Origin of the sequence: Burkholderia sp. WAC0059, from assembly GCF_002870125.1 — a bacterium.
GTDB lineage: Bacteria > Pseudomonadota > Gammaproteobacteria > Burkholderiales > Burkholderiaceae > Paraburkholderia.
This window is the reverse complement of sequence record NZ_PNEO01000002.1, coordinates 171414-228009: the sequence shown is the minus strand read 5'-3', so window position 1 is coordinate 228009 and position 56596 is coordinate 171414. Positions and strand designations below refer to the sequence as shown.

At 68.1% G+C, this 56596-nt stretch carries 51 protein-coding genes and 1 riboswitch (1 of these 52 running past the window's edge); of the genes, 26 read left to right on the top strand and 25 right to left on the bottom strand.

Features of this window, described 5'->3' with window-relative positions; all coding sequences use genetic code 11:
- The 3 genes in view from ldcA to CY652_RS02970 are tightly spaced (at most 59 nt apart) and all read right to left on the bottom strand, a layout consistent with a single transcriptional unit that may run on beyond the window.
- Positions 1-910, bottom strand: partial view of a muramoyltetrapeptide carboxypeptidase gene (gene ldcA / locus CY652_RS02980; RefSeq protein ID WP_102129200.1) — the 5' portion only. 17 nt of this gene lie to the left of the window's left edge; only the first 910 of its 927 coding nucleotides appear in the window; the start codon lies at positions 908-910; its stop codon lies off the left edge, out of view.
- Between the two features lie 59 nt (positions 911-969).
- Entirely contained in the window at positions 970-1581 is a 612-nt protein-coding gene (gene tadA / locus CY652_RS02975; RefSeq protein WP_102129199.1) for a tRNA adenosine(34) deaminase TadA, read from the bottom strand.
- Positions 1578-1988, bottom strand: coding sequence for a DnaJ family domain-containing protein (locus CY652_RS02970; RefSeq protein WP_102129198.1), 411 nt, complete (start codon positions 1986-1988; stop codon positions 1578-1580). The genes tadA and CY652_RS02970 overlap by 4 nt, the downstream gene beginning before the upstream one ends.
- Positions 1989-2181: 193 nt before the next feature.
- On the opposite strand from CY652_RS02970, the gene CY652_RS02965 reads away from it, so the two are divergent.
- From CY652_RS02965 to CY652_RS02955, 3 genes are all read left to right on the top strand, one after another.
- The gene (locus CY652_RS02965) at positions 2182-2754 is read left to right on the top strand and encodes a TetR/AcrR family transcriptional regulator (RefSeq protein ID WP_102129197.1); all 573 of its coding nucleotides are present in this window, start codon (positions 2182-2184) and stop codon (positions 2752-2754) included.
- 88 nt (positions 2755-2842) lie between these two features.
- A complete protein-coding gene (locus CY652_RS02960) occupies positions 2843-3706 on the top strand; it encodes an SDR family NAD(P)-dependent oxidoreductase (protein WP_102129196.1) in 864 nt (287 codons plus the stop codon).
- A 273-nt stretch (positions 3707-3979) separates the two neighbouring features.
- Complete coding sequence (locus CY652_RS02955) at positions 3980-4807, top strand: MetQ/NlpA family lipoprotein (protein WP_102129195.1); 828 nt, start codon at positions 3980-3982, stop codon at positions 4805-4807.
- A 111-nt stretch (positions 4808-4918) separates the two neighbouring features.
- Here CY652_RS02955 and CY652_RS02950 read toward each other — a convergent pair whose 3' ends face one another.
- The gene (locus CY652_RS02950) at positions 4919-5722 is read right to left on the bottom strand and encodes a ProQ/FINO family protein (protein ID WP_146010012.1); all 804 of its coding nucleotides are present in this window, start codon (positions 5720-5722) and stop codon (positions 4919-4921) included.
- 219 nt (positions 5723-5941) lie between these two features.
- On the opposite strand from CY652_RS02950, the gene CY652_RS02945 reads away from it, so the two are divergent.
- The gene (locus tag CY652_RS02945) at positions 5942-6709 is read left to right on the top strand and encodes an SDR family oxidoreductase (RefSeq protein WP_102129193.1); all 768 of its coding nucleotides are present in this window, start codon (positions 5942-5944) and stop codon (positions 6707-6709) included.
- A gap of 58 nt (positions 6710-6767) precedes the next feature.
- Here CY652_RS02945 and CY652_RS02940 read toward each other — a convergent pair whose 3' ends face one another.
- Positions 6768-7856, bottom strand: coding sequence for an OpgC domain-containing protein (locus CY652_RS02940; RefSeq protein ID WP_102129192.1), 1089 nt, complete (start codon positions 7854-7856; stop codon positions 6768-6770).
- Between the two features lie 447 nt (positions 7857-8303).
- Between CY652_RS02940 and CY652_RS02935 the strand changes: the two genes are divergently transcribed.
- From CY652_RS02935 to CY652_RS02905, 7 genes are read left to right on the top strand one after another with little or no spacing between them, the layout of a single operon-like run.
- A complete protein-coding gene (locus CY652_RS02935) occupies positions 8304-10622 on the top strand; it encodes a bifunctional salicylyl-CoA 5-hydroxylase/oxidoreductase (RefSeq protein ID WP_102129191.1) in 2319 nt (772 codons plus the stop codon).
- A complete protein-coding gene (locus tag CY652_RS02930) occupies positions 10619-11431 on the top strand; it encodes an SDR family NAD(P)-dependent oxidoreductase (RefSeq protein ID WP_102129190.1) in 813 nt (270 codons plus the stop codon). The genes CY652_RS02935 and CY652_RS02930 overlap by 4 nt, the downstream gene beginning before the upstream one ends.
- The gene (locus tag CY652_RS02925) at positions 11428-12045 is read left to right on the top strand and encodes a MarR family winged helix-turn-helix transcriptional regulator (protein ID WP_102129189.1); all 618 of its coding nucleotides are present in this window, start codon (positions 11428-11430) and stop codon (positions 12043-12045) included. The genes CY652_RS02930 and CY652_RS02925 overlap by 4 nt, the downstream gene beginning before the upstream one ends.
- A complete protein-coding gene (locus CY652_RS02920) occupies positions 12042-12896 on the top strand; it encodes an enoyl-CoA hydratase family protein (protein WP_374703622.1) in 855 nt (284 codons plus the stop codon). The genes CY652_RS02925 and CY652_RS02920 overlap by 4 nt, the downstream gene beginning before the upstream one ends.
- Positions 12897-12930: 34 nt before the next feature.
- The gene (locus tag CY652_RS02915) at positions 12931-14109 is read left to right on the top strand and encodes an acyl-CoA dehydrogenase family protein (protein WP_102129342.1); all 1179 of its coding nucleotides are present in this window, start codon (positions 12931-12933) and stop codon (positions 14107-14109) included.
- A complete protein-coding gene (locus tag CY652_RS02910; RefSeq protein ID WP_102129188.1) occupies positions 14106-14510 on the top strand; it encodes a RidA family protein in 405 nt (134 codons plus the stop codon). The genes CY652_RS02915 and CY652_RS02910 overlap by 4 nt, the downstream gene beginning before the upstream one ends.
- A 36-nt stretch (positions 14511-14546) precedes the next feature.
- Positions 14547-16193, top strand: a complete 1647-nt coding sequence (locus CY652_RS02905) for an AMP-binding protein (protein ID WP_102129341.1) — start codon at positions 14547-14549, stop codon at positions 16191-16193.
- Positions 16194-16202: 9 nt separating this feature from the next.
- Here CY652_RS02905 and CY652_RS02900 read toward each other — a convergent pair whose 3' ends face one another.
- The 7 genes from CY652_RS02900 to CY652_RS02870 all read right to left on the bottom strand — a co-directional run bounded on the left by CY652_RS02900 (position 16203) and on the right by CY652_RS02870 (position 26044).
- The gene (locus tag CY652_RS02900; RefSeq protein ID WP_102129187.1) at positions 16203-17339 is read right to left on the bottom strand and encodes a DUF2827 domain-containing protein; all 1137 of its coding nucleotides are present in this window, start codon (positions 17337-17339) and stop codon (positions 16203-16205) included.
- A gap of 23 nt (positions 17340-17362) precedes the next feature.
- The gene (locus tag CY652_RS02895) at positions 17363-18529 is read right to left on the bottom strand and encodes a DUF2827 domain-containing protein (RefSeq protein WP_102129186.1); all 1167 of its coding nucleotides are present in this window, start codon (positions 18527-18529) and stop codon (positions 17363-17365) included.
- 3 nt (positions 18530-18532) lie between these two features.
- A complete protein-coding gene (locus tag CY652_RS02890; protein ID WP_102129185.1) occupies positions 18533-19681 on the bottom strand; it encodes a DUF2827 domain-containing protein in 1149 nt (382 codons plus the stop codon).
- An 86-nt stretch (positions 19682-19767) separates the two neighbouring features.
- Positions 19768-23016, bottom strand: a complete 3249-nt coding sequence (locus tag CY652_RS02885; RefSeq protein WP_102129184.1) for a YadA-like family protein — start codon at positions 23014-23016, stop codon at positions 19768-19770.
- Between the two features lie 518 nt (positions 23017-23534).
- The gene (locus tag CY652_RS02880; protein ID WP_146010011.1) at positions 23535-24353 is read right to left on the bottom strand and encodes a hypothetical protein; all 819 of its coding nucleotides are present in this window, start codon (positions 24351-24353) and stop codon (positions 23535-23537) included.
- Between the two features lie 112 nt (positions 24354-24465).
- Positions 24466-25695 (bottom strand): MFS transporter, encoded by a 1230-nt coding sequence (locus CY652_RS02875; protein WP_102129182.1) that lies wholly within the window; start codon positions 25693-25695, stop codon positions 24466-24468.
- Between the two features lie 130 nt (positions 25696-25825).
- Positions 25826-26044, bottom strand: coding sequence for a hypothetical protein (locus CY652_RS02870; protein WP_102129181.1), 219 nt, complete (start codon positions 26042-26044; stop codon positions 25826-25828).
- Between the two features lie 84 nt (positions 26045-26128).
- Between CY652_RS02870 and CY652_RS02865 the strand changes: the two genes are divergently transcribed.
- The 3 genes from CY652_RS02865 (at position 26129) to CY652_RS02855 (ending at position 29157) form a co-directional block, all read left to right on the top strand.
- Positions 26129-26335 (top strand): hypothetical protein, encoded by a 207-nt coding sequence (locus CY652_RS02865; RefSeq protein WP_102129180.1) that lies wholly within the window; start codon positions 26129-26131, stop codon positions 26333-26335.
- A 206-nt stretch (positions 26336-26541) separates the two neighbouring features.
- Positions 26542-28107, top strand: coding sequence for a DHA2 family efflux MFS transporter permease subunit (locus tag CY652_RS02860; protein WP_102129179.1), 1566 nt, complete (start codon positions 26542-26544; stop codon positions 28105-28107).
- Between the two features lie 135 nt (positions 28108-28242).
- Positions 28243-29157: a glutaminase gene (locus CY652_RS02855; protein ID WP_102129178.1), complete on the top strand. Its 915-nt coding sequence runs from the start codon at positions 28243-28245 to the stop codon at positions 29155-29157.
- 8 nt (positions 29158-29165) lie between these two features.
- Here CY652_RS02855 and CY652_RS02850 read toward each other — a convergent pair whose 3' ends face one another.
- The 3 genes from CY652_RS02850 to CY652_RS02840 form a co-directional block, all read right to left on the bottom strand.
- Positions 29166-30287 (bottom strand): 3-deoxy-7-phosphoheptulonate synthase, encoded by a 1122-nt coding sequence (locus CY652_RS02850; RefSeq protein ID WP_102129177.1) that lies wholly within the window; start codon positions 30285-30287, stop codon positions 29166-29168.
- 75 nt (positions 30288-30362) lie between these two features.
- Entirely contained in the window at positions 30363-31421 is a 1059-nt protein-coding gene (locus CY652_RS02845) for a sterol desaturase family protein (RefSeq protein WP_102129176.1), read from the bottom strand.
- A gap of 85 nt (positions 31422-31506) precedes the next feature.
- Complete coding sequence (locus CY652_RS02840) at positions 31507-32544, bottom strand: YncE family protein (protein ID WP_258002163.1); 1038 nt, start codon at positions 32542-32544, stop codon at positions 31507-31509.
- Positions 32545-32960: 416 nt separating this feature from the next.
- On the opposite strand from CY652_RS02840, the gene zwf reads away from it, so the two are divergent.
- Positions 32961-34454, top strand: a complete 1494-nt coding sequence (gene zwf, locus CY652_RS02835; RefSeq protein ID WP_102129174.1) for a glucose-6-phosphate dehydrogenase — start codon at positions 32961-32963, stop codon at positions 34452-34454.
- Positions 34455-34525: 71 nt separating this feature from the next.
- On the opposite strand, the gene CY652_RS02830 is transcribed toward zwf, so the two are convergent.
- The gene (locus tag CY652_RS02830; RefSeq protein WP_102129173.1) at positions 34526-35905 is read right to left on the bottom strand and encodes a hypothetical protein; all 1380 of its coding nucleotides are present in this window, start codon (positions 35903-35905) and stop codon (positions 34526-34528) included.
- 391 nt (positions 35906-36296) lie between these two features.
- Here CY652_RS02830 and CY652_RS02825 point away from each other — a divergent pair, with 391 nt between their 5' ends.
- Positions 36297-37067, top strand: coding sequence for an SDR family NAD(P)-dependent oxidoreductase (locus tag CY652_RS02825; RefSeq protein WP_102129172.1), 771 nt, complete (start codon positions 36297-36299; stop codon positions 37065-37067).
- A gap of 14 nt (positions 37068-37081) precedes the next feature.
- Positions 37082-37957 (top strand): CmcJ/NvfI family oxidoreductase, encoded by an 876-nt coding sequence (locus CY652_RS02820; protein WP_102129171.1) that lies wholly within the window; start codon positions 37082-37084, stop codon positions 37955-37957.
- Positions 37958-38742: 785 nt separating this feature from the next.
- On the opposite strand, the gene CY652_RS02815 is transcribed toward CY652_RS02820, so the two are convergent.
- The 3 genes from CY652_RS02815 to CY652_RS23765 form a co-directional block, all read right to left on the bottom strand.
- Positions 38743-39114: a hypothetical protein gene (locus tag CY652_RS02815; protein ID WP_146010010.1), complete on the bottom strand. Its 372-nt coding sequence runs from the start codon at positions 39112-39114 to the stop codon at positions 38743-38745.
- A 245-nt stretch (positions 39115-39359) separates the two neighbouring features.
- Positions 39360-40412: a HoxN/HupN/NixA family nickel/cobalt transporter gene (locus CY652_RS02810; protein WP_102129169.1), complete on the bottom strand. Its 1053-nt coding sequence runs from the start codon at positions 40410-40412 to the stop codon at positions 39360-39362.
- 83 nt (positions 40413-40495) lie between these two features.
- Positions 40496-40691: riboswitch (cobalamin riboswitch) on the bottom strand.
- A 19-nt stretch (positions 40692-40710) separates the two neighbouring features.
- Entirely contained in the window at positions 40711-40890 is a 180-nt protein-coding gene (locus CY652_RS23765) for a hypothetical protein (RefSeq protein ID WP_146010009.1), read from the bottom strand.
- A gap of 128 nt (positions 40891-41018) precedes the next feature.
- On the opposite strand from CY652_RS23765, the gene CY652_RS02805 reads away from it, so the two are divergent.
- Positions 41019-41273, top strand: a complete 255-nt coding sequence (locus CY652_RS02805; protein WP_102129168.1) for an AbrB/MazE/SpoVT family DNA-binding domain-containing protein — start codon at positions 41019-41021, stop codon at positions 41271-41273.
- Entirely contained in the window at positions 41267-41587 is a 321-nt protein-coding gene (locus CY652_RS02800; protein ID WP_102129167.1) for a type II toxin-antitoxin system PemK/MazF family toxin, read from the top strand. The genes CY652_RS02805 and CY652_RS02800 overlap by 7 nt, the downstream gene beginning before the upstream one ends.
- Positions 41588-41822: 235 nt before the next feature.
- On the opposite strand, the gene CY652_RS02795 is transcribed toward CY652_RS02800, so the two are convergent.
- From CY652_RS02795 to CY652_RS02785, 3 genes are all read right to left on the bottom strand, one after another.
- Entirely contained in the window at positions 41823-43184 is a 1362-nt protein-coding gene (locus CY652_RS02795) for an LLM class flavin-dependent oxidoreductase (RefSeq protein WP_102129166.1), read from the bottom strand.
- Between the two features lie 123 nt (positions 43185-43307).
- Complete coding sequence (locus tag CY652_RS02790) at positions 43308-44663, bottom strand: LLM class flavin-dependent oxidoreductase (RefSeq protein ID WP_102129165.1); 1356 nt, start codon at positions 44661-44663, stop codon at positions 43308-43310.
- 106 nt (positions 44664-44769) lie between these two features.
- Positions 44770-45114: a DUF3088 domain-containing protein gene (locus CY652_RS02785; RefSeq protein ID WP_102129164.1), complete on the bottom strand. Its 345-nt coding sequence runs from the start codon at positions 45112-45114 to the stop codon at positions 44770-44772.
- Positions 45115-45521: 407 nt separating this feature from the next.
- Here CY652_RS02785 and CY652_RS02780 point away from each other — a divergent pair, with 407 nt between their 5' ends.
- The 5 genes from CY652_RS02780 (at position 45522) to CY652_RS02760 (ending at position 51438) form a co-directional block, all read left to right on the top strand.
- The gene (locus CY652_RS02780) at positions 45522-46376 is read left to right on the top strand and encodes an ABC transporter permease (protein ID WP_102129340.1); all 855 of its coding nucleotides are present in this window, start codon (positions 45522-45524) and stop codon (positions 46374-46376) included.
- Between the two features lie 53 nt (positions 46377-46429).
- On the top strand, positions 46430-47236 hold the full coding sequence (locus tag CY652_RS02775) for an ABC transporter ATP-binding protein (RefSeq protein ID WP_102129339.1): 807 nt from the start codon (positions 46430-46432) through the stop codon (positions 47234-47236).
- 112 nt (positions 47237-47348) lie between these two features.
- Entirely contained in the window at positions 47349-48407 is a 1059-nt protein-coding gene (locus tag CY652_RS02770) for an ABC transporter substrate-binding protein (RefSeq protein WP_180970381.1), read from the top strand.
- A gap of 54 nt (positions 48408-48461) precedes the next feature.
- A complete protein-coding gene (locus CY652_RS02765; RefSeq protein ID WP_102129162.1) occupies positions 48462-49880 on the top strand; it encodes an LLM class flavin-dependent oxidoreductase in 1419 nt (472 codons plus the stop codon).
- Positions 49881-50091: 211 nt separating this feature from the next.
- On the top strand, positions 50092-51438 hold the full coding sequence (locus tag CY652_RS02760) for an MFS transporter (protein WP_102129161.1): 1347 nt from the start codon (positions 50092-50094) through the stop codon (positions 51436-51438).
- Between the two features lie 152 nt (positions 51439-51590).
- Here CY652_RS02760 and CY652_RS02755 read toward each other — a convergent pair whose 3' ends face one another.
- Complete coding sequence (locus CY652_RS02755) at positions 51591-52586, bottom strand: aldo/keto reductase (protein ID WP_102129160.1); 996 nt, start codon at positions 52584-52586, stop codon at positions 51591-51593.
- Positions 52587-52788: 202 nt separating this feature from the next.
- Here CY652_RS02755 and CY652_RS02750 point away from each other — a divergent pair, with 202 nt between their 5' ends.
- The gene (locus tag CY652_RS02750) at positions 52789-52968 is read left to right on the top strand and encodes a hypothetical protein (RefSeq protein ID WP_146010008.1); all 180 of its coding nucleotides are present in this window, start codon (positions 52789-52791) and stop codon (positions 52966-52968) included.
- Positions 52969-53155: 187 nt separating this feature from the next.
- A complete protein-coding gene (locus CY652_RS02745; RefSeq protein ID WP_102129158.1) occupies positions 53156-54601 on the top strand; it encodes an NAD-dependent succinate-semialdehyde dehydrogenase in 1446 nt (481 codons plus the stop codon).
- A 69-nt stretch (positions 54602-54670) separates the two neighbouring features.
- Here CY652_RS02745 and CY652_RS02740 read toward each other — a convergent pair whose 3' ends face one another.
- Both CY652_RS02740 and CY652_RS02735 read right to left on the bottom strand, forming a co-directional pair.
- Positions 54671-55789: a CmpA/NrtA family ABC transporter substrate-binding protein gene (locus CY652_RS02740; RefSeq protein ID WP_102129157.1), complete on the bottom strand. Its 1119-nt coding sequence runs from the start codon at positions 55787-55789 to the stop codon at positions 54671-54673.
- Between the two features lie 25 nt (positions 55790-55814).
- Positions 55815-56408, bottom strand: coding sequence for an ANTAR domain-containing response regulator (locus CY652_RS02735; protein ID WP_102129156.1), 594 nt, complete (start codon positions 56406-56408; stop codon positions 55815-55817).
- Positions 56409-56596 lie beyond the last annotated feature (188 nt).

The window sequence follows — 56596 nt, the reverse complement described above, 5'->3', positions numbered from 1 at the left end:
AACCGCTGACCTGAAGCTCGAAGCCTTGCGGGTTGGCCTGAAGCTCGGCGTTGCCGCCGAACGGCAAGGTCACCAGTTCGGGAACATGGCCGAACGGCAGGCCCGTGATCACCGGAACGCCGACCACCGAGCGCACCTGCTCGATCATTTCCTGCAGCGTGTAGCCGTTATCGTAATCGAAAGATTTTCCGCCGGAAAAATCGCCGATCAGGAGCGCGCGCTGGCGGGCGATGATGCCCGACAGATGGAGTTGATAGATCATCCGCTCGATGCGGAACGGCTGCTCGTTGACGTCCTCGATGAAGAGAATGCCGTCGTTGATCCACGGCATGAACGGCGTGCCGACGAGCGACGCCAGGATCGAGAGGTTGCCGCCCCAGAGCACCCCGGACACGTTCGCGGACTGCACCTGCGGCGCGTCGACCTTGAGCGTGAAGGACGGCGACGTCAGCGCGTTCCAGAAGTGATTCACCGTGAACGCGTTCAGCGTTTCGGCGCCGAAGTCGCTCAGCAGCATCGGGCCGCCGAAGGTCGTGAGCCCGGCCTGGGAGTAAAGCGCGAGCTGGATCGCGGTGAAGTCGCTGTGACCGACGAACGCGATGGGCCGTCCGGCAAGGCGCCGCTGGAGCCCGGCGTAGTCGAGGCCGTGCAGGATCCGCACCGCGCCGTAGCCGCCGCGCACCGCGAGCGCGATGTCGGGCAGGCTGCGGGAGGGATCGGCGAAACGGTTCAGTTCGGCGGCGCGCTGGCTGTCCGTGCCGGCAAAACGCTGATAGCGCCGCTCGGTCGCCTCCAGTCCCACGACCTGATGGCCCTCCTCGCGCAGGCGGGCTATGCCGCGCTGGACCACGGCCGGGTCGGGCGGATAGCCGGAAGGGGCGATCAACTGGATGGTGCGATGTGCGCTCATGAAGTCCGGGAGTTCAGGAAGAAGAAATGTCGTGGATGATGGGCGATTTTATGGGCGCGTCATACCGCGTCCGCGTCGTCTTCCTGCGCCCCGGCGCGGGGCCCGGAAAGCGCCGCGGCGCGCGACGGCCGATTCGCCTGCCGCCGCTCGGCGAAGAACGCGCGGAGCGCCGCGCCGCATTCGGATTCGAGCACGCCGCCCATCACTTGCGTATGGTGATTGAGTCGGGCGTCCGAGAACGCGTCGACGACGCTGCCGCAGGCGCCGGTCTTGGGATCGTAGGCGCCGAACACGACCCGCGCGATGCGCGCGTGCATGATCGCGCCGGCGCACATGAGGCACGGCTCAAGCGTGACGTAGAGCTCGCAGCCAGGCAGCCGGTAGTTGCCGAGCGCTGCGGCGCCCGCGCGCAGCGCGGCCATTTCGGCATGGGCCGAAGGGTCGTGGGCGCCGATGGGATGATTGAAGCCGGTGGCGATCACCTCGTCGCCGCGCACGAGCACCGCGCCGACCGGCACCTCGCCGGCCGCGCGGGCCTGCCCGGCGGCGGCCTGCGCGAGCCGCATGAAATGGCGGTCGCGTTCGGCGAGCGGGACCGGTTCTCCGCCGGCTTGAACTGGGTCCAGGGGTGTTTTCGTTCCGTTTTCCCGGATCGCTACGGCATCGTTCATGCGCGCGCTCCGGTGGGTCGATCGTCTTGCGGGACGCCGGAAGGATCGGCGGCCAGCCGTTCCGCGAGGCGTTGCCGGTATTCGCGCGGCACCGCCGTGGGCGCGCCGCGTTGCGATTCGAGCGCCATGTCGAGCGCGAGCAGGCGGCCGCGCAGCCGGCGCTGCTCCGCTTCGTCCCGGGTCTCGGCCAGTTGCCGCAGCAGATCGCCGCGAGCGCGAAACTGCCCGACGGCGGGCGGGACGCATCCCGCGTTCTTCAGGACGCGATGGGCAATACGCACCTCTTCGGGCACGAGCGGATCGTCGTCGAGATCCTGCGGCGCGCCGGCGCCGGGCAAATCGTCGAATTCGCCGCGGGCGGTGGCGGCGGCAATCCGTTGTTCGACGAGCGCATCAAGCAAAGTCATCTGTCATCCACTGCGTTGCGGCTCAGGCATTCTATCAGGGTCATGGCTGCCCGATCAGGCCTGACAAGCCCCGGCGACGGTCGGCCAGCGCTCCCCGGCTTCCCCCGTCTCTCGCCGCGGCGCGCTTGCCCGGCTGGCCGATCGCATCTAAAATGAGCAGTTACTCATTTATTCACGCCTCCGTTCGTTCCCAATGGCCCGGCCGAAAAGCGAAGACAAACGCAGCGCGATCCTGACCGCCGCGGCCCACGTCGTGGCCGAACAGGGCGGCAGCGCGACGACGGCGCGTATCGCGCGGCAGGCGCGCGTCGCGGAAGGCACGCTGTTCACCTACTTCGAGAACAAGGACGACCTGCTGAACCAGCTTTATCTCGCGCTCAAAGACGAGTTGAGGGAAACGATGATGCAGGACTATCCGCAGACCGCCGACTTGCGGCACCGTGCGCAGCATGCGTGGCTGGCCTATGTCGGCTGGGGGTGCGCCCATCCGGAAAAACGCCGCGCGATAGCGCGGCTCGGCCTGTCCGAGCGCATCACCGAGGCCACGCGGACCACCGGCAACCAGGCCTTCGCCGAGATCAGCGCGACGATGCAGACGGCCGCGGCGCTGGGCCGCCTGCGCGACTGCCCGCCCGGATTCGTCGGCGCGATCATGAACTCGCTCGCAGACGCGACGATGGATTTCATCGTCCGCGATCCCGCCGGCGCCGAGCATTACCGCGCGGCCGGCTTCGACGCTTTCTGGAACGCGATCACCGGTTCGTGACCCACACTTTTTTACCCCCTCATTAATGAGCGATTACTTGCTCATTAATGAGATTTATCGACCTACCCAGCATGAAGGAGTAACCACGATGACATCCCAGGTCTGGTTGATCACCGGCAGCGCGCACGGCCTCGGGCGCGATATTGCCGAAGCCGTGCTCGCAGCCGGCGACCGGTTGATCGCGACGGCGCGCGACCCGCGCGGCCTCGAGGCGCTGTGCGCCCGATACGGCGACCGGGTTCGCGCGGTCCCGCTCGACGTCACCGATGCATCGGCCGCCCGCGCGGCGGTCCAGGCGGCCGTCGATGCGTTCGGACGGCTCGACGTCGTCGTCAACAACGCGGGCTACGGCCACGTGAGCGCGTTCGAACAGAGCACCGACGAAGCCTTCCGCGCGCAGATCGACACCAACTTCTACGGCGTCGTCAACGTGACGCGCGCCGCCCTGCCCGTCCTGCGCGCGCAGCGCTCGGGCCGCATCATCCAGATTTCGTCAGTGGGCGGCCGCATCGGCACGCCCGGGCTGGCGGCCTATCAGTCGGCGAAATGGGCCGTCGGCGGCTTCAGCGAAGTGCTGGCGCGCGAGGTGGCGTCGTTCGGCGTCAAGGTGAGCGTGCTCGAACCGGGCGGCATGCGCACCGACTGGGGCGTGCGGGCGACGCGCGACCTCACGAAACCCGATCCGGACTACGAACCGAGCGTCGGCGCCTTGCTCGACCTGTTCGCCGCCTATCTCGGCCACGAAACCAGCGACCCGGCCAGGGTCGCCCAGGTCGTGCTGCGGCTGGCTACGCATCCGAACCCGCCGCTTCATCTGCTGCTCGGCAGCGACGCGGTGCGTTATGCCGGCGAGAGCGACGCCGCCCGCGCGGCCGAAGGCGAACGCTGGCGCGCGGTGAGCGAGGCGGTGGACGTCGAAGCCACGCTGCCCCTGCCGCCGTTTCCGGCCTGAAGAAACGGCGCAACGGCGACGGCGGCAAGACACGACCCGCCGTCGTCCGTACCGCGTTCGCGAATCGGCTGCCCGCGATCGTTTATCTCCTACTTCGGTGGCGTTGCGCGTCGCCGAAGCGATCTTCCGGTTTGCTTATTGCCCGATTTCATGCCCATCGGCGCGAAGCCAGGATTAGCAATTCAGCAAAAGATATTTGTCAGCCTGCCATGCCGTTGACTAGCATCTGCGTTCGCCTGTTTTCACGCCGATCGGCACAAAGGAGTCAATTCGATGAACGCAAGAAAGAACCTGGGCACGGTGCTGGCCGCCCTCCTGCTGACCGTGGGCCTCAACGTCGCCCACGAGGCCCGGGCCGCCGACCAGGTCGTCCGGGTCGGCATCATGTCGGGGGAAGACGAGGACGTCTGGCGCGTCGTCGCGGCCAACGCCGCGAAGCACGGCCTTGCGGTCAAGATCACGACCTTCGAGGACTACACGCAGCCGAACGAGGCGCTGGCCGAGCACGATCTCGACGCCAACGCTTTCCAGCACAAGCCGTATCTCGACGCGCAGATCAAGGCGCGCGGCTATCAGATCGTGCAGGTGGGCTATACCTACGTTCAGCCGATCGGGCTCTATTCGCGCAAGTTCAAGTCGGTCGCGGCCCTGCCGCAAGGCGCGACGATCGGCGTGCCGAACGACCCGAGCAACGAAGGGCGCGCGCTGCTGCTGTTGCAGGCCCAGCATCTGATCACGCTGCGGCCGGGCGTCGGCCTGCTGCCGACCGCGGTCGACATCGCGCAGAACCCGAAGCAGATTCATATCAAGGAACTGGACGCGGGCATCGTCGGCCGCGCCATCGGCGATCTCGACGCTGCCGTCGTCAACACCGACTGGGCCGTGAAGGCCGGCATCAAGATTCCACAGGAGCGGATCGCGCAGGAAAGCGTGACGGGCAATCCCTATCGCAACTTCATCGCCGTGAACGCGAAGGATGCCCAGGCGCCGTGGGTACATACGCTCGTCGAGAGCTACCAGCAGCCCAACGTGGCGAGCGAGATTCTGAGCGTGTATCACGGCGCCACGCTGCCGGCCTGGAACGAGCCCGCACAGCACTAACCGGATACGCCAAAGCATTCGGGCACGGCTCGTTGGCCGTGCCCGTTTTCGTTTACGACTGCCGGAATACAGGACAGGAAAGCAAGACGCGACGGCGCGGCCTGCGCGTTTTCAGGCGGCCGGTGCGTCGGTCTTCTGTTGTTCCTCGACCGCGGCCGGTTCGCCCGACGGCGCATCCACCTGCTTTTCGGCCGCTGCTTCGGGCTGCGCCGAGGCCGGATTCTGCTGCGCCTGGGCAGGCTGCTCTGCGCGGGCCTGCGCCTTCGCCTGCTGACGTTCGAGCGCGGCCTTCGCGCGGCCGATGTGGGACGGCTCGATGCCGGGCCCCGTCGAAACGCTGCCGTCCAGCTCGTAACGCGAGCCGCCGGCGGCCACGTGCTCGTGGTAGCGCGGGTGATTGACGTGGCGCTTGAGCACGGCGACGATCAACGTGCGGTCGTAGTCCGGATGACGCTCGCGCAAATCATCGAGCACACCGATCTTCAACGGCAACCGCTCGCGAAACGCCGGATAGTGCTTCGCGAACAGATTCCAGACGGTATTCAACTGGCGATTGCGCTCGATGCGGGCCTTGTCGGCTTCGCTGAGATTCTCGGCCTGCGGCCGGTTGTTCGGCCGATGCCGGCGTGCGTTCGCGTCGGGCCGGCCACCCTGCGCGCCCGGCTGCGGGCGCGGTTGGGACGGCTGCTGCGGTTTCGCGCTCGGACGCTTCGCCTGCGGCTGCTGCGGCCGGCCGCGATTCGGCTTCGCGCCGCGCGGCGGCGGGTTGCCTCGAGCGGGCGGCCGCTTTTCGCCGGCGGTCCCGGAGGCCTGCCCGGACTGCGGCTCGGGGGACGCGCCGCCCATGCTCTTTTTGATTTCCAGCAGGCCTTCCTTGAAGCTCAGCGTACGACGCTGACGGGATGCAGCATTCACGTCCAACTCTCTTGCTTATGGGTTCCGGCGCTATGATACCTATTCTTTAAAGCTTTTTCCGGGCGGCAACGGGGCGTATCGGCGGATTTCGCCGCACCTTGTTCCCGTTGGCCCGAGCCGGACCGGCTGGCCGCAAGCGGCCAGCTTTCGCGAGATGCCCATCCGCAACCGGTTTTCAATCCGGATTCGCACCCGCCTCAACCGTCTGAATCGATCGAGATGACCCACTCTTCGTCCCGTCCCCGCGCGCTTCGCGCCATCGTCACCGGCCATACGAGAGGGCTCGGCGCGGCCCTCGCCGGACAACTGCTCGAACGCGACGCGATTGTGCTCGGCCTTTCACGCAAACGTCACGAGACGCTGGCCGCGCGTTTTGCGGAGCGTTTCAGCGAGGTCGAACTCGATCTCGCCGATCCGGCGCGCGTCGCCCAGTGGCTGGCCGGCGACACGCTGCGGCGCTTTGTCGACGGCGCCGATTGCGTGCTGCTGCTGAACAACGCGGGCACGGTCGATCCGATCGGTCCGCTGCCCGTCCAGGAGGCGGGCGCGATTGCCGGCGCCGTGGCGCTGAACGTGACGGCGCCGCTGATGCTGGCGAGTGCGCTGGTCACGGCGGCGGCCGGCGTGCCGGACCGACGGGTCGTGCACATTTCCAGCGGCGCCGCGCGCAACGCCTATGCGGGGTGGAGCGTCTATTGCGCCACCAAGGCCGCGCTCGATCATCACGCGCGCGCGGTGACGCTCGACGCCGGCCCCGCGTTGCGCATCTGCAGCCTCGCGCCCGGCGTCGTGGATACGGACATGCAGGCCACGATCCGTTCGACGGGAGCCGGGCGGTTTCCGCTGCGCGAGCGGTTCGAGCAGATGAAGACGGACGGCAAACTCACCTCGCCCGAGGCGGCGGCGAGGCAGGTGATCGATTACGCGTTGAGCGAGCGCTTCGGTTCGACGCCGACCGCAGACGTCCGGGAACTCGCGGCCGGTTGAACACGAAGGCGCCGGCCGGAGAAAAGACAGGGAAAAAGCCGGAGGAGAAACAGGCGGCTCAGGTCAGCGCGACCCGCAGCCGCGTCGTCTTCCAGCGCCGCGCGATGCTCGCGAGCGCCAGCAGAGCCCCGACGGCCAACGCGTCGCCGCCGATCCGCGCCGGCAGGAACGCGCTCGTATGCGTTGCGCGCAGCAGCGTATCGACGACGTTCGACACCACGGCTCCGCCGACGAAGCAGACGAGCCCCTGCTGCCCCGCGGTCACGATGCCGGGCAGGCGCTGCGCGATCCACGCGACCCAGCCCATCCGCACGGCCTGCGCCGCGAGCCAGGCGATGACGCCGAAGCTGACGATGCGCAGGCTCGCCAGATTCTGCTTCTCGTAACCCGGCGGCGGTTCCACTTCGACGTGCAGGCGAATGAACGCGAACGCGACGAACAGCACGAGCGCGACGACCGTGATCGCGCGGCCCATCGGCGAAACCTGGAACGCGGGCGAAACCGGATGCGCGCGGCAAAGCATGCCGAGCACGAACATGACCTGCCAGGCGAACGGATTGAACGGCCAGCCGTCCGGCGTCGCGTTCGGCAGCGCGAGCGCGAGCCAGCAGGCGCCGAGCCAGATGCCGAAGCTCGCGAGCAGCGCGAGATCGGGCGAGCGGCGCACGACCGGCATGACGACGGGCACGGCGAGAATCAGCAGCACGTACATCGGCAGCACGCCGGCCAGGTAGGGCTGGTCGCGGAACAATGCGACGTTGGCGAGCATCGGGAACGGATGCGCGAGGAAGCGCGCCCAGCCCGATTCGCCGACGAGCGGAGAATCGACGTGCAGCAGCACGGCCAGCGCGCCCGAGAGCAGCATCAGCGCGGCGGTGAACAGATAGGCGGCGTAGATCTCGCGCGAGCGGCGCCAGAAACGCCGGTTCGCGGCCTGCTCGCCGCGTCGCGCGGCGATCGCGAGATAGCTTGCGGCCGACACGTAGCCGCTTACGAACACGAACACCTCGGCCGAATCGCAGAACGCGAACGTATGCAGCATCGCGTGCGAGAGCACGCTCGACGGAATGTGATCGACTGCAATGGCGATCAGGGCAAGGCCCCGAAGAAAATCGATTTCGATCGATCGCTTGGGTATCTGTGTCATGAACGAACGTCCCTCGTACCTGTGTCACCTGACGTGACTTTAATGCGTGCAACGCTTCAACGGGGCGTTGGTAACCAGCAGTAAAAGTTTTTTTCCAATCGCTACGCATCCTGACAATCCGGCCATTTTCGCAAAGCCGATGCCCGCGTCGCGGACTACGTTTCGGGCCATGCCGCATGCATGTTTCGAGCATCGTCGATGCCGATTCGTCAGCCCGCCTCCCTTTGAAAATTGACGCCCGCTTTGCCGATCGGTTCAGATTTTTTCTGCTCGTTTTGTTTTCCGCTGCGCGGACGGTCCCGATGCGAGAAATCGCGAGCCGGTGGATAGGCCGCCCTGCCTGACGGATCGAAAGCCTGCGTCGGCGCCCCGCCATTTGCTTGACATTTAAAGTATCGGGAGATAAATTTCGCGCGCCTTTCACACGGAATACACAGAAAAGCGAGTATGCGCATCGTCTGCATCGGGGGCGGACCGGCCGGCCTCTACTTCAGTCTGCTCGTCAAGCGCCGGCATCCGGACTGGGACGTCGTCGTCGTCGAGCGCCATCGCGCGGACGACGCATCCGGCTGGGGCGTCGTGTTCTCCGACTCGACGCTGGAGCGCCTTCAGGCCGTCGACGCCGAAAGCGCCGCGCAGATCCGCGATGCGTTCAACCACTGGGACGACATCGAAATCCGTTTTCGCGGCAGGGTGATTCGTTCGTCCGGGCACGGCTTCTGCGGCATCGGCCGGCAGCGGCTGCTCAGCGTCCTGCAGGCGCGCTGCGCGGCGCTCGGCGTCACGCTGCGATTCGGCGCCGAAGCCCGCGACGACGACGTATGCGATGCCGACCTCGTCGTCGCGGGCGACGGCGCGAACAGCGCGATTCGCCGGCAATACGCCGGCACCTACGAGCCCGAAGTCGAGCAGCGCGACTGCCGCTTCGTCTGGCTCGGCACCACGCAGTCGTTCGACGCGTTCACGTTCGCCTTCGAGGAAACGCCGTGGGGCTGGTTTCAGGCGCATGCCTATCGCTTCGATGCGCAGACGTCGACCTTCATCGTCGAGACGCCCGAACGCGTCTGGCGCGCGGCCGGTCTCGACGCGATGAGCCGCGAGGACGGCATCGCATTTTGCGAGCGACTGTTCGCCCGACATCTGGGCGGCCATTCGCTGCAATCGGGCCTGACGCGGCGGCAGGCCCCGGATTTGTGGCAGCGTTTCGCGAACGTCGCCTGCCGGCAATGGGTTCACTGGAAGGCACGCGACGACGCGCCCGAGATGCCCGACGTGCCCGTCGTCCTGATGGGCGACGCGGCCCGCACCACGCATTTCTCGATCGGCTCGGGCACGCGGCTCGCGATGGAGGACGCCGTCGAACTCGCGGACAGTCTCGATGCGCATGCCGGCGATCTGCGCGCGGCGCTGGCCCGTTACACGACGCGGCGCCGCACCGACACGCAGCGCCTCCGGAACGCGGCGCGCAACTCGACGGAGTGGTTCGAGCACGTGGACCGCTACGCGTCGCTCGAGCCCGAGCAATTCGCCTACTCGCTGCTGACGCGCTCGCAGCGTCTCTCGCACGAAAACCTGCGCATGCGCGACGCGCGCTACGTGGCCGGGTTCGAGTCCTGGTTCGCCGACCGCGCAGGCGCGTTCTCCGGCCCCCGACCTGCGCCGCCGATGTTCACGCCGTTTTCGGTGCGCGGCCTCACGCTGAAGAATCGCGTGGTGGTGTCGCCGATGGCGCAGTATTCGGCGACCGACGGCATACCCGGCGACTATCACCTGATGCACCTCGGCGCCCGCGCGCTCGGCGGCGCGGCGCTCGTCATGACCGAGATGACCGCCGTATCGGCCGGGGCACGCATCACGCCGGGCTGCCCCGGCATGTATGCGCCCGGGCATCTCGACGCGTGGCGACGCATCGTCGAATTCGTGCACGCGCAGTCCGACGCGAAGATCGGCATCCAGCTCGGCCATGCCGGCGCCAAGGGCTCGACGCGCGTCGCCCGGGACGGCATCGACGCGCCGCTCGCCGACGGCAACTGGCCGCTCGTCGACGCCTCGCCGCGGCAGTATCTGCCCGGTATCGGCCAGTGGGCCCGCGAGGCGACGCATGACGAACTGGCCGCGATCAAGGCGCAATTCGCGCGGGCCGCGCGCATGGCCGCCGAAGCCGGCTTCGACTGGCTCGAACTGCATTGCGCGCACGGCTATCTGCTGTCGGGCTTCCTCTCGCCGCTCACGAACCGGCGCGCCGACGAGTACGGCGGCTCGCCGCAAAACCGTCTGCGTTATCCGCTCGACGTGTTCGCCGCGATTCGCGCAGTCTGGCCCGACGAGCGGCCGATTTCCGTGCGCATCTCGGCGCACGACTGGGTAGACGGCGGCACGACGCCCGACGACGCCGTGGCGATCGCGCGCGCGTTCAAGGCCGCGGGCGCCGACATGATCGACGTTTCGTCGGGCCAGGTCAGCAAGGACGAGCGCCCCGCCTACGGGCGTCTCTACCAGACGCCCTTTGCCGACCGCATCCGCAACGAGGCCGGCATCGCGACGATCGCCGTCGGCGCGATCGCCACGGCCGACCAGGCGAACGGCATCATCGCGGCCGGCCGCGCGGACCTCTGCGCGATCGGCCGGCCGCATCTGGCGAATCCCGCGTGGACGCTCGCCGAGGCAGCGAAGATCGGCTATTTCGACGTCGCGTGGCCGCCTCAATATCAGGCGGCCAAGGCGCAACTGGAGCGCGAGCAGGCGCGCGGAGGAAAAACCACATGAACGCGCATTCGAATGCGGCGGCGACCTCGACACCGGGGCTGCCGCTCGCGGACCGCCATGCGGTCGTGACGGGCGGCGCCGGCGGCATCGGCGCGGCGACGGCGGCCGCGCTGTTGCGCGCCGGCGCGCGCGTCACGCTGATGGGCCGCGATGCGGCCAGGCTCGAGGCCCGGCGCGCCGGACTCGGTCGCGACGACGCAGTGACGTGCGTGAGCGTCGACGTCGCCGACGAGGCGGCCGTCGAGGCCGCATTCGCCGAGGCCGCCGCGCGCCTCGGCCCGGTCGGCCTGCTCGTCAACAGCGCGGGCGCGGCACAGGCCGCGCCGTTCGCGAAGACCGATCTCGCGCTCTGGCGCCGGATGCTGGACGTCAACCTGACCGGCGCGTTCCTCTGCTCCCGCACCGTACTGCCCGACATGCTCGAACGCGGCGACGGCCGCATCGTCAACGTCGCGAGCACGGCCGGGCTGACGGGCTATGCCTACGTCGCCGCCTATTGCGCCGCCAAGCACGGCGTGATCGGCCTCACGCGCGCGCTCGCGCGCGAAGTCGCGACCCGGGGCGTGACCATCAACGCCGTCTGCCCCGGCTACACCGAGACCGAGCTGCTGCAGGCCTCGCTCGACCAGATCGTGAGCCAGACCGGGCGCAGCGAAGCCGAGGCCCGCGCGGCGCTGATGCGCGAGAATCCGCAGCAGCGTTTCGTCCGGCCCGAAGAAGTCGCCGACGCGGTACTCTGGCTCTGCGCGCCGGGGTCGGCCGCGATCACGGGGCAATCCGTTTCCGTTTCGGGCGGGGAAACAGTATGAACCCGTCCGTCTCCACGAAAAAGACGAAAGACGCGGCGAAAACTTCGCTCCGCGTCGGCGCGAAACCGGCGAAGCGGATGCCGGACATGGAGATGTGCACGGGCCCCGGCAGCCACACGGCATTGCGGCTCTGGCTGCGTCTTTTGACGACGACCCAGCTCGTGCAGACCGAATTGCGCAGACGGCTGCGCGCGGAGTTCGGCACGACGCTGCCGCGCTTCGACCTGATGGCCCAGCTCGCGCGTCACCCCGACGGACTGCGAATGACCGAGCTGTCGCGCCGGCTGATGGTGACGGGCGGCAACGTGACGGGCATCGCCGATCAGCTCGAAAAGGAGGGCCTCGTCGGCCGCGACGCCTCGCCCGACGACCGCCGCTCGATCACCGTGCGCCTGACGCCCGCGGGCCGCGCGCTGTTCGAGCGGATGGCGGCCGCACACGAGCGCTGGGTGGTCGAACTGCTCGGCGGCCTCGCGTCCGACGACAAGGCCCGCCTGCACGAGCCGCTCGGCCGGCTCAAGCAGCATCTGCACGAGCGGCTCGAGGACGAGTCGCACCGCCCGGCAGCCGACGCCCCTTCCATCCGCCAACGCCACACCGGAGAACGCCCTTGACGATACCCTCCTCCCCCGACGCGCTGTTCGCCGGCAACCGTCTCGAACTGGCCGGCTACGAGGCTCGCCACTTCGGCTGGTCGGTCGACTCGCGCGTCGCGACGATCACGCTCGCGCGGCCCGAACGCAAGAATCCGCTCACGTTCGAGTCGTATGCGGAGTTGCGCGATCTCTTCCGCCGGCTCGCCTACGCCACGGACGTGAAGGCCGTCGTGCTGCGAGGCGCGGGCGGCAACTTCTGTTCGGGCGGCGACGTGCACGAGATCATCGGGCCGCTCGTCGGCCTGCCGATGCCCGAGCTCCTGCTCTTCACGCGCATGACGGGCGATCTCGTGAAGGCGATCCGGCATTGCCCGCAGCCCGTGATCGCGGCGGTGGACGGCGTCTGCGCCGGCGCCGGAGCGATTCTCGCGATGGCCGCCGATCTGCGGTTCGCGACCGCGCGCAGCCGTCTCGCGTTCCTGTTCGCGCGCGTCGGCCTGGCCGGTTGCGACATGGGCGCCTGCGCGATCCTGCCTCGCATCGTCGGCCAGGGCCGCGCCGCCGAGCTGCTGTTGACGGGCCGTACCGCGAGCGGCGCGGAAGGCCATGCCTGGGGCTTCTACAATCGCCTCTGCGAACCGGACGCGCTCTTCGCCGAGGCCGCGCAACTGGCGGCCGAACTGGCGGCCGGGCCGACCTTCGCGCACGGCCTGACCAAGCGGATGCTGCATCAGGAATGGAACATGAGCCTCGACGAGGCCATCGAGGCCGAAGCGCAGGCCCAGGCGCTCTGCATGAGCACGCAGGACTTCGGGCGCGCCTACCGCGCGTTCGCCGCGAAGACGCGTCCGGCATTCGAAGGAGACTGACTTGAGCGCCGACCTCCGCCCCGACCCGCACGACATGCTGGCCTGGCCGTTTTTCGAAGACCGGCACCGGACACTCGCGGCCCGCATCGACGCCTGGGCGCGCACGCATCTCGCCGCGCCTGAGCACCCCACGCCCGCAAACGTCGATGCGCTCTGCCGGCAGCTCGCGCGGTCGCTCGGCGCGGCGGGCTGGCTGCGCCACGGCATCGGCGGCCGCGAATACGGCGGGCACGGTGAGACCATCGACACGCGGGCGGTCTGCCTGCTGCGCGAGACGCTCGCCCGCTACTCGGGCCTCGCCGATTTCGCGCTGGCGATGCAGGGCCTGGGCTCCGGCGCGATCACGCTCGCGGGAACGCCTGCGCAGAAGGCCCGGTATCTGCCGCACGTCGCGAACGGCACGGCCATCGCGGCCTTCGCGCTCTCGGAGCCGCAAGCGGGCTCGGACGTGGCCGCGCTGACGCTGGCGGCGCGGCAAGACGGCGACGGTTGGCGGCTCGACGGCGAGAAGACCTGGATCTCGAACGGCGGCATCGCCGACTTCTACGTCGTGTTCGCGCGGACGGGCGAAGCGCCGGGCGCGCGCGGCATCAGTGCGTTCGTCGTCGATGCCGGGACGGCAGGGCTCGAAGTCGCGGAGCGCATCGACGTGATCGCGCCGCATCCGCTCGCGCGCCTTCGCTTCGACGGCGTGCGCGTGTCGCGAGACAACCTGCTCGGCGCGCCGGGCGAAGGCTTCAAGCTGGCCATGCGCACGCTCGACATCTTCCGCACCTCGGTGGCCGCGGCGTCGCTCGGCTTCGCGCGGCGCGCCCTGGCCGAGGGACTCGAACGCGCCGTCTCGCGCCCGATGTTCGGCCAGACGCTCGGCGATTTTCAGTTAACCCAGGCAAAGCTCGCGCAGATGGCGTTGACGATCGACAGCAGCGCCCTGCTCGTCTATCGCGCGGCATGGCTGCGCGACCGGGGCGAGAGCGTCACGCGCGAAGCGGCCATGGCGAAATGGCAGGCGAGCGAAGGCGCGCAGCAGGTCATCGACGCGGCCGTGCAGCTCTGGGGCGGGCTCGGTGTGAAGAGCGGCACGACGGTCGAGACGCTGTATCGCGAGATCCGCGCGCTGCGCATTTACGAAGGCGCGACCGAGGTGCAGCAGTTGATCGTCGGGCGGGATCTGCTCAAGGCCCATGCCGCGAGCAAGGAGAAGACCCCATGAAAAAGGCGCTGCTTCCCGACGGCTGGACGCGGCCGCGCGGCTATGCGAACGGCGTGGCCGCCGCCGGCACGCAGGTGTTCATCGCCGGGCAAATCGGCTGGGACGAACACGGCCGCTTTCCGTGCCGCGATTTCGCGGGCCAGGCCGCGCAGGCGCTGCGCAACGTGCTCGCCGTGCTCGCCAGGGCGGGCGGGCGGCCCGAGCACCTCGTGCGCATGACCTGGTACGTGACCGACAAGCGCGAGTATCTGGCGGCGAGACAGGCGGTGGGCGCGGCGTTTCGCGAGCTGATCGGCGATTACGACATCGCGATGAGCGCGGTCCAGGTCGTCGCGCTGATCGAGGACGAGGCCCGCGTGGAAATCGAGGCGACGGCCGTGATTCCGGCCGAGGCCGGCTGAGGTCTGTCGATGAGCCTGCCGATGAACCCGAACGCCGTGCAGCCGTCCGCTCACCTCGACACGTTCGCGCGCGATCGCCTGCCGCCGCGCGATCAATGGCCGGTCCTGCTGCCGGCGCCGGCGCCGCTCGATACGCAGGCGCGGCTCAATTGCGCGGCGGAACTGCTCGATCGGGCCATCGAGAACGGCCACGGCGCGCGCCCGGCCATCTGGTCCGAGGTCGACGGACAACCGCGCGCGACGACCTACGACGCGCTTCACACGCTCGTGAACCGCTGCGCCCACGTCCTCGTCGACGAGATGGGGCTCGTGCCCGGCAATCGTCTGCTGCTGCGCGGGCCCAATACGCTGGAGATGGCCGTCGCGCTGCTTGCCGCGCTGAAGGCCGGTCTCGTGGTCGTGCCGACCATGCCGCTCTTGCGCGCGAAGGAGCTCGGCCAGATCGTCGCCAAGGCCCGCATCGGTGCGGCGCTTTGCGATGCGGCCTACTTCGGCGAGCTCGCCCGCTGCCTCGATCCCGGCGACGCATGCTTCCGCCCGGAACTCGGCACCGTGATGCGCTTTCGCGGCGCCGGGCCCGACACGCTCGAAGCCGTGTCGGCCGCGAAACCCGCCGATTTTCCCGCCTGCGATACGGCGAGCGACGACGTCTGCCTGATCGCGTTCACGAGCGGCACGACGGGCGCGCCGAAGGGCTGCATGCAGGTCCACCGCGACGTGCTCGCGATGTGCGATCTCTTTTCGGCGCACGTGCTCCGGCCCGACGCGCACGACGTGTTTTGCGGCACGCCGCCGCTCGCGTTCACGTTCGGACTCGGCGGCCTGCTCTGTTTTCCGCTGCGCGTCGGCGCGTCGGCCGTGCTGATCGAGCGCCTCGCGCCGGCACGGCTGCTGCAGACGATCGAGCGCTTTCGCGCGACGATCGTGTTCACCGCGCCGACGTTCTACCGGCAGATGGCGCCGCTCGCGCGCGACTTCGACCTTGCCAGCCTCGCGAAAAGCGTTTCGGCCGGCGAGGCGCTGCCGGCGGCGACGCGCGACCTGTGGCGCGCGGCGACCGGCATCGAGATGATCGACGGGCTCGGCGGCACGGAGATGATCCACGTCTTCGCTTCGTCGGCGCCCGGCGAGACGCGGGCCGGCGCGATCGGACGCGCGGTGCCGGGCTACGTCGTGGCGGCGTTCGACGACGCGCTGCGGCCCGTGCCGCCGGGCGCGATCGGCCGGCTCGCGGTGCGCGGCCCGACCGGCTGCCGCTACCTCGACGACGAGCGGCAGACGCAGTTCGTGCGCGCGGGCTGGAACCTGACCGGCGACGCGGTATCGATCGACGGCGACGGCTACGTGTTCTATCACGGCCGCGTCGACGACATGATCGTCTCGTCGGGCTACAACATCGCGGGGCCGGAGATCGAGGATGCGCTGATGCAGCATCCGGCCGTCGCCGAATGCGGCGTCGCCGGCGTGCCCGACGCGTTGCGCGGACAGATCGTCAAGGCCTGGGTCGTGCTCAATCCCGGCCATGCCGGCGACGACGCGCTCGCCGCCGCCTTGCAGGACTTCGTCAAACAGGCGGTCGCGGCCTACAAGTATCCGCGCGAAATCGCGTTCGTCGACGCCCTGCCGCGCACGGAAACCGGCAAGCTCAGGCGGGCCCTGCTGCGCGAAATCCCGGTCGCATAGCGCCGGCGTTCACCGGATCGGCCGCCGCGTCAGCTCGTCGAGCAGCGCGCCGTAGGTGGACACGACCCCGGCATTGCCGGGCAGATAGCGGTCGATCGCCTCGCGCTGGCGGCGGCGATAACGGTCGCAGGCTTCGGCGTCGCCCGCCTGCGTGTCGATGGCCTCGACGACGCGCCGCGCGCCCGCGTGCGCGTCGTTCGCCTCGTAGTAATAGCCGAGGTCCGGGCACAGCGACGCGTTGTGAACGAGCGGATAGCCCTGCCAGCAGGCCTCGAGGTAGAAGTAGTTGAGCGGGTTCTCCATCTGGTGCGAAACGACCACGTCGGTGCGCTCCGAGAGAAAGGCCGGCGTCTCGTAGCGCCCGAGAAACACGGCCTTGTGAGCCCGCACGATGTCGAGCTGATTCATCAGCGCGATGAAGTCGGCGTTGCGCTGCGCAATCTGCAGCGCGTTCGTCACCTGCAGCAGGGCGATGTCGTCGGGCCGTTCGCGGTAAGCCAGCTCGGCGATCAGCGCCGGGTACAGGCAGCACTTCACGATGTCGATGTTGGGTTCCATCACTGTCAGCCGGTACGGCCCCTCGTGCGGCCGGTAGACGCCTTCGGCCGGCAGCGCGCGGCTGCGTTCCTCGACGAACACGGGGCTCCAGACGAACGGCACCACGCGGCCCGGAATGCGGCGCAGCACTTCGAAGAACGACCGGCTGTTGCCCGCGACCTGCGGAATGATCCAGATGTCGTCGTAGCGCGGATTGACGAACAGGTGCTCGCCCCACATGGGCTTGTCGAACAGCACGGCCTCGGCGGCGTGGATATATTCGAAGCCGCAGCAGTACGAGACGAGACGCCCGCCCCGCCGCTTCAGATCGTCGGTACGCGCCGCGTCGAGCTGGCCGCCCAATTCGATCACCACGTCGAGTTGCTCCCGGACGTCGTCGTAGGCGACGGTCGGCCAGCGCGAGCGGTCCCACGGCAGCGCGGCCGAGACGGGGACCGCCGTCGTGTTGACGAGCACCGCGCTCGCCACCTGCGGACAATGGCGCAGCGCCTCGGCGAGAAACACGGCGTTCTGCTTGATGCCGTTGTTCCAGAGCGTCTCGTGCTCGTGCTGCAGGCCGATGGTGATGCCGATTCTCAATCCACTCATTGCGTTTCCTTACGGCCCCCGGCTCATGCCGCGACGGCCCGGCTGAACAGGGCCCCGATGGCCTCGCCGTACGCCTCGACGTTGGGCGCATGCTCCGGGTGCAGCGTTTCCAGGAACGCGCGGGCATCGCGCCGGTAGGCATCGAGATTGAAGTCGTGCTGGGCGTAGGCGTGCAGCAGCATGCCGCCGCCCTCCTCGCAGTCGAAGTCGCGATAACGGTAGCCGCAACCGCCGATCCGATCCGAGTTGTGCACGAGCGGATAACCGCCGTGCAGCGCCTCGTAGTAGAGGTAGTTCTGCGCGTTTTCCCATTGATGGGCGACCACCACGTCGACGTGCCGGGCCATCACCTGATAGAACGGGAACCGCCCCTCGAAGGTGGCGAGCCCGTGGCGCACGATGTCGAGGCTCGTCGCGAAGCTCTGGAAGCCGCCGTGCTCCTTGAGCGCGAGCGCGTTGTAGACCCAGACGTGTTCGAGCAGGTCGGGGTTCTCCCGATGCGCGGCTTCGCAGCAGAGCATTGGCAGCGGGCTCGTCTTGACCATGCAGAGATTGGGCTCGAAGATGCCCGCGCGCCAGCGGCGGCGTCCCGGCCGATAACCGAACGACGCCTCCGCAGGCAGTTGCGCCGCGGCGCGCTCGAGCACGAGCGGGCTCCAGAGATGGGGCAGCACGCGCACCGGCGCCCGCAGGGCGCTGCGGTAATACGGCACGCCGGTGTTCTCGTACTGCGGCAGCGTCCAGATTTCGTCGTAGGGCGCGCCCGTGACGAGCAGCGCGGGCGGCCGGTCGAAGATCATGCGCTCGATGTCGATGACGTAGTCGTTGCCCACGCGCATGGAGACGACCCGTCCGCCGCGCTGGCGGAAACGGACCATCCATTCGCGATCGAGCTGGGCGCTCATCTCGATCATGAGGTCGAGCCGCGAGGCGGCCTCGTTCATGTCGATGAGCGGCGCGGGCGCATCGTCGCCGAGAAAGCGGCGGGCGTCCTCGATGCCGCCGTCGCCGCCGCCGATCACGAGATGAACTTCGCCGACCGACGGCACGCGCCGCAGCAGCATGACGAGAAACAGGCAGTTCTGGAAGATGCCGTTCTCCCAGAGCGATTGTTCGCCCTTGCGCACGAACAGCGAGACGCCGACTTTCAGCGAGCGGGGCGAGATGATTTCCAGCGGTTCACGGGTCATGTCTTACTCCACCCCGGAATGGCCGGCGTGCCGCGCAAGCGCGTTCAGGCGCCCGGCATAGGCTCGCAGATTCGCGTCGTCGAACGGATTCACCGCGTCGAACACGACGCGCGAGCGGGCCCGGTAATCGTCGAGCCGCGCGTCGTGGCCGCGCCAGGCATCCAGCAGCCGCGCGGCGCCCGCCGCCGCGTCGAATCCCGGGTAGTAGTAACCGGCGCCGGCGAGCCACGGCGAATTGTGGATCAGCGGATAGTCGCCGTAGAGCGCGTCGAGGTAGGCGTAGTTCTGGTCGTTGCCCCACTGATGCGAGACGACCGCGTCGGCGTGCTGCCCCATGAAGCCCACGACGTCGTGCCGCCCGTGAAAGGTCGCGCGATGCTCGCGCACGAGATCGAGCGAGTTGGCGAGATGCAGCATGCCCGGGTGATCCTTCATGTGCAGCGTGTTGAGCACGTGCATCGCGGCCACGCTGCCGGGCGCGGCGCGCCAGGCCTCGTCGCAGACGAGCATCGGAATGCTCGAGGTCTTCACGACCGAGATGTTCGGCTCGAAGATCGCCACGCGCAGCCCCTGTCCCGCCTGCGCGCCGCCGGCCGCGCGATTCGCTTCGTAGCCGTAGCGCACGCCGTGCGAGGCCACTTCGGCGATACGGGCCTCGAGAAACATCGGGTGCCAGACGAACGGCACGACGTGCACGGGACACCGGTGCAGCGTGCGCATGAGCGGCGCGAGCAGCCGGTCCTTGGGCAGCAGCCAGATTTCGTCGTAGCGCCCGGGACGCGCCGCGTGAGCCGGCCGCTCGAACACGGCCGGCTCGACGAGCCCCACGTACGGCTGCCCGCAGCAGTGATAGACGACCTTGCGGCCGCGCGCGCGCATGAGGTCGAGCCAGCGCACGTCGAGCGCGCCGGCCATTTCGACGATCACGTCGACTTCGTCGGTGGCTTCCTGCTGCGTGAGGACACGCAGCCCCGGCGCCAGGGCCTCCGCTTCGCGCGGCAGATGACGTTCGCTGCCGACGTCGATGAGCACGACCTGCCGCACGAACGGCAGGCGCGCGAACGCCAGCGCGAGAAAGACGACGTTCTGGCCGAGGCCGTTTTGCCAGATGCTCTGGCCGGCATGGCTGAGAACGGAGATTCCGATACGCATGGATCCTGTTTCCTTGAATGCCGGCCCGCGCCGCAGGACGCGCGCCGGCCGTGCCGTCCGTATCCCGGCCCCGGGGCCGGGGCCGCTTACCACTGGTACGACGCGCCGACGCCGACGGTGTCGCCCGAGCCGCTCATGCCGATCCCGGCCTTGACCTTCATGTTCTGCGCGAGGTGTGCCGAACCGCCGATCGCCACCGCCTGATAGCCGTGGTAGGTGCCCGCGCCGATGCCGAGCGCCAACGTCTTGCCGGGGTCGACCTCCGGAATCATCGTCAGCGCCGTGGCGGCGGCGACGCCGGAGTAGGCGTCTCTCGCGACGTCGTTGATCTGGTGCTGCACGCCGCCCAGCGCCTGGTTCATCTGGCCGACGTTGACCGCGTCGTGAGCCGACGCGCCGTTCGCGACGTTAGTTATCTTTCGCTCGTTTCCGGGCGAACCGACCGAGACGGTATTGTCGTCCGGCGCGCTCGAATTTGCGCCCAGCGCAACCGCGTTGCTGCCCGTGGCCTGCGCGCCGGCGCCGAGCGCGACCGAGTTATTGCCCGAGGCCACCGCGTTGGCACCGACCGCGACGGTCGGGTCGGCGACCGCGCGAGCGTTGTAGCCGATCGCGACAGAACCGTCGTAGGTGGCCTGGGCGCGGAAGCCGACGGCCGTCGTATCGGCGGCCGACGCGGTCGAGTTCGAGCCGTAGGCAGTGGAGCCCTCGCCGGTCGCCTGCGCGCAGAGGCCCGTCGCGCTCGCGTCGACGCCCGAAACCGACGAGCACGCGCCGGGCGAGACGGACGACAGACGGTCCCCGACGCGGCCGCGCGTTTGCAGCGTGCCGTCGCCATTGGCGCCGCCCATCAGCGTGACGGCGGCGGCCCCGCCCGTCGCCGCTGCCGAGCCGACGAGGCCGACGATCGGCGCGACCGAGGTCGAAAGCGAATTCACGTTCGACGACAGCGTGTCCACGCTGGCCGACAGCGCGCTCACGCTGCTCGACGTCGTGCTCAATCCGGTCGACAGGCTGGTCATGTCCGTGGACAGCGAGGCGAGGCCCGTCGAGGTCGAAGCCGACAGATTGCCGATGCTGCTCGAAGTCGACGCCGCCAGGTTCTCGATGCTGCTGCTCGCCGTGCTCAACCCGGTCGACAGGCTGCTCACGTTCGTCGACAGCGTGCCCATGCCGCTCGAAACCGATGCGGAGAGCCCGTTCAGGCTGCTGCTCGTCGTGCTGAGCCCGGTCGAAAGTCCGGTCATGCCGGTCGAGATCGAATCCAGTCCTGCGGTCATCGTGCTGGACAGGCTGCCCAGGCTGTCGTTCGTCGCGGTCAGTCCCGTCGACAGCGAATCGACGTTGATCGCCGTGGCGGTCGACAGGCTCGCCAGGTGGGTATCGGTCTCGCCCAGCCCAGTCGACAGCGCATTCAGGCTGGTCGAGGTCGAGCTCGACAAGTTGTCGAGCCCGGTGGACAGCGTGCCCAGGCCCGTCGAGGTCGAGGCGGACAAGGCGCCCAGACTGCTGTTCGTCGTGCTCAAGCCCGTGGAGAGCGCATTCATGCCGGTCGAAGTCGACGCCGACAGATCGGCGAGATTGGCGTTCGTCGTGTCCAGACCGGTGGAGAGCGAACTCAAGCCGGCGGAAGTCGAGGTCGAGAGATCGGCCAGGCCGCTGTTGGTGGTGCTCAGGCCCGTCGAGAGCGAATCGAGTCCGGCGGACGTGGCGGTCGACAGACTGTCGAGGCCCGTGGACAGCGAACTCACGGTGCTGCCCGTCGTGCTCAGACTGGTCGAAAGGCTGTCCACGCTCGTCGAAAGCGAACTCAGGCCCGTGGAAGTCGAGGTCGAAAGATCGCCGATTCCCGACGAAGTCGAGGCCGCCAGGCTGTCCAGATTGCTGTTGGTCGTGCTCAAGCCCGTCGAGAGCGAGTTCATGCCCGTCGAGGTTGAAGTCGACAACTCGGCGAGGTTGCCGTCCGTGGTACTCAGCCCCGTGGAGAGCGAGCCGAGCCCTGCGGACGTGGAGGTCGAGAGGCTGTCGAGACTCGTCGAGGTCGAGGCCGCGAGACCGTCGAGATTGCCGTTGGTCGTGCTGAGCCCGGTCGAGAGCGAACCGAGGCCCGCCGAGGTGGACGTCGAGAGCGTGTCGAGATTGCCGTCCGTCGTGCCCAGGCTGGTCGATAGCGCGTTCAGCCCCGTGGACGTCGAAGCCGACAGAGCGTCGACTCCGCTCGAAAGCGTGCCGAGCCCCGTCGAGGTCGAGGCGGCCAGCGAATCGACGTCCGCCGAAAGGCCGGTATTGCTCGTGCTCAATTGGGCAACCGTGACGGCGTCCTGCGGCGCGGCGCCGTCGGCGACGTTGGTGATGCGCCGCCGATCCGCGTCGTTGCCGACCGATACCTCGCCCGCCGGCGCGGCGCTGCCCGTCAGGTAGCCGGTGCCGGCCGGCGCGCCGGCGCCCGTCGCGCTGCCGTAGCCGATGGCCACGCTGCCGGCGTACTGGGCATTCGCGCCCTGCCCGAGCGCCACCGCATAGTCCCCGCTCGACGTCGCCTGCGCGCCGAAGGCGAGCGCCGCCGTGCCGGTCGCCGCGGCCTGGGTGCCCATGGCAATGGCGTCCGTGGCCGACGCGTTCGAATAGGTGCCGAACGCCATCGAGCCCTGCCCCGTGGCGCTATTGTTGATGCCCATGGCGATGCTGCCGGTGCCCGACGCCACCGAGCCCCAGCCCATGGCCGTCGCGCCGAGACCGGTCGCCTGCGAGCCGCAGCCCGTCGCGAGCGAGTTCATGCCCGTCGCCATCGTGTTGCCGAGTCCGTTCGGCGTAGCCGACTTGGCGGACGTGACCGCGACGTTGCCGAGCGACTGCTCGGTCGTCCAGGTGTTGATGCCCGCGGTTTGCCCGGCGCCGGCATTGGACGCGACGCCATAGGAAATCGCGGAGGTCTGCGTGCCGAAGCCGTACAGGCCGCCGGTGTAGTTCTCGTCGGTGCCGTAGATCATGCTCGTCACGCTGGTCGAATCGGTCGGACTCAGCATTCCGCAGTCGATCGCGCCCGCCAGCGCCACGCCGTTGAAGGAGGCGGAGATCGTGTTGTTGTAGGTGTAGCTGGCCGACCCGTCGGACGCCTGGTTGTGGCCGTTCGCGACGACGTGCGCGGCGAGCGCCGGCAACGGGCCCGCGAGGCCCAGCAGCGCGGAAAGCGCGAGCGAGGCGACGACCCGGCGCAGACGCGCCGTCGAAACGCGCGTCGAGCGGCTGGCCTTGCCGCGCGCGGACTCTATTTCGGAAACGGCGACCCATGTGCCGCGGGCCTCGTTCCAGATACATCGGTAGGATTTGTTCATGGCAGACCTCTTCGCGGTCGGACGACGACCTGGCCGGCGTCATTCGATGACCGGATAAATTGATTTGGAATACTTTTCAATTAGTGGAGAGCGAGGCTGCATGTCGGGCGAGTGCCCGCTGGCAGGAAAACGATCGGGAACGGGCCGTGCCCGGACTTCTCCCGCATCGACGGGCGTCGCGTGCCGCCTGTGTGGCGATGCTGAAAGCCCGTTAGCGGGGCTTGAAACAGCCGTTTTTCTTCACCAATTCTTTCATTGTCGTAATGTTAAAGAAATTTAAATGAAAGAAGAATGCGGTTGTTTGTCGCAACGCAGCAAAATCAAGCGGCAAGTCATTGCGGCGAATGACATTTAGGCCTATTAACGGATTTTCGAAAAATAATCGTCCGGGGCATTAAAGAAGAGATAAATATTCCACTTATCTCTATCAAGTCGATATCCTGATTAATTGCCAGACGTATTCTCCGAGTCCGTGCGCGATTCCCATCGCCCCGGGGAGGCCCGGGCCTCGGGCGCGGCTAGAAGCTATAGGTGGCGCCGAGGATCACCAGATTCTCATGCGTATGCGAAGACGGCTCGTACCAACCGGCGCTGTAGATGCCCTCGTACGTGCCGGATTTCGGCGCCGACATGCCGTAGCTGAAGCTCGTGAACCGGTACGAAGCCGTGAAATGCAGGCGCCGGTCGTACGCGTAGTCGAGCGTCGCGCCGACGCTGCGCGTCCAGTTCGAGCCGAGGTACTCGGTGCCGATGCTGCTGTCGCCGCGCGTCATCACCTGCGGATCGAAGGTATGGCCGAGCATCGCGTCGATGCCGCCGACAAGTTTCGGCGTGATTTCGTACTGCGTAAGCAGACCGAGGCCGGCGTACTGGTTCAGGTACGTCTCGTATCCGCCGCGCAGCCACGAATGCACGCCGTAGGTCAGGTACGGCACGAGCTGCCAGCGCGCGGCCGGCCGGAACGCGCGGCCCACCCTGATTTGCCCGTCGATTTCCGCCGTGCCCTCCGATTGCCGGAGCGGCTCGCCCGTCGCCAGATTCGAGCCCGTATAGCTTTCGCGCCCGCCGGTGAAGGTCAGCCCGACGGACGTGTAGATCGACGGCAGACCGAACACCGGCCCCTGGCGCGTGGCACCCAACTGCATGGCCGGCATCACGGCGGATTCCGAATCGAGCCGGCCGCCTCCCGGAGAGAACTCCGAATAGGACAGCGTGCCGAAACCCAGCCCGTAGGAAAAGTCGTTGTTTGCGGACGCGAGCGGATCGTCCTGGGTTGCCGCGTGCGCAGCGGCTGAAAGAACGACGAAGACCGCGAATGCGGGAGCAGCTCGATTCATCAGGAATGCCTCCTCGCCCATGAGATTCGGGCCGTACCCGGCGAACACGCCCGGCTTGCCTGGGTGGAGCACGACGACGGATCGCCCGTCGTTCGCCCGTCAGTTCGCCCGCTCAGCCGTGCCGGCGCGCGCCGACCGTGCGCCACGCAAGCACCGCACCGGCCAGCATCAGCAGGCTCGTGCCGAGAAACACCGCGCGCATGCCCAGATGGCCGCCGACGAACCCGCCGATCAGCGGTCCGAGCACCTGCCCCGCGAACTGCGACGATACCGAGTAGCCGAGCACGGTGCCGGCAACGTGATCGGGCACGTTGTGGCGGATCACCGTCGCAATGCAGGGCAACAGGCCGCCGAGCGCGAGGCCCATCAGAAACCGCAGCGCGACCAGTTGCCAGCCGGCCGTCACGAACGCCTGCGGAATCAGCAGCAGCGCCGAGACCAGCAGACAGGCGACGATGACGCGCGCGTGCCCCGTGCGGTCGGCCAGCCGGCCGATTCTCGACGCCGACACGATGCTGCCGAGCGCCGCCGCCGACATGACGAACCCGGCCACGACGGTCACCTGGTTCGTCCCGCGGACGAGCGTCGACACGTAGACCGTGATGATCGGCTCGATCGACATGTTGGCGAGCATCAGCAGCATGCCGGTGGCGAGCATCGCGATAATCGGCCCCTTGTCGGGAATCGACGACCAGCGGCCGGACTGCGCCGCGGGCGCCGCTTTGGCCGGCCGGGGCGCCTCCCGGACGCACAGGCAGGTGGCGAGAAACGCGACGAAGATCGCGGCGCCGGCCAGCCAGAACGTGCCGCGAATGCCGATGAGCGGCGGCAGCGCGCCGCCGAGCAGCGGGCCGATCAGATTGCCGGCCATGATGCCCGAAGACAGCACGCCGAGCGCCCAGGCCGAGCGCTCGCGCGGCGTCTGCGTGGCGACGAGGATGGTCGAGCCCGACGAATAGCCGCCCGCGAGCCCCGCGAGCAGACGCAGGCCGACGAGCTGCCAGATGGTGTGCGACATGCCGATCAGCGACATCGTGACGGCCATGCCGAAGCTTGCGCGCACGAGCATCGGCTTGCGGCCGTAGCGGTCGCCGAGCCGTCCCCAGAGCGGCGCCACGAGCGCCGCCGTGAAGAACGTCGCGCTGTAGGCGACACCCGACCACTGGACGATGGCGGCATGCCCCCGCACGCCGAGCTCCTGCACGTAGAGCGGCAGGAACGGCAGCATCAGCGTCATGGCCACGAGCGTCGAGAACGAGCCGAGCACGCAGACGGCGAGGTTGCGCCGCCAATAGGGCGAGGAGGAACGGGAGGAAGCAGTTTCGTCGGCGCGGGCGGTCATCGGCAATGGCGGGCGGGGCCGGGCCGTGCGAACCCGGGGTCGGCGTGGTTGGACGTGGAAAGGCGGAGCCCGGACGCGGCCGGGCGAAGCGCGCGGTGCCGGTCGATTCCCGGCCGCCGAGCCTCGCGCGCTAATCCCAGCAGTTGCGGAACGTCACCGCCACGATGACGGGCACGGTGAGGATGAGCGGAATGCCGAAGTACGGAATTTCCTTGTTCACGACCCAGCTATAGATCATCCAGCCGATGCCGGCCGCGAGCGTGACGAGGCCGACGAGCACCGTGAGGAGGTTCAGCGTCGCCCTGGAAAGACGCCGGCGCGACCGTTCCTGAGAGGGTGGGGTTTTCATCCTGTTGGGCTCCTCTGTTTATGCTTTGTCGGACGATATCGAGTCCCGCATTTTACCCCGGAGCCGGAAGCGAACGCAGGGCGGATGCGCCGCGCGCTCGCGGACGAAGACACCGCCGAGGCCGATGCCGGCCGCGGCTGGCTGCCGGAACTCGTCGAAGCGCGCCGCGCGCTGAAGGCGGCATTGCGGCGACGTGACGACGCACCGGCCGCCGAGCAACAGCGCATCGCGGCCATCCTCGTCCGCGCGGCCGAAGCCATCGAGCGCGACGCCGACGGCCCGGCCTCCTGATCTCCCGCCGCAACGCGAAGCCGGGCCGGGTTCGTCCAACCTCGCCCGCTTTGCTGCAGTGCACTCCGCAATTCACTATGCTCTAGCCTGTTGCCGGAACGCCTCGGCGTTCCGGCCGACGGGGGCCGCCTCATCCGGGCGGCCGCGGTCCCCTCTCGCGGGGATCTGCCTGCGTCGCGCTACCCTTTTCCGATGCGGAGAACGCCTTGAACCAACCTGCTTCCGCGCCGGCCGCCCCGCCGCCGCCCCTCGCCGGCGCCCGGCTGGCGCTCGCCACCCTCGCGGTCGCACTCGCCACCTTCATGAACGTGCTGGACACGTCGATCGCCAACGTCGCGATCCCGACCATTTCCGGCGATCTCGGCGTTTCCGTCGACGAAGGCACCTGGGTCATCACCGTGTTCGCCGCGGCCAACGCCGTTTCCATTCCGCTGACGGGCTGGCTCACGCAGCGCTTCGGGCAGATCCGCCTGTTCGTCACGTCCATCCTGATGTTCGTGCTGGCCTCCTGGCTGTGCGGCATCGCGCCCAGCCTGCCCGTGCTGCTCGGCGCGCGCGTGCTGCAGGGCGCCGTCGCGGGGCCGCTCATCCCGCTGTCGCAGGCCATCCTGCTCGGCTCCTGGCCCAAGGACAAGTCCGCGTCCGCGCTCGCCCTCTGGGCCATGACGGCCACCGTCGGCCCGATCGCCGGACCTTCGCTCGGCGGCTGGATCACCGACAGCTACAGTTGGGCCTGGATCTTCTTCATCAACATCCCCGTGGGCCTGTTCGCGGCCGGCGTCACCTGGACCCTCTACCGCAACCGCGAATCGCCCACGCGCAAGCCGCCCATCGACATCGTCGGCCTCGGCCTGCTCATCGCCTGGGTGGCCAGCCTGCAGGTGATGCTCGACAAGGGCAAGGATCTCGACTGGTTCAATTCGCCCGTCATCGTCGCGCTCGCCATCACGGCGGTCATCAGCTTCGCGGCCTTTCTCATCTGGGAGCTGACCGAGGAAAACCCGATCGTCGACCTGCGCCTGTTCGGCCAGCGCAACTTCCTCGGCGGCACCATTGCCATCTCGATCGCCTACGGCGTGTTCTTCGGCAACCTCGTGCTGCTGCCGCAGTGGATGCAGGAATACCTGAACTACCGCTCGGTCGACGCGGGCCTCGTCACCGCGCCGCTCGGCGTGTTCGCCGTGATCCTCGCGCCGGTCATGGGCCGCGTGCTGCCGCGCTCGGACGCCCGCATCATCGCGACGCTGGCCTTCGTCGGCTTCGCCGTCGTCTTCTTCATGCGCTCGAACTACGTCATCGAGATCGACACCTGGCATCTCGTGCTGCCCACGCTGCTGCAGGGCATTCCGATGGCGATGTTCTTCGTGCCGCTCACGGCCATCATCCTGGCCGGCCAGCCGCCCGCGCGCGTGCCGGCCGCGGCCGGGCTGTCGAACTTCGTGCGCGTGTTCTGCGGCGCGGTCGGCACCTCGCTCGCCACGACCGAGTGGAACAACCGGACCATCCTCCACCACGTGCGGCTCACCGAGCAGGCCTCGGTCGACAATCCGCTCTTCCGCCAGCAGATCGAGACCACGAACACGTTGCTGCATCTGGGCACGCCCTCGTCGAGGGCGCTGTTCGATTTCACGGTGACGAGCCAGGCGGCGATGATGGGACTGAACGACGTCTTCTACATTTCCGCCATCATCTTTCTCGCCATCATCCCGCTCATCTGGATCACGCGTTCGACGAAGGGCGGCGCGGGCGGCGGGGCTTCGGGCGCGCACTAGCGTGCCGGGGCATGAGGCGGGCGCCCCGTGCTCATGCCGCACAACGCCCCCGGCCCGGAGGCGCGCCGCAAACTCGCTACAATCGCGCATCCGCGGCCCGCACCGGGCCGCTTCTCCCGATGCGATGCCGCGCCCATGGACTACGCCCCCATCCTCGCCGACATTCACCGCGACCTGCTGCCCTGGCTCGGGCGCGGCCGGGTGGCCGACTACATTCCCGAGCTGGCGAAGGTGTCGGCCGATCATTTCGGCATGGCCGTCGTGACCGTCGACGGCCGCGTGTTCCGCACCGGCGAGGCGGACCGGCGCTTCTCGATTCAGAGCATCTCGAAGCTCTTCGCCTGCACGCTCGCGTTCCAGTTGCTCGGCGACGCGCTCTGGACGCGCGTGGGCCGCGAGCCGTCGGGCACGCCGTTCAATTCGCTGGTGCAACTGGAAGCCGAACAGGGCAAGCCGCGCAACCCGTTCATCAATGCGGGCGCGCTCGTCGTCACCGACGTGCTGTGCCGCCGCTTCGTGCGGGCCGAAACGGCGCTCGTGGAATTCGTCCGGCGGCTGGCCGGCGAGCCCGGCATCGGCTACGACCTGCGCGTGGCCGACTCCGAGATCCGGCACGCCCAGCGCAACCGGGCGATGGCGCACTTCATGGCGAGCTTCGGCAACATGCAGATGCCGCCCGAGGTCGTCATCGACGCCTATTGCCGGCAATGCGCGATTGCGATGAGCTGCGTCGAGCTGGCCCGCGCGGCACTCTTTCTCGCCAACGGCGGCGTGGCGCCGTCGAGCGGCGAGCACGTGGTGGACGCGAGTTCGGCCAAGCGGCTCTCGGCGCTGATGCTCACGTGCGGCACCTACGACGCGGCCGGTGACTTCGTCTACCGTGTGGGCCTGCCAGCCAAGAGCGGCGTGGGCGGCGGCATCGTCGCCGTGCTGCCGGGCGAGATGGCCGTCTGCGTGTGGTCGCCGGGGCTCGATCCGACCGGCAACTCGCTCGCCGGCACGCTCGCGCTCGAATGGCTGACGACGCGCACCGGGCGATCGATTTTCTGAAAGTCCGTTCAGCCCTTCTTGCGGCGCGCGCGCACGGCGGCCGCCAGCGCGTCGAGCACGGGCTCGGTCTGCGTCCAGCTCAGGCACGCGTCGGTGATCGACACGCCGCAGCGCAGCGGCACGCCCGGCTTCAGGTCCTGGCGCCCTTCCTCCAGATTGCTTTCGATCATCACGCCAATGATGCGCCGCTCGCCCGCCTCGAGTTGCGAGGCCAGCTCGCGCGCCACGTCGATCTGGCGCAGATGCGACTTGTTCGAGTTCGCGTGCGAGCAGTCGATCATCACCTGCTCGCGCAGCCCCGCCTTCGCGAGCACCGCGCAGCTCGCCTCGACCGAGGCGCGGTCGTAGTTCGGGCCGCCCCGGCCGCCGCGCAGGATCACGTGCGCGTCCTCGTTGCCGCGCGTCTCGAAGATCGCGGCCATGCCCATCTTCGTCATGCCCATGAACGCGTGGCTCGCGCGGGCGGCGACGATCGCGTCGGCGGCGATCTGCACGCCGCCGTCGGTGCCGTTCTTGAAGCCGATCGGGCAGGACAGCCCGGAGGCGAGCTGGCGGTGGCTCTGGCTCTCGGTCGTGCGCGCGCCGATCGCGCCCCAGGCGACGAGGTCGGCGATGTACTGCGGGCTCAGCAGGTCGAGAAACTCGGTGCCGGTCGGCAGGCCGAGCGCGTTGAGGTCGAGCAGCAGTTGCCGCGCGGCGCGCAGGCCCTCGTTGATGCGATAGCTGCCGTCGAGCCGGGGGTCGTTGATGTAGCCCTTCCAGCCGACCGTGGTGCGCGGCTTCTCGAAGTACACGCGCATCACGACGAGCAGGTCGTCCCTGAGCGCGTCGGCGGCGCGCTTGAGCCGCCGCGCGTAATCGAGCGCCTGGTCGTGGTCGTGGATCGAGCACGGGCCGACGACGGCGACGAGGCGGTCGTCGCGGCCCTTCAGGACGTCGGCGATGGCCGCGCGGCTCGTCTCGACGAGCGTGCGCGCGGCGCCCGGCACCGGCAGCTCGTCGAGCAGCAGCGCGGGCGAGATCAGCGGCCGCACGGCGCCGATGCGCACGTCGTCGATGCGGGTCGAGTCTTCCGTGGCGTCGGCGACGCCGACTTCCTGGTCGTGCAGCGGGTTGTCGATGCGGCTCAAGATGCGCTCCTGCCCTGATTCGGTGAAGACGCGAATTATCGCATTCGCGGGGCAAGCGCGCCGGCCGGACGCCGCCTAGTTCGCGGCGTTGGCGGCGCTCGTCGCACTTGCGGCGCTTGCCGCGCTTACTGCGCCCGTCGCGTCGACCGTGTAGCGGCGTCCGCGCAGCCGCTGCACGATGCGCACGAGCGCGTACCCCTGCTGCGCGAGCAGGCCCTCGCCATAATCGACGCTCATGCCCTGCGGCGCGGGCAACTGGTCGCGGATGCCGGTCGGCTCCGGCGCCGGGTTCCACGAGACGGTGCGGAACATCATGTCCCACCATGGAAACAGCACGCCGAAGTTGCAGCCGTAGCGCGTGCCCTCGTGCCCGTAGCCGACCGCGTGATGGCGGCGGTGGAACGCCGGGCTCACGAAGACGCGCTCGAGCAGCCGGCCGTAGGGCAGGCGCGCGTTCACGTGCTGCACGCTCTGCAGGAAATTGCTGACGGCGACGAGCACGACGAACTGCGCGGGCTGCACGCCGATGAGCAGCGAGATGGCGGCGAAGAACGCGATCTGGATCGTGTCGTCGAGGAGGTGGTTGCGGTCGTCGCACCAGAGCGACATCTGCTGCTGGCTGTGATGGACCGCGTGCAGTTCCCACCAGACTCCGAAGCGGTGCTGCCAGCGGTGATACCAGTAGCCGGCGAAGTCGAGCACGACGAGATAGATCAGGAACGACACGACCGGCTGGTCGGTCACCCCGGGCCAGAGGCTGTCGAGGTCCACGTTCGGCACGTTGTGGATCGCCATCTCGCTCTGCAGGTAGTTGAAGAACGGCTGAAGCAGAACGAAGAACAGCATGTTCAGGATGCCGAGCTTGGCGATCCACGTGTAGAGGACGTCGGCGCGCAGCGCCTTGCGGCTTTCCCACCGCTCGGCCGGACGCAGCGCCTCGAGCGGGCGCAGCGTCAGATACGTGACGACGATTTCCAGCACGCCGACGATCACCCAGTAGAGCGCGTCGTAGGTGTCCTCGTCGTAGCCCATCAGCCCGACGTGGTAGAAAATCGGCTGCACCACGTCGATGTAGAGCAGCGTCTGGAGCGCGGCGATGCCGTTGTCGATCTGCGCGAGCACGGTGTCGATCATCGATTGCCTTTTTCGTCTGCCGCCTCGCGGCGGCGGTGCGTAGTTGCCTTGCGGTTTGCGGTAATGAGCGGTCGCCGTCGGCCGGTCAGTCGGGGTTCGGCGGATACACGGGCGCGCGGTTGGCGAAGTACAGCCCGTGCGGCGAGCGGCCCACGGCGATCGCGTCGACGAGCTTGCGCGTCGTGAGGTCGATCACGCCCACGTGCCGCGCGAAGCGGAACGTCACCCACAGATAGCGGCGGTCGGCCGAAAGATCCATGTCGTCGGGCCCCGGCATCAGGCCGGTGATGTCGGCGACCTTCGTGAGCGTCGTGTAGTCGAGGATGCTGATCGTGCTGTCGACGCGGTTGGTGACCGCGACGTGCCGGCCGTCGTCGAGATTGCGGAAGTTGTGGGCGCCGCGGCCGGTCTGGATTTTCTTCACGAGCGTGTGGTTGTGCCAGTCGACCACGGCCACGTCGTCCTCGCCCGTCATGCCGATCAGCAGGTAGCGGTCGCCCGGCGTCATCCAGAGGCCCGCCGGCGTGTTGCCGATGTGCAGCTTCCAGAGCACGGTCTGCGTCGGCAGGTCGATCGCGGCCACTTCGCCCGTGTCCTGCAGCGTCACGAACACGGTGCGGTTGTCCGAGGCGAACGTCAGGTGGCTCGGCGTCTTCGCGAGCGGAATGCGCTTCGCGATCGTCAGGTCGTGGCCGTCGTAATGGTAGACGTCCACGCGGTCGAGCCGCAGGCCCGCCGTGACGAACCACTTGTGATCGGGCGAGAAGCCGAGCTGGTACGGGTCCTCGATGCCCTCGACGCGCCGCTGCACCTTGCCGCTGTGCGGATCGAGGAACATCAGGTCGTTCGAGACCGAGTCGGCGACGATGAGCGACTGGCCGTCCGGCGTGATCATCAGGTGGTGCGGCTCCTTGCCGGTCGGCTCGGTGGCGACGACCTTGTGGGTCGTCTCGTCGACGAGCGACAGGTCCGCCTCGCCCGAATCGAGCACGATGACACGGTCGTTGTCGGGCGGTTGGGCGGCGCCCCAGGCAAGCCCGCCGGAAAGCAGGACGGCCGCGGCGCAGGTGCGGGCAAGGGACTGGAGAACGGGAAAATCGGGCATCGGACGGGCAAAAAACATGGACGGGCGCGCCGGAACTCGTCCGGTCGGCACGGCGAGACAGGCGCAAGGCGATTACGCCTGCATTAACGCGCGAGCGTCAGTTTACGATGACGTAAATCAGATGTAGCGACATTGTTTTTTTCGGGCCGGGTTTCGGGCCGGGTTTCGGGCCAATGCCCGGGCCCGATATCCCAGCCTGACGCTGCGTCCGACGTTCCGGCCCCTCGCGGGCGGGCGCCGGGTCCGTCCGCGCACGCCGCATGCCCATGCCGTGCGTCCGATTCAGCCAGCCTGCCGCGCCGCCGCCCGGCATCCGCCGCCTCGCACCGCAAGCGTGCAAAGACACGCGAAACCATGCAACATAGCCCTTTCGCGCGTCCCGCCCGGCAAGGCGCCGGACGCAACTTCGCCTTCCACCTTTTTCGAACCGCGCCATGACGACCCAGCCCGCGATCCAGCCCGTTTCCGCCGCGCCCGACCAGCAGCCGCCCGTCGACATGATCATTTTCGGCGGCGCGGGCGACCTGGCCGCCCGCAAGCTGCTGCCCGCACTTTATATGGCGCACCTGCACGGCAACCTGCCGCCCGAAACGCGCATCCTCGCGGTGGGCCGCCGCGACTGGAGTCTCGATCAGTACCGCGGCTTCGTGGACGAGCAGTCGCGCCCGTTCGTCGACGACAAGGCGCTCGACGCGCAGGCCTGGGACCGCTTTCTCGCGCTGTTCGCCTACGTGCGCATCGACGTGAACGAGGCCGGCGACTACGGCCGGCTCGCCGAAGCCGCGCGCAAGGATGCGGTGCAGGTGTTCTACCTCTCGACCTCGCCCGAGCTGTTCACGACGATCTGCGACAACCTCTCGGCGGCGGGCCTCGTGAACGAACGCTCTCGCGTCGTGCTCGAAAAGCCGCTCGGCCACGACCTCGCGTCGGCGCAGGCCATCAACGCGTCGGTCGGCAGCCATTTCGGCGAGTCGCAGATCTACCGGATCGACCACTACCTCGGCAAGGAAACGGTGCAGAACCTGATGGTGCTGCGCTTCGGCAACGCGATTTTCGGCCCGCTCTGGCAGGCGCCCTACATCCGCAGCGTGCAGATCACGGTGGCCGAAACGGTCGGCGTGGGCAGCCGCGCGGGCTTCTACGACCACACGGGCGCGCTGCGCGACATGGTGCAGAACCACCTGCTGCAACTGTTGTGCATCGTCGCGATGGAGCCGCCCGTGTCGCTCGACCCGGACGCCGTGCGCGACGAAAAGCTCAAGGTGCTGCGCTCGCTGCGACCGATGACGCTGCCCGACATCGCGCGCGACACGGTGCGCGGCCAGTACGCGGCCGGCGCCGTGGACGGCAAGCCCGTCAAGGGCTACCTCGAGGAGGACAACGTGCCGCCCGACAGTCACGCCGAGACCTTCGTCGCGCTGCGCGCGCAGATCAACAACTGGCGCTGGGCTCACGTGCCGTTCTTCCTGCGCACGGGCAAACGCCTGCAGAAGCGCCAGTCGGAGATCGTGATCGACTTCGCCGATCTGCCGTTCTCGATCATCCCGAGCGGCCCGCGCAACTACGGCAACCGGCTCGTGATCCAGTTGCAGCCGGAAGAATCGATCCAGCTCCAGATGCTCGCGAAGGAGCCGGGCAGCGGCATGAGCATGCTGCCCGTGAACCTGAACCTCGACCTCCAGCAGGCTATCCCCGAGCGGCGCGCCGAGGCCTACGAGCGGCTGCTGATCGACGTGATCCGCGGGCGGCTCACCCACTTCATGCGCCGCGACGAGCTGGAAGCGGCCTGGACCTGGGTGGAGCCGATTCTCGACGGCTGGCAGCAGCTCGGCGACCGGCCGCGCACCTACACGTCCGGCACCTACGGTCCGGCGGCCTCGTCGGCGCTGCTCGCGCGCGAAAACATGACGTGGGCCGAGGAGGCCTGACGGTCGACCGGCAAGCGCGCGGGGCACGTCGGGGCGCACGCCTTCCGGGTTTCCCCGTCACGCTTTCCCGATCACGCCGCCGTCGCCCGGCCGCGCGCGTCTAGCAGCCGCTCGAACGCGCCGGCAATCCGCGCCACGGCGGCATTCTTGTGCGCGAGCACGCCGCCGGGCCGCTCGCGATGCACGAGCATCGTCGCGTTCGCCTCGAACACGAACACGCCGGCCCCGGGCAGCAGCGTGAAATCGACGCCGGCGTAATCGAGATCGAGCCGCCGCCCGACGGCCGCGACGGCCGCCCAGGCACGCGCGCCGAGCGCGGCGGCCGGGTCGGCGAGAAAGCTGGCCTCTTCCTCGAGCTTCCAGCGCTCGCCCTCCATGCCCGCCGTGTAGTAATGGACCATCCAGTGCGGCGAAATCGCCAGATGGTAAGGAAGCGGCTCGCGGTCGACGAATACGACCCGATATTTGCGGAAGTGGCCGTCGGGGCTGCGGCAATCCCGATAGGCGCTCACGTAGCAGGCGCCGGACTGCGCGCGCAACGCGGCGTCGAATTCGCTTCCGCTTTCGCAGCGCACGAGCCCCTGGCCGCCGTGGCTCGTCGCCGGCCGCACGAGTAGCGGCAGCACGAGGCCGGCTTCGGCCAGCCGTTGCGCCGTTTCGCCTGCCGTTTCGCTCGCTCCGTCGCCGGGCGCGTTGCCCGCCGTCTCGCCCACCCTCTCCCCGTCCGATGCCGCCTCGACGCGCATGCAGCACGCCGTCTCCACGCCGTCGAGCCCCGCAAGCAGCGCGGGCAGCCGGTCGCGGCGCGTCTGCGCGACGCGCGCGGGCAGGTTCAGCAGCGGCCGCCCGAAACGCCGCGCGAAACGTTCGAGCCGCGCGTGCAGCGGCCCGGCCACGTCGGGCTCGCCGATGGCGTTCACGGCCAGATCGACGGCCGGCAGGCTTTCGTCCTCGTCCTCGGCGGCGCAGTCGATCGCGTACTTGATGCGCGCGTTGCGCGGCGTCGGCACCAGCTCGTCGAACGGCACGTTGCCCGCCGCGCGGCCCGCGCAGAGCAGCAGCACCCGGCGCACGGGCTGCCCGGCCTCCTCGACGTACACGCGTTGCAGGCCGTAGGCACGGTCCTGGCATTGCCTCGCCTCGGCGCTGCGGCCGGCCTGCGTGTGAATCGCGCCGAGGTTCAGCCAGGCGAGCGCCTGCCGTTCGTCGAGGGCCAGCGTCAATCCATACCAGTACTGCGCGCGTTCGTGGTCGCCCTTCATGAAGTAGCCGGTGGCGACCGTGCAGACCTGCCGCGCCGCTTCCGCGGCAGCGCCGGCCGCGTACTCGTCGAGCGCCTTCGCCGCGATCAGATGCGCGAGCGCGGCCAGCTCGTCGCCGCGCTCGCGCGCCTCCTGCGCCAGCGCGCGGTGATGCGCGGCATCTTCGGGTCGTGGAGCGGCGGCTTGCATGGAAAAACCTCGGGCGGTCGTCGACGGGCCGCCCAAGCGCCGGCATGGCGACGGAGCGGCGAACGCAAAGCCCGCAGTGTAACCTCGCCGTTGTCCCGCGCGTCGCTTCGGCCCCGAGCAGCGGGCCGGGGAGATCGAACCCCGTCGGCGCACCGCCGCCGCCGCACGGCGCCATCATCGGCACCGAATGCCGGCCGGGAACGCGCCTCGCCGCCGCGAGCCGGCTCGCGGCAAAAAATACGCCGATGCGCGCGCTGCATGACGGGCCGCACGGCGCTCATGCCATAACGGCGAAGGCCGCGAGGAGCCCGCTGCGAACAGGCCGCGTTGCTGATAACGTTATTGCATTTCCTTCCTTTTTAATTTCGCGCAGACGGTATAGCTTCGTTCCATGAATTCCGCCTCCCTCCCCCGGCCGCCCGTCGCCTGGATCGCGGGCGTCGGCGCAAGCGCCGGCCTCGGCGCCGCGCTCGGACGACGCTTCACCCGCGAAGGCTTCGTCGTCGCGCTGACGGGACGCACGGCGTCCCGCGTCGAATCCGTCGCCGCCGAAATCCGCGCCGTCGACGGCCAAGTCCATGCGCTCGCCGGCGACGTTGCCGACGAGGCCCAGATCGTCCGCCTCGCCGCCGCGGTGAACGATCTGGGCCGGTTGCGCACGGCCACGTTCAATGCCGGGAACGCCGTGCGCGCGCCGACGCTCGAACTGACGGCCGAACAGTTCGAATCGGCCTGGCGCACGACGACGCTCGGCGGCTTTCTGTTCGCGCGCGCCGCGCTGCCGCTCCTGCTCGACGCCCCCGATGCCGCGACGGCGCCGGCCGGCGCGGGCAGCCTGCTGTTCACGGGCGCCACGGCCTCGCTGCGCGGCCGGCCGCCGTTTGCCGCGTTCGCGGCCGCGAAGGCGGGACTGCGCTCGCTGAGCCAGAGCCTCGCGCGCGAATTCGGACCGCGCGGCGTTCACGTCGCGCATGTCGTCATCGACGGCGGCATCGACGGCGAACGCCTGCGGCCGTCCTCGCCGCAACGCGCGCAGCAGGCCGGCGAGGACGGCCTGCTGCAACCCGACGCCATTGCCGAAGGTTACTGGCAGCTTCACGTCCAGCACCGCAGCGCCTGGACCCAGGAGCTCGACCTGCGGCCGTTTCGCGAATCTTTCTGACAAGGAGTTTGTCCATGAGCACCGTACTGGACGAGCGGGCGACGACAGCGGGCCGCCACGCGCTCGAAGCCGAAGTGAACTATCTCGCGCCGGGCCAGGGCCGGCCGGTTTCCTACACCTTCGAACCGCCGCCGGGCACGCCCTGGGTGACGGGGGCTCTCGAGGCCCACCGCGTGACGATCCGCGACGCGCGGCCGTCCGCGCAAAACGGCGAGTTCACGCTGGATACGAGCGGTTTCGAGCGCGTGTCGCATCGCAGCGCGCTCACCGACTTCAGCGACGAAGACCGGATCCGCCGCGTCTATTACCCGGAGTCCGACGCGCTGCTGCGCGCGGCGACGGGCGCCGAAAAGACGGTGATCTTCGATCACACGCTGCGCGACAGCGCCGACGGTTCGCGCGCGAACCCGGCGCTGCGCGAACCGGTGCATCGCGTGCACAATGACCAGACCCTCGTCTCGGCGCGCCGGCGCGTGCTCGACCACCTCGACGCCGCCGAAGCCCACGAGCGGCTGCGCCACCGCTTCGCGATCGTCAACCTGTGGCGTCCGCTCGATACCGTCGAGCGCCTGCCGCTCGCGCTCTGCGACGCGCGCACGATCGCGCCGGCCGACCTCGTGCCGAGCGACCTCGTCTATCGCGACAAGATCGGCGAGACCTATTCGGTCCTCGCGAACCCGGCGCATCGCTGGTACTACTACCCGAGGCTCGCGCCGGACGAGGCGCTGCTGCTGAAGATCTACGATTCGCTCGAGGACGGCACCGCGCGATTCATGGCGCACACGGCCTTCGACGCGCCGGGCACGCCGTCCGACGCCCCGCCGAGACGCAGCATCGAGTTGCGCGCGCTGCTTTTCTGGGCGCCGGAGCACGACGCCGGCGCGGCGTGAGGGCGCCTGGGGAAAGGGGTATCCGTATTTCACGGCTGATGCCGACGGCCTTTGCCGTGCCGCGGAAAGGGGATGCGTTGCCGCCAGTTACGCCCGGCTGGCGCATTCCGACCGACGGAAGAAGTCGAACAGATGAAGGCGGCGTTTGCCTGGTCCGAGCCAATGCCCGAAACGGAATTGCCGTAATGGCAGCGTCTCTGTCGCAATCGGAAGTAGCCGGGCACCGGGAAATTATCTGAATGCGCTGGCCCCCGCCCAGCCTTGGCCGACTACCGGCCGAAGTCGACCCGAAAGAGACGCTCAGTTCTCTACAAAGCGGACGTTCGTAGTGGATGGCAGCGAATCGTGGCCGAATCCTGGCCAACAGCGACCGACCAATTTTCTGCTCGGTAGGCATTCGGAGCCACTGATAACTTGCTCCAAATCGGACACCCATTTGGTTAGCTTACGCGCGTGGCGTAAGACTGCTTGCGACAGCTCGCCAGAATTGGGCCGTCTTCACATCGTCGGTAGATTCGGCTTTATCTGCCAAGCGCGCAGCGAAGATATGAGCAGCCCGGCCATGACGCAGTGTGAGTTCGTGCGCCTGCCTAGATACCTCGACCCAATCGAATGTTGGCGCTGCCTTTCCTTCATCAACTTTCATGTGCCCCCTTCGCGAAGCGTCTGCAGCTCAGTTTGATTCTACGATTGTCACCGATCACCGAGACGCTTCCGATAGACAGTTTCTGGCCGACTGTCGCCCGATGTTTCGGCGGCACCTCCGGGATACATGATGTTGGCGGTCAGTCGTTGATATTCCACGAGAGGCATATGATCTCGTAGCAAGGTCCGTCATCAAAGGTGATCATCAAATGCTGCAACGCATTGATAGTCGCTTGATCTTTCCTTCCCACATTTCGCACCTCATCTAGCCACGTACTATCGAGCGACACGAGTTTCCCGTACGCGAGATTGAACATGCTTGCAGTACACGAGGTCAGATAAGTGCACTTATAGGACTCCACCCCGGCGAACTGCAGCGTAATCGCTTTGGGCGCTCCGTCCTCGCCCTCAATCAACAATTTCAACGCGCAATCCCGGCGTGCGAGGACCACGAATTCCGGACTATGTAATAAAGCTGACGCCGCGACAGGCAGTTGCCAATGCTCTTTCATTGTTTCGGTCCCGAGCGAAAGGTGCTTGTTCTTCCTAGTCTCCACGATTGTCTACAATTCTGGCATCGAGTGCCAGTGACCGGTTGTGGCCGACCAGCGCCCGAGCAACAATTGGCCATGGCCAACCCAAAACCGCCGCCCGTCCATTTCAACAGCGAACATTCAGACCGCCGAAACAGGCTGGTCTCACACCATAGCGTCGTTGCGGACGCGAGACCGGGAATCAAGCCCGCGACGATCGCAGCCTAGCCGATCTCCACCTCGTCCAGCTTCCTGGCTCGATAGACGATGAAAGAAATAACCCAGGCCGCCGCGAAAACCCCGATGATGCCGTAGCCGAGCAGGCCGAAATTATTATTGAGGTCGTTCATCCGGTCCCAGAACCAGCCTTGCAGATTCAGCTCTCCCGAAATCAGCCCCAAAGTCTCGATCCCGCCGATCAGGATCGCCACGGCGGCGGAGACAATGGTGATGGTGAGGTTGTAATAGAGCTTGCGGATCGGCTTCACGAAGGCCCAGCCGTAGGCGCCGAGCATGAGGATGCCGTCGGTCGTGTCAACCAGCGACATGCCGGCCGAGAACAGTGCCGGAAAGGCGAGGATGGACCAGACCGGCAATCCCTTGCTGGCCTCCGTAGCGGCGACGCTGAGCAGGCTCACCTCCGTCACGGTGTCGAATCCCAATCCGAAGAGAAACCCCACCGGCAGCATCTGCCAACTCTGCTCGACGAGCCGGAAGAGTGGCTTCAGCATCCGCGCAATGAAACCCCGGTTGGCAAGCAGGATGTTGAAGCTGTCCTCGTCGTAAGCGCCGCCGCGACGTACGCGGCGGTAAGTTTTATAAACGTCCCGGGCGACAACCAGATTCAGGATCGCCATCACCAGCAGGAAACCGCCCGACACAAGCGTGCCCACGATGCCCGCGATATTGTTGAAGGACTTAAAGCCGCTTTGCAGGCTCATCACCGTGATGGCGACGACGACAGTGCCGATGAGCAGCACCAGGGAATGACCGATGGAAAAGAAGAAACCGACCCCCACGGGGTGCTTGCCCTCCTGCATCAGCTTGCGCGTAACGTTGTCGATAGCGGCGATATGGTCTGCATCCACCGCGTGGCGTAGACCAAAACCATAGGCCAGCAATGCGGTGCCGAGCAAGACCGGGCGACTATGGAAAGCGATGAGCGCCCAGGCCCAGGCACCAAGGTTGACGGCGATGAGAAAGAGGTAAATGCCGATGACCTTGCCTTTGACATCGGCGGAACTGTCGTTGAAAACGTGTTTTAAAGCGCGAAACATGGTTCTGCCTCCAATGGCGTTCGTCTCGGCAAACCGGCCCAGGCAGCAGAACCTTCACCGGGGCACCCCGCCCGATGCGTATGCGTCGACGCCGGTAGATGGCAGGTCTCCTGGCTCGCGGGTCGACGCCCATTGCCGGCCTTCCCGGTTTCCCAGTGGCCCTTCTGGCATGGACTCGCCGCTCACAGTTGCGGGGGCAGCCGCAGACTCGAGGCGCGAAAGCCTCCACTGCGTTCCCTTTTGATCCCGTCGCCGGGAACCATCTGCGCGCAAGCGTAATGGGCCGTGCTTCGGGACGTCAACCGATTAACCCTGCTGTGCCGTAAAAAGGCGGCGTGACGCGCGCCGGGGCTTGCTTTTCGAGGGGGATGAAGGCGTTTTGAAAGGGTTGAGAGATCGAATGATCGTTGCGCCGGTATCTGCTGGTGCTGCGGGAGGCGCCGTCTATGTACACGGAGGCGCGGGCTTTTTTGTCCATGTGCTTCGTGCTTTCGTGGTTTGTTTCGAAGGGAATTTTCCTTGAAACCGGAGCTCGATGACACACGACGTTATATTGACGTGAACAAGGCGAGAGATTCGGCATAACATTGTTAGTACTTTAAGGCTATGAAAATCACGATCCGAAAGATGGGTAATTCTCAAGGGGTGTTGATCCCCCGCCCGATCCTGGCGCAACTGGGGTTGGAAGTTGACGATGAAGCTGCAATGGAAGTTCAGGACGATGCGCTGGTGATCCGGCGTCCGCAGAAAAAGGCCCGCGAGGGCTGGGCCGAAGCGAGCAAGGCGCTGGCCGAGTCCGGCGATGACGCACTGGTGATGGGCGGGTTCGGTAACGCGGATGACGCGGAGCTGGTGTGGTAGTGCGCGGTGAGGTGTGGCTGGTTGCCCTCGACCCAACGCTCAGCAGCGAAATCCAGAAGACCCGGCCCTGCGTGGTGGTGTCGCCGCCGGAACTGCACGATCATCTGCGCACGGTCATTGTTGCGCCAATGACGTCGAAAGGCCGGACAGCGCCGTTTCGCGTGCCGGTGACATTTAAGCGAAAGCACGGGTTAATCTTGCTGGACCAGATCCGGACCGTGGACAAGGTGCGGCTGGTCAAGAAAGAAGGTGCGCTGGCCGATAAAACGTTGTCGGAAACATTGCGGACGCTCCAGGAAGTGTTCGCTGATTGAGGAAAAACAACGGCAGCATCGCTACCACTACAAATCGGGGATAGAAGATGGCCTGGGGAATATTTTGGCGGGTTTGGCTCTGTGAATTTTAACGGAATAAAGGCGGTCTGGATTCGTGGAGCAGATCGGCCTGCAAGGGAACGCGGTGCTATACAACTTCATTTTTTGCAGCAGTAAATATTTGGCTTCAACACCGACGCGATGACGGAGCATCCACTGGCATCCCGCCCCGCCCTCAGACCGCCGCCACTTCCCCCGCGCGCCCGTACCGCCAGGCCGGCCGCCGGAGCCCCAGGTGCTCGCGCAACGTGCTGCCCTCGTATTCGCTGCGGAACAGTCCGCGCCGCCGCAACTCCGGCAGCACCAGTTCAATGAAGTCGTCGAGGCTGTCGGGCAGCAGCGCCGGCATCACGTTGTAGCCGTCGGCGCCGTAATGGACGAAGCGCTCCTCGAGCGCGTCGGCGATCTGCGCCGGCGTGCCGACGAGCTGCCAGTGGCCGCGCGCGCCCGCCACCCGCAGATACAGCTCGCGAATCGTCAGGTTCTCGCGGCGCGCTAATTCCAGCATCAGCGTCTGCCGGCTCTTACTCGCATTCGTCTCCGGCAGTTCGGGAATTGGCCCGTCGAGCGGCAGGCCCGACAGGTCGAAACCGCCCGTCAGCGTAGAGACCATCGCGAGCCCCACTTCGGGCGCGACCAGCGCCTGGAGCGCATCGAACTTGCGCCGCGCCTCGTCCTCGGTACGCCCGACGATCGGCATCACGCCCGGCATGATCTTCAGGTCGTCGGGATGGCGGCCGTATTGCGCCATGCGCCCTTTCACGTCCGCGTAGAACGCGACGGCGTCTTCCAGCGTCTGCTGCGCCGTGAAGATGACTTCCGCGGTGCGCGCCGCCAGCGCACGGCCGGCCTCGGACGAGCCCGCCTGCACGACGACCGGGCGCCCCTGCGGCGCGCGCGAGACGTTCAGCGGACCGCGCACGCGGAAAAACCGGCCCCGGTGATTGAGCACGCGCAGTTTGGCCGGATCGAAGAAGCGTCCGGCCGCCTTGTCGCGCACGAAGGCGTCGTCGTCCCAGGTGTCCCAGAGCCCCTCGACCACCTCGGCGAATTCGACGGCGCGCTCGTAGCGCTCGGCATGGGCGATGTGCTCGTCGAGGTTGAAGTTCTTCGCCTCGTGGCCGTTCGACGTCGTCACGAGGTTCCAGCCCGCGCGTCCGCCGCTGATGTGATCGAGCGAGGCGAACTTGCGCGCGACGTGATACGGCTCGTTGAAACTCGTCGAGGCCGTGCCGACGAGCCCGATGCGGCCGGTGACGGCGGCGAGCGCTGAAAGCAGCGTGAGCGGCTCGAACTGCGCGACGTAGCTGTGCGCGGTGCGACTGAGGAAGTCGATGTCGTCGCCACGCGTGCCGGCGCCGTCGGCCAGGAAGACGAGATCGAACTTCGCGGCCTCGGCGGCCTGCGCGAGCTGCACGTAATGGCGAAAATCGACGCCTGCGTCGGCCTTCGCGTGCGGATGACGCCAGGCGGCGATGTGATGCCCGGTGGGATACAGAAAGGCGCCGAGGCGCAGGTGTCCGGAACGTTGGCTCATGAAGTTCGCCGTCGCTGAAGGAAAAAGACGCGGGAGAAAGACAGACGCGGCGCGCGAAGGCACGCCCGCCGCATGACGCCGCGCGGCCCCGGTTAGAGGACGCGCGCGGCGCGGCAGTCGCCGTCAGGCGCTCTCGCGCCACTGCGGCGCGGCGCCGTCCGGAACCGCGAGGCCGAAGTGCTCGCGCAGCGTCGTGCCCTCGTATTCGGTCCGGAACAGGCCGCGCCGCTGCAGGATCGGCACGACGCCGTCGACGAAGTCCTGCAGGCCGTCCGGCAGCACGTCGGGCATCAGGTTGAAGCCGTCCGCCGCGCCGCCCTTGAACCAGTGCTCGATGTCGTCGGCGATCTGCTCGGGCGTGCCGACGATCACGCGATGCCCGCCGCCGCCCGCGAACGAGCGGATCAGCTCGCGCACCGTGTAGCCGTGCTGCTTCGCGTGCGCGATCGTCGCGTGGAAGAACGTATGGTTGCCGTTGCCGCCGCCCGGCAGCACGAGATCGTCGGGCAGCGGCGCGTCGGGGTTCAGGCGCGAGGCGTCGACGCCGAGCGTGCCCGCCAGCCGGTGGAGGCTGTAGGCCAGCGGAATCAGATCGACGAGTTCGTCGCGGCGGCGCAGCGCCTCGGCCTCCGTCGCGCCGATGATCGTCGTGAGCCCGGCCAGCACCTTCACGCCGCCCGTGCGGCCGTAGGCGGCGGCGCGCGCGTTGAGGTCGCGGCGATAGGCGAACGATTCGTCGAACGACTGCGAAGCGGAGAACACGGCCTCGGCGTGACGCCCGGCGAGATCGCGCCCGTCCCCCGAGCCGCCGGCCTGCACGAGCACGGGATAGCCCTGCGCCGAGCGCGGCAGGTTGAGCGGGCCCTGCACGTTGAAGTACCGGCCGCGATGCGCGATCGGCCGGATCTTCGCGGGGTCGGTGAAGCGGCCGCTCGCCTTGTCGCCGACGAACGCGTCGTCGTCCCAGCTCGTCCAGAGCGCCTTCACGACATCGGTGAACTCGGCCGCGCGCGCATAGCGCTCGGCATGGTCGGGCACCGCGTCGCGGCCGAAGTTGCGCGCGGACGGCGCGTCGGCCGTCGTCACGACGTTCCAGCCGGCGCGCCCGCCGCTCACGTGGTCGAGCGAGGCGAAGCGGCGCGCGATGTTGTACGGCTCGTTGTAGCTCGTCGAGGCCGTGCCGATCACGCCGATGTGCGTCGTGGCCGCCGCGATGCTCGCGAGCAGCACGGTCGGCTCGATCGCGGGAATCGGGCGGAATTCGATCTGGTCGGCGATCGACGCGTGATCGGCAAGGAACACCGCGTCGAGCTTCCCGGCCTCGGCGATCTGCGCGACGCGCACGTAGTGGCCGACGTCGATAAAGGCGCGCGGGTCGGCATCGGGCAGCCGCCAGGCGGACGGCACGAAGCCCGAGTGCAGGATGTTGACGTTCAGGTGCAGACGGCGGGGCGCGTCGCGGCCTGTGGATTCGCTCATCGTGAATGCTCCGGAGTAAGCGGTGGGCGCGCGGACGCCGGCATGACGTCCCGTGGCCGCGCCGGAAAAAGAATCGGCAAGGACGCGCGGAAAACGCGTCGGACGATTAGTGGACTTTGGGGAAACCGTGGCGCTCGGCCAGCAATTCGAGGATGCGGCGCGTGTCGGAAACGAAGCGCCGCTCGCCGAGCGTCTGCGCGTCGGCCGGCGCGGGCAGCTCGTCGCCGAGCACGAGCACCGGCAGACCCTGATGCGCCTCGTCGAGCGCCTCGATCACGGTCTTGCGCGGCCGCTCGAACGGCACGCGGCGCACGTCGAGGCTCGCGACCCGGGACGGATCGCTCGCCAGCAGCCCCTCGATGGGCGCGCCGTCGGGGCAAATGAAGCGCTCGCCTGGATAGCGCGGGTCCGTGAAGCCGGGCTCGAGCAGCAGGAGAAGATCTCGGCTCATGACGTGGCCACCTGAAGGACAAAACGGAATCCGCTTATTTTCGTCCCGAGGGCAACCCGGCGCCACGAAGAAATCGGCACATCGATATGCCGCGACGCGCTAAGCGACGTTTTAAAGGAGGACGGCCGCGCCGTTTCGCCGACTGCGCTTCGCGGCCTATCGCAGCCCGTCGCAGCCCATCGCGACCGATACGGCTTCCGTCGTGCCCCGCTCGCCGGCCGCCCCGCAAATCGCGCCCGTCATGCGCCTCGCCCGGCCCGGGCACGGTCGTCGAGTCGATCGTCCCCTACCCGTCCAGCGGCAACCGCACGGCGCATAACCTTATCCGGATTCGTTGTTTGTCGCGCTCCGCCGCCCACTTTATAGTGGAACGCTTTCCGTTCGACGACCCGTTACCGCGCGCCGCCATGCCCCCAGACGAACAGTTGCCCCTGACTTTCCCGGCCGGCGGCGACAGCCCGGCCAGGCAGCGTCCGTCCGCAACGGCGTCGCTATGGCGCTATGCGCGCCCGGTCGTCGAGCGCTCGCTCGCGATCGTCCTGTTCCTGCTCGCCTGGGAGCTGGCGCCGCGCCTCGGCTGGGTCAATCGGACCTTCCTGCCGCCGTTCTCGGAAGTGGTCGTCTACGGCGTGCGTTTCGCGCTGAGCGGTCAGTTGTTCGTGCACATCGGCGTGAGTCTCGGGCGCGCGCTGGGCGGGTTCGCGCTCGGCGTCGTGACGGCCGTTCCGCTCGGCATTCTGCTGGCCTGGTATTCGACGCTCGACCGATACCTGAACCCGTTGCTGCAGCTCTTCCGGCAAACCAATCCGGTCTCGCTGTTTCCGGTCTTCATCATGTTCTTCGGCGTCGGCTATCTGACGAAGGTGCTGATCATCTACTGGGTCGTGGTCTGGCCGATCCTGCTCGGCACGATGGCAGGCGTCAAATACGTCGATCCCTCGCTGGTCAAATACGCGCGTTCGCTTTCGCTGCGGCGACGGGACATCTTCATGAAGGTCCTGATTCCGTCGGCGATCCCCTCGATCATCTCCGGCATGCGTCTCGCGGCGACCTACTCGTTTCTGATGCTCGTGATTTCCGAAATGATCGGCGCGAGCAGCGGCCTCGGCTATCTGGTCGCGAACGCCCAGTACGTGATGAGCATTCATATCCTGTACGTCGCCGTCATCGTGATCGCCCTGCTCGGCATGATCTGCAACACGCTGCTCGTCCGGCTCGAAAAGCGTCTCACCGCGTGGAAAACCGCGGTCAATCCCGGTTGACGCGCGATCGGCGCGTCCTGACGAACACGAACGGCAACCACCACCACGGCACGATGGCAGCGCAAGTCAAAATCAGCCTCGACGGCGTCGGCAAGCGATTCGGGCGCAACGACGAGGCGGGCGGCAGGGAACCGGCGTTCGAGGCGTTGAACGACGTCAACCTCGACATCCGCGACGGCGAGTTCGTCGTGATAGTCGGGCCGAGCGGCTGCGGAAAATCCTCGCTGCTCGACATGATCGGCGGTCTTTCGGCGCCGACGCGCGGCACGATCCGCATCGACGGGAAAACGGTCGACGGTCCCGCCAGCGATCGCGGCATCGTATTCCAGCAGTTCGCGCTGTTTCCGTGGCGAACGGCGTTGCAGAACGTCGCCTTCGGACTGGAAGCGAAAGGCATCGGCCGCCGCGAACGCGAGGCGATCGCGCGGCGCTATCTCGCGCTGGTCGGCCTGGACGGCTTTGCCGGGCGCTTCCCGCACGAGTTGTCGGGCGGCATGCGCCAGCGCGTGGCCATCGCCCGCAGCCTCGCGCACGATCCGTCGGTGTTGCTGATGGACGAGCCGTTCGGCGCGCTCGACGCGCAAACGCGGGAAATCCTGCAGCAGGAACTCGTCCGGATCTGGGAGCAGGAAAGGAAGACCGTCGTCTTCATCACCCACGATCTCGACGAAGCCATTTATCTGGGGCAGCGCGTTGCCGTCATGACGTCGCGTCCGGGCACGATCAAGGCGGTCGTCGACGTCCCGTTCGACCAGCGCGCCGCCACCGACGATCTGCGATCGTCGCCGGAATTCGGCCAGCTTCGTCATCGGCTCTGGACGCTGATCAAGGATGAAGTGCAGCGCGCGCAGGCGCTCTAGCCGGTCTGCCCGCCCGCTCGCGAGACCGGCCGCTAACGCGAACCGCCACGAATTTTCCGCACTGATTATCCCTACGCTCCCTACTCTCCCGATTCACCCCGCACAACTTCCCATGTCCAAGAACGTCAGCCGCCGCCACTTCCTGCATACCGCCGCCCGCGTCGCGGCCGTGCCCGTCGCCGCCGCCACGCTCGGCGCGCTGCCGATACGCGCGGCTCGCGCGGCCGCCACGCAACCGCTGAAGAAGATCCGCGTGATGGACGTCCCGAAGCGCTGGATCGGCTACGAATTGCTGTTTCTCGCGGACCACCAGGGGTATTTCGCCGAGCAGGGTCTGGCGCTCGAACTGGTGTCGCTGCCGATCGACCAGTACACCGTGGCCATCGCCAGCGGCGTGACCGACTTCGCGCTGTCCGCCGATTACATCTACCTCGACAACGTCCGCGCGAAGGGCCTCGTCGTGAAAGAGGTGGTGAACTCCGCGCCGTTCATCGATCCGGCCGCGGCCGGCGACGGCCTGTTCGTGCGCGCCGACAGCCCGATCCGCGCGCCGCAGGATTTGCGCGGCAAGCGCATCGGCATGCGCAGCGTGACCTTTTCGAGCGCCTGGTTCACGCTCGACTACGTCGGCCGCGCCGGCCTGCACCAGAGCGATCTGCAGTTCCTGACGATTCCGGACCTGCAGCTCGAGCAGGTGCTGCAAAGCGGCGCGGTCGACGCCGTCTTCGCCTACGGCCCGATCGACGCGCAGTTGCGCGAGCACCGCGGCTACCGCCAGCTATTCCAGCTTTCCGACCTGTCCGGACGCAAGATTCAGCGCGGCGGCACGATGGTGCGCGAGGACTTCATCAGCCAGCATCCCGACATCGTGCGCGGCTACGTCGCCGCGATCGCGAAGGCTGCCGACTACGCGAACCAGCACCAGCAGGACGTCGTCGATCTGGGGGTCCGGCTCGGCCGCGTCGACCCCGCGGTCGCGCCGTGGATGTACACGAAGGACGGCAAGGGCGACTACTCGGTGCTGCGCTGGCCGACGCACGGCCTGATCGACCCGGCCGACGTGGCGTTCTGGCTGCAGGTCGCCGAGCGACAGGACGTCGTGCCCAAAGGGCAGCTCAAGGTCGCGGATCTCTATACGAACGCGCTCAACCCGTACCAGACGAAGACCTGACGCCCGCACGGGCGCGGCCCGCCGCTGCCGGCACTCATCCGACCGTACCGAACCATGTCCCGACCGAAAGAACTCCGCTTCAACGCGTTCAACATGACGGCGCCGAGCCACAACTGGGCCGGACTGTGGTCGCATCCGCGCGACGCGTCGATCGACTACCATTCGCCCGACTACTGGACCGCGCTCGCCCGAACCGCCGAACGCGGCCTGCTCGACGGCATCTTTCTCGCGGACGTCTTCGGCGTCTACGACGTCTATGGCAACTCGGCCGAGACCGCGCTGTCCACCGCCGCGCAACTGCCCAATGCCGACCCGACGCTCGTCGTGCCGCTGATGGCGCAGGTCACGACGCACCTCGGCTTCGGCATCACGTCGAACCTGACCTACGAGCATCCGTATCAGTTCGCCCGCCGTTTTTCGACGCTCGACCATCTGACGAAAGGGCGCGTCGGCTGGAACGTGGTGACCGGCTACCTGGACAGCGGCGCGCGCGGCATGGGCCTTTCGCAGGCGCGCCGGCACGACGACCGCTATGCGGCGGCCGAAGATTTCATGGCCGCCGTCTACCAGCTCTGGGAAGCCAGTTGGGAAGACGGCGCGGTCGTGCGCGACCGGCAGCGCGGCGTTTTCACCGATCCGCGCAAGGTGCATCGCATCGTGCACGACGGCCCGTATTACAAGGTCGACGGCATTCATCTCGCCGAGCCCTCGCCGCAGCGCACGCCGGTGATCTATCAGGCCGGCGCGTCGAAGGCGGGCCGGTCGTTCGCCGCGCGCCATGCCGAGGCGATCTTCGTCAACGGCCAGACCGAGGCGATCATCGCCAACACGGTTCGCGACATTCGCCGTCAGGCGGTATCGGCCGGACGCGACGCGGCGGACATCAAGGTGTTCGCCGGCGCGACCGTGATCGTCGCCGAAACCCGCGACGAGGCGCAGGCGCTGCACGCCGAGTACCGCCGACACGTCGACGTCGCCGGACAACTGGCGCTGCTCTCCGGCTGGACCGGCGTCGACTTCTCGAAGTACGGATACGACGAGGCGGTCGAGTACGTCGAGAGCAACGCGATCCGGTCGATGCTCGAAAACTTCACCGTCCTCAGCAACGAGCCGATCCGCGTGCGCGATCTCGCCGTGCTCGACCGGTTCGGCGCGCGCTCGCCGTTCGTCGTCGGCTCGCCGGACGACGTCGCCGACGAGTTGATCCGGTGGGCGAACGAGACCGACGTCGACGGCTTCAACCTGTTTCGCCTCGTGATGCCCGAATCGCTCGACGCATTCGTCGATCTGGCCGTCCCCGCGCTGCAGGCGCGCGGAGCCTACAAGCAGCAATACGGCAGCGGCACGCTACGGGAAAAACTGTTCCCCGACGGCGCCGCGACCCTGCGCGCCACTCATCCGGGGGCGGCGTACCGCCCCGGCGCTGACACGTCCCCGGCGGCACGACGACCCATTCTTCAGCATGGCGAATGAACGTCCAGTGCGGCGGCAACCAATCCCACACCCGGCGCGATAAGAATCTGACGATTACTTCGTTGCGTCCGGCCCGGTCCGGCGCGTAGCGTAGTGCTCGTTCTCGCGCGACGCCGGCCTGCCCCGGGCGCCGCGGCGAGCCCCTCCGTCGTGGCGAACGCCGTCCGCGCGACGAACGCGTTTCCCGACCGATCCGCCACAAGGAACCCCGATGTCCTCAATTGACCTCCCGGCCGTCGAGGCGCGACGCGCCAGCCGTCGCGTCGGCTTCGCCGCGTTCATCGGCACGACCGTCGAATGGTACGACTTCTACATCTATAGCACCGCCTCGGCGCTGATCTTCAGCCACACCTTTTTCCCGCCCTCGAACGATCCGGTCTCCGGGCTGCTCGGCTCCTTCGCCGCGTATGGCGTCGGGTTCTTCGCGCGGCCGCTCGGCGGCATCGTCGCCGGCCACTTCGGCGACCGCCTCGGACGCAAGCGCGTGCTGGTCTTCTCGCTGTTGCTGATGGGCCTCGCCACCCTGCTGACGGGCCTGCTGCCCAGCTATTCGAGCGTCGGGCTGTGGGCCACCGCGCTGCTCGTCGCGCTGCGCCTGCTGCAGGGGCTCGCGACCGGCGCCGAATGGGGCGGCGCCTCGCTGCTGTCGGTCGAGCACGCCGGCCGCCGCAACAGCGGCCTCCTCGGCTCGTTCACCCAGGTCGGATCGGCGGCCGGCATGCTGCTTTCGTCGGCCGTATTCCTGGGCGTCAAGTCGCTGATGACGGCCGACGCGTTCGATGCCTGGGGATGGCGCGTGCCGTTCCTGCTGAGCATCGTGCTCGTCGCGATCGGCGTGTTCGTGCGGCTGAGAATCGAGGAACCGGACGTCTTCCTGCAGATCAGGAACGCGGGCCAGGTCCGCCGCTATCCGGTGGCCGACGTGTTCCGCCACCACCGGCGCGGCCTGTTCGTCACGATCGGCCTGAGGCTCGTGCAGCCCGCGATGTACGCGATCCTGACGACCTATTCGCTCAGCTATCTGCACCTGAAGCGGGGCAATTCCACGTTCGCGCTCACGGCGGTCGTGGTCGGCTCGGCCGCGGCCATCGTCACGACGCCCGTCTGGGCGCTGCTGTCGGACCGGATCGGACGACGCGGGCCGGCCCTGTTCTCGGCGCTCGGCATGGGCATCCTGGTCTGGCCGTTCTTCCTGTTCCTCGACCGGGGCAATCTCGCCTATCTTCCGCTCGTCGCCGCCATCGAGCTGGCCGTCTTCGACGCGGCGATCTACGGCCCCGGCGCGGCGTGGTTCGCCGAGCAGTTTCCGGTGGACGTCCGTTACAGCGGCGTTTCGCTCGGCTACCAGATCGGCTCGCTGATCTCCGGCGGCCTGACGCCGTTCATCGCGACCTACCTGTTCAGGCTCGGCAAGGGATCGCCCGCGCTGATCTGCGCATTCATCTCGTTCTACGCGGTACTTACGCTGATTGCCGTGCTGGGCGCCCGGGACCCGGTGCGCGAACGACGACGGTCCGTCGCGACGACGAACGTCGCGACGGAGACGAAAACCGCGTGACGGCCGGGTGACGGCCCGCGTTGCCCGGCACGGTCGCCCTCATGACCGCCACGGCCCGCACGAACGAAAACGGTCCCGAGCGGCGCGGGATAGCACCGCTCGGGACCGCATGGCGCAGGCCCCGCATCGGGGGCTCGGGCGCGGAGAAAGACTCAGCGCGCCGCGTCGCCCCAGCGATACTCGACCGTGGCGTCGTCGAGCTTTTCCTTGAACGCCGGGTCGAGCGCGAAGTCGGCCGCCGCGAGCGTTTCGTCGAGCTGGTCCGGACGGCTCGCGCCGATTAGCGCCGAGGTGATGAGCGGATTGGCGAGCACCCACGCGAGCGAGGTCTTCACGAGCGAATGGCCGCCCTCGGCCGCCAGCTCGCGCAGCTTTTCGATCGTGCCGAATTCGCGCTCGTGCCAGTAGCGCGCCTGATACATCTCGCCCGCCTTGCCCACCGTCGCCGTGAAGCGGCCTTCGGCTGGCGCCGCGCCGTGGCGGTACTTGCCCGTCAGCAGACCGCCCGCGAGCGGGTTGTACGGAATCACGGCCAGATGCTCCTCGGCCGAGAGCGGCAGCAGCTCGCGCTCGATCTGGCGGAACAGCAGGTTGTAGCGCGGCTGCACCGAGACGAAGCGCGCGACGCGCAGCGCGTCGGCGCGGCCGAGCGCGCGCGCGAGGCGGTAGGCGAGGAAGTTCGACACGCCGATGTAGCGCGCCTTGCCTGAGCGCACGATCGTGTCGAGCGCTTCGAGCGTTTCGTCGAGCGGCGTGTTCGGGTCGTCGGAGTGGAGCTGATAGAGGTCGACGTAGTCGGTGTCGAGCCGGCGCAGCGAGTGATCGATGGCGTCGAGCAGATGCTTGCGCGAGGCGCCCTGGTCCCAGGGCGACGGGCCGACCTTGCCCACCGCCTTGGTCGCGAGAATGAAGCGGTCGCGCCGGCCCTTGAGCCAGCGTCCGACGATCTCCTCGGTGCGGCCCGTCGTGCCGTCGCTGGCGCCGAGCGGATAGACGTCGGCCGTGTCGATGAAGTTGATGCCGGCGTCGGTGGCCTTGTCGAGGATGGTCCGCGAGACGTTTTCCTCGGTCTGCAGGCCGAACGTCATCGTGCCGAGACACAGGCGCGAAACGTTCAGGCCGGTGTTGCCAAATCTGCGGTATTGCATCGGAAACTCCTTGACGAAGCGACAGGTGAAGAAAAACGTTCAGGGTTCACAGCATAGCGGGTTCGCGGCCGGCCGGCAGCGAAGGCCTCGACTATACTGGCCCATACGGTTCATGCGAAGCGCCCGTTCCCCACGCTTTCGAACTTTCGCGCTTCCGCATTTTCCGGCCGCGATGCGTCGCGATATCCCCGCGATATCCGTTATGCCGATCGATGCAGCCCTTCACGCCGATTACGCCGCCCCGCCCATGACGCCTCCCGCCATTCCGCCCGATTCCGAACTGCTTGGCCTGGCCGCGCGCGTTGTCGAGCGGGGCCCATCGGACGCCGCGCTCGCGATGGGCGCGCAGCAGACGGCCGCGCGGCTGAAAACGCAGGCTTGATCGAACCGGATCGCACGGCAGGCGGAGCGCGCGGGAGCAGGACGCGGCGCCCGGTGGCAGAATGGAAAGCCCGCACGACCGGCAGGATGCGCGGGACAGGCGCTGCGCCGCATCATCATCCGCAGCCGCCGCCGCTTCGCTTCTTGCCGAGCGCCCCTTCCCAACCGTTGACGAGGATTCTCCGACCATGAGCTCCAGCGCAAAGTCCTACCCCGACACCCAGCTTTACATCGACGGCGCCTGGCGCGCCGGCGTACGCACCACGGCCGTCATCGATCCCGCGCGCGAAACGGAAATCGGCCGCCTGAGCCTCGCCGGCGAACAGGATCTCTCCGACGCGGCCGAGGCCGCGAAGCGCGCGTTCGCCGAGTGGCGCAAGGTCTCCGCGTTCGAGCGCAGCAAGCTCATGCGCCGCGCGGCGCAATTGCTGCGCGACCGGGCCGAAGACATCGCCGCCATCATGACGCGCGAGCAGGGCAAGCCGCTCGCCGAATCGCGCATCGAGACGCTGAGCGCCGCCGACGTCATCGACTGGTTCGCCGAAGAGGCGCGCCGCACCTACGGCCGCGTGATCCCGGCACGGGCCGACGCCGTGCGCCAGGTCGTCACGCGCGAGCCGGTCGGTCCCGTCGCGGCCTTCACGCCGTGGAACTTCCCGATCAACCAGGCCGTACGCAAAATTTCGGCCGCGCTCGCGGCCGGCTGCACCGTCGTGCTCAAGGGCCCCGAGGAAACGCCCGCGAGCTGCGCCGCGCTCGTGCAGGCCTACATCGACGCCGGGCTGCCCGCCGGCGCGCTGAACCTCGTGTTCGGCGTGCCCGCCGAGGTGTCGTCGTACCTGATCGCGCATCCGGCGATCCGCAAGATTTCGTTCACGGGCTCGACGCCGGTCGGCAAGCAGCTCGCGGCGCTCGCGGGCCAGCACATGAAGCGCGTCACGATGGAGCTGGGCGGCCACGCGCCTGTGCTCGTGTTCGCCGACGCCGACCTGCCGCGCGCGGCCAAACTGCTCGCCGGCGCGAAGTTCCGCAACGCGGGCCAGGTCTGCGTGTCGCCGACGCGCTTCATCGTCGAGGACGCGGCCTACGACACGTTCGTCGAGCACTTTGTCGAAGCGGCGCGCGCGGTCAAGGTCGGCAACGGTCTCGACGACGGCGTGCAGATGGGGCCGCTCGCGAACGTGCGGCGCCTCGAGGCGATGGAGCGGCTCGTCGCCGACGCGCGCGAACACGGCGCGAAGGTACTGACGGGCGGCGAGCGCATCGGCCGCGAAGGCTATTTCTTCGCGCCGACGATCCTCGCCGACGTGCCGCTTTCGGCGCGCATCCTGAACGAGGAGCCGTTCGGCCCGGTCGTGCCGGTCTCGCGCTTCAGCGGCTACGACGAGGCGATCGCCGAGGCGAACCGGCTGCCCTACGGCCTCGCCGCCTACGCGTACACGCGCTCGTCGGCGACGGCGTCCGCGCTGTCCGACGACATCGAAAGCGGCATGGTGTCGATCAACCACCACGGCCTCGCGTTGCCCGAAACGCCGTTCGGCGGCGTGAAGGACTCGGGCTACGGCTCGGAAGGCGGCAGCGAGGCGATGGAAGGCTATCTCGTGACGAAGTTCGTCACCGAGTATCGCCACTGACGAAAAACGGGGCCTCGCCGTTCCGCGCGATGCCCCGCTTCGCCTCCCGCCCCCATCTTCCCCGCCTGATTACCCCTCCCAGACCCGGCCGTCGCAAAGCACCGCGCGCCGGGGCTCGTCCGCCACGCGCACGCCGATCCGCTCCGCCGCCTCGCGGTAAAGCGCGGTCTGGTTGACGGCCGCCGCGAGCGCGGTCGCGTCGCAGGGTTCGCCGTAGAGTCCCCAGCGCCGGTACTGCTCGACGAACCACGCGCCTTCGGACGGACGCGGATAGTTCACGGCGCCGTCGGCGAAGAAGCTGACCGCCCGCGCGCCGGGACGCGCGAGATCGGCGCCGCCCGGCAGCCGCCGCGCGATGAGGTCGGCCGGCACGCCGATCACCTCGGTGGAGGCCATTTGCCCGGCGAGCGTCGCGAGATGGTCGGGGCTGTCGAGCCAGCGGCAGGCCTCGAGCAGGGTCCGGATCAGCGCGCGCGCCGTGTTCGGGTAGCGCGTCGCGAACGCGCGCCGGCAGGCCAGCACCTTCTCCGGGTGATCGGGCCAGATTTCGCTCGTGAACGCGACGGTGCGGCCCGCCCCGCGCGCCTCGGCTGCGGCGTTCCAGGGCTCGCCCGCGCAGAAGCCGTCGAGCTCGCCCGAGGCGAGTGCCGCGACCATCTCCGGCGGCGGAATCACGACGCTGCGCACGTCCTGCAGCGGATGCACGCCCTGCGCCGCGAGCCAGTAGTAAAGCCACATCGCATGGGTGCCGGTCGGGAACGTCTGCGCGAACACGGGCGGCCGGCCGAGCGCGGCCAGCGCCTCGCGCAGCCGCGCGCCTTCGTCGAGCGCGCGCGCGAGCGGGTTCGAGAGCGTGACGGCCTGGCCGTTGCGGTTGAGCACCATGAGCACGGCCATGTCGTCGCGCGGGCCGCCGATGCCGAGCTGCACGCCGTAGACGAGCCCGTAGAGCGCATGCGCGGCGTCGATCTCGCCGCACAGTAGCTTGTCGCGAATGCCGGCCCACGAAGGCTGCCGGCACAATTCGAGCGTGAGCCCGTGGCGATGGCCGAATTCGAGCAGCTTCGCGGCGACGAGCGGAGCCGCGTCGGTCAGCGCGACGAAGCCGAGCCGCAGGTGCGTGAGCTCGGGGCGGTCGCCGGCGGCCTCGCTGGCATCGGCGGATACGGCAGAAATCGGCGTGTTCATGTCGGACGGTGGGTGGGTTCGGGCCTCACTGGTCGGCTGCCGAGAGCAGCCGGCGCGCGACGTCGGCAATCTTCATGCCGTGGTCCATCGCCTGCTTGCGCAGCGTCGCGTAGGCGTCGTGTTCGGAGAGGCGGCGACGCGTCATCAAAAACCGCTTGGCCTGGTCGATGACCTTGCGGTTCTCGAGCTCGGCCTCGGCTTCGGCGAGCCGCCGGCGCAACTGCGCCTCATGGGAAAAGCGCGCGAGCGCGACTTCGAGGATCGGCGCGAGCCGGTGCGCCGCGAGCCCCTCGACGAGATAGGCGCTCACGCCGGCGCGCATGGCCTCGCGGATGCGCTGCAGGTCGGCGTCGTTGCTGAACATCAGCACCGGCCGCGGCGCGGTCTCGTTCATCACCGCGAGATGCTCGAGCGTGTCGCGCGAGGGCGAATCCGTGTCGATGACGACGACGTCCGGGCGCTGGTCCTCCACGGCCTTGAGCAGCGCAGACGGCGTGGCCGCCGCGGGCAGCATCTCGTAGCCGAGGCCGGCGAGCGCGTCGCGCAGCTCGCCGATCGGCTTCTCGGTGTCGGTGACGAGCAGCACGCGCAGCATGGCGGGAGCGTCCGGCTGCTTCATGCGGGGACGGCCTTCGCGATCTGCGCGCTCCGGCCGCGCGCCGGGGTGCCGGCCGCGCCCGCGGTCGGTCGGCGGCCTTCGAATACGGGTTCGTCCATCGTGCTGGCTATGCTTCTCGTGCTTCGCATGGTCGGTTTCGCGCGGCTGGCGCGCTGACAATAAAAAACGGTGCTCGCCCGTGCGACGGC

Excerpts from the sequence above, each read along its gene's own strand:
- tadA (WP_102129199.1), bottom strand. The coding sequence starts at position 1,581 with ATGAACGATGCCGTAGCGATCCGGGAAAACGGAACGAAAACACCCCTG.
- CY652_RS02970 (WP_102129198.1), bottom strand. The coding sequence starts at position 1,988 with ATGACTTTGCTTGATGCGCTCGTCGAACAACGGATTGCCGCCGCCACC.
- CY652_RS02965 (WP_102129197.1), top strand. The coding sequence starts at position 2,182 with ATGGCCCGGCCGAAAAGCGAAGACAAACGCAGCGCGATCCTGACCGCC.
- CY652_RS02960 (WP_102129196.1), top strand. The coding sequence starts at position 2,843 with ATGACATCCCAGGTCTGGTTGATCACCGGCAGCGCGCACGGCCTCGGG.
- CY652_RS02955 (WP_102129195.1), top strand. The coding sequence starts at position 3,980 with ATGAACGCAAGAAAGAACCTGGGCACGGTGCTGGCCGCCCTCCTGCTG.
- CY652_RS02945 (WP_102129193.1), top strand. The coding sequence starts at position 5,942 with ATGACCCACTCTTCGTCCCGTCCCCGCGCGCTTCGCGCCATCGTCACC.
- CY652_RS02940 (WP_102129192.1), bottom strand. The coding sequence starts at position 7,856 with ATGACACAGATACCCAAGCGATCGATCGAAATCGATTTTCTTCGGGGC.
- CY652_RS02935 (WP_102129191.1), top strand. The coding sequence starts at position 8,304 with ATGCGCATCGTCTGCATCGGGGGCGGACCGGCCGGCCTCTACTTCAGT.
- CY652_RS02930 (WP_102129190.1), top strand. The coding sequence starts at position 10,619 with ATGAACGCGCATTCGAATGCGGCGGCGACCTCGACACCGGGGCTGCCG.
- CY652_RS02925 (WP_102129189.1), top strand. The coding sequence starts at position 11,428 with ATGAACCCGTCCGTCTCCACGAAAAAGACGAAAGACGCGGCGAAAACT.
- CY652_RS02915 (WP_102129342.1), top strand. The coding sequence starts at position 12,931 with ATGCTGGCCTGGCCGTTTTTCGAAGACCGGCACCGGACACTCGCGGCC.
- CY652_RS02910 (WP_102129188.1), top strand. The coding sequence starts at position 14,106 with ATGAAAAAGGCGCTGCTTCCCGACGGCTGGACGCGGCCGCGCGGCTAT.
- CY652_RS02900 (WP_102129187.1), bottom strand. The coding sequence starts at position 17,339 with ATGAGTGGATTGAGAATCGGCATCACCATCGGCCTGCAGCACGAGCAC.
- CY652_RS02895 (WP_102129186.1), bottom strand. The coding sequence starts at position 18,529 with ATGACCCGTGAACCGCTGGAAATCATCTCGCCCCGCTCGCTGAAAGTC.
- CY652_RS02890 (WP_102129185.1), bottom strand. The coding sequence starts at position 19,681 with ATGCGTATCGGAATCTCCGTTCTCAGCCATGCCGGCCAGAGCATCTGG.
- CY652_RS02885 (WP_102129184.1), bottom strand. The coding sequence starts at position 23,016 with ATGAACAAATCCTACCGATGTATCTGGAACGAGGCCCGCGGCACATGG.
- CY652_RS02880 (WP_146010011.1), bottom strand. The coding sequence starts at position 24,353 with ATGAATCGAGCTGCTCCCGCATTCGCGGTCTTCGTCGTTCTTTCAGCC.
- CY652_RS02875 (WP_102129182.1), bottom strand. The coding sequence starts at position 25,695 with ATGACCGCCCGCGCCGACGAAACTGCTTCCTCCCGTTCCTCCTCGCCC.
- CY652_RS02870 (WP_102129181.1), bottom strand. The coding sequence starts at position 26,044 with ATGAAAACCCCACCCTCTCAGGAACGGTCGCGCCGGCGTCTTTCCAGG.
- CY652_RS02865 (WP_102129180.1), top strand. The coding sequence starts at position 26,129 with ATGCGCCGCGCGCTCGCGGACGAAGACACCGCCGAGGCCGATGCCGGC.
- CY652_RS02855 (WP_102129178.1), top strand. The coding sequence starts at position 28,243 with ATGGACTACGCCCCCATCCTCGCCGACATTCACCGCGACCTGCTGCCC.
- CY652_RS02845 (WP_102129176.1), bottom strand. The coding sequence starts at position 31,421 with ATGATCGACACCGTGCTCGCGCAGATCGACAACGGCATCGCCGCGCTC.
- CY652_RS02840 (WP_258002163.1), bottom strand. The coding sequence starts at position 32,544 with ATGTTTTTTGCCCGTCCGATGCCCGATTTTCCCGTTCTCCAGTCCCTT.
- zwf (WP_102129174.1), top strand. The coding sequence starts at position 32,961 with ATGACGACCCAGCCCGCGATCCAGCCCGTTTCCGCCGCGCCCGACCAG.
- CY652_RS02830 (WP_102129173.1), bottom strand. The coding sequence starts at position 35,905 with ATGCAAGCCGCCGCTCCACGACCCGAAGATGCCGCGCATCACCGCGCG.
- CY652_RS02825 (WP_102129172.1), top strand. The coding sequence starts at position 36,297 with ATGAATTCCGCCTCCCTCCCCCGGCCGCCCGTCGCCTGGATCGCGGGC.
- CY652_RS02820 (WP_102129171.1), top strand. The coding sequence starts at position 37,082 with ATGAGCACCGTACTGGACGAGCGGGCGACGACAGCGGGCCGCCACGCG.
- CY652_RS02815 (WP_146010010.1), bottom strand. The coding sequence starts at position 39,114 with ATGAAAGAGCATTGGCAACTGCCTGTCGCGGCGTCAGCTTTATTACAT.
- CY652_RS02810 (WP_102129169.1), bottom strand. The coding sequence starts at position 40,412 with ATGTTTCGCGCTTTAAAACACGTTTTCAACGACAGTTCCGCCGATGTC.
- CY652_RS23765 (WP_146010009.1), bottom strand. The coding sequence starts at position 40,890 with ATGGACAAAAAAGCCCGCGCCTCCGTGTACATAGACGGCGCCTCCCGC.
- CY652_RS02805 (WP_102129168.1), top strand. The coding sequence starts at position 41,019 with ATGAAAATCACGATCCGAAAGATGGGTAATTCTCAAGGGGTGTTGATC.
- CY652_RS02795 (WP_102129166.1), bottom strand. The coding sequence starts at position 43,184 with ATGAGCCAACGTTCCGGACACCTGCGCCTCGGCGCCTTTCTGTATCCC.
- CY652_RS02790 (WP_102129165.1), bottom strand. The coding sequence starts at position 44,663 with ATGAGCGAATCCACAGGCCGCGACGCGCCCCGCCGTCTGCACCTGAAC.
- CY652_RS02785 (WP_102129164.1), bottom strand. The coding sequence starts at position 45,114 with ATGAGCCGAGATCTTCTCCTGCTGCTCGAGCCCGGCTTCACGGACCCG.
- CY652_RS02780 (WP_102129340.1), top strand. The coding sequence starts at position 45,522 with ATGCCCCCAGACGAACAGTTGCCCCTGACTTTCCCGGCCGGCGGCGAC.
- CY652_RS02775 (WP_102129339.1), top strand. The coding sequence starts at position 46,430 with ATGGCAGCGCAAGTCAAAATCAGCCTCGACGGCGTCGGCAAGCGATTC.
- CY652_RS02770 (WP_180970381.1), top strand. The coding sequence starts at position 47,349 with ATGTCCAAGAACGTCAGCCGCCGCCACTTCCTGCATACCGCCGCCCGC.
- CY652_RS02765 (WP_102129162.1), top strand. The coding sequence starts at position 48,462 with ATGTCCCGACCGAAAGAACTCCGCTTCAACGCGTTCAACATGACGGCG.
- CY652_RS02760 (WP_102129161.1), top strand. The coding sequence starts at position 50,092 with ATGTCCTCAATTGACCTCCCGGCCGTCGAGGCGCGACGCGCCAGCCGT.
- CY652_RS02755 (WP_102129160.1), bottom strand. The coding sequence starts at position 52,586 with ATGCAATACCGCAGATTTGGCAACACCGGCCTGAACGTTTCGCGCCTG.
- CY652_RS02750 (WP_146010008.1), top strand. The coding sequence starts at position 52,789 with ATGCCGATCGATGCAGCCCTTCACGCCGATTACGCCGCCCCGCCCATG.
- CY652_RS02745 (WP_102129158.1), top strand. The coding sequence starts at position 53,156 with ATGAGCTCCAGCGCAAAGTCCTACCCCGACACCCAGCTTTACATCGAC.
- CY652_RS02740 (WP_102129157.1), bottom strand. The coding sequence starts at position 55,789 with ATGAACACGCCGATTTCTGCCGTATCCGCCGATGCCAGCGAGGCCGCC.
- CY652_RS02735 (WP_102129156.1), bottom strand. The coding sequence starts at position 56,408 with ATGAAGCAGCCGGACGCTCCCGCCATGCTGCGCGTGCTGCTCGTCACC.